This is a genomic window from Rhizobium skierniewicense Ch11 (assembly GCF_023757665.1).
GTDB classification, from domain to species: Bacteria; Pseudomonadota; Alphaproteobacteria; order Rhizobiales; family Rhizobiaceae; genus Agrobacterium; species Agrobacterium skierniewicense.
Genome location: NZ_RXPG01000005.1, coordinates 191822 through 248260 on the forward strand (window position 1 = coordinate 191822; position 56439 = coordinate 248260).

Annotated in this window: 57 protein-coding genes and 1 pseudogene (2 of these 58 only partly in view); 37 read left to right on the plus strand and 21 right to left on the minus strand. The window is 56.6% G+C overall.

Annotated elements, in window-relative coordinates; translation table 11 throughout:
- From EKM04_RS04325 to EKM04_RS04335, 3 genes are all read left to right on the plus strand, one after another.
- Positions 1-301: the 3' portion of a thermonuclease family protein gene (locus tag EKM04_RS04325; protein ID WP_183897429.1), read on the plus strand. Its footprint begins 278 nt before the window's first position; 301 of the gene's 579 nt are visible here — the last part of the coding sequence; the start codon falls outside the window, past its left edge; its stop codon occupies positions 299-301.
- Positions 302-310: 9 nt separating this feature from the next.
- Positions 311-955 carry a uracil-DNA glycosylase family protein gene (locus EKM04_RS04330; protein WP_183897428.1) on the plus strand — a complete coding sequence of 215 codons (645 nt, stop codon included), beginning with the start codon at positions 311-313 and terminating at the stop codon, positions 953-955.
- Between the two features lie 66 nt (positions 956-1021).
- Positions 1022-1510, plus strand: a complete 489-nt coding sequence (locus tag EKM04_RS04335; RefSeq protein ID WP_045230318.1) for an Lrp/AsnC family transcriptional regulator — start codon at positions 1022-1024, stop codon at positions 1508-1510.
- A 75-nt stretch (positions 1511-1585) separates the two neighbouring features.
- Here the strand turns inward: EKM04_RS04335 and EKM04_RS04340 are convergent, their stop codons facing one another.
- The 5 genes from EKM04_RS04340 to EKM04_RS04360 all read right to left on the minus strand — a co-directional run bounded on the left by EKM04_RS04340 (position 1586) and on the right by EKM04_RS04360 (position 5434).
- On the minus strand, positions 1586-2410 hold the full coding sequence (locus tag EKM04_RS04340) for a class I SAM-dependent methyltransferase (protein WP_183897427.1): 825 nt from the start codon (positions 2408-2410) through the stop codon (positions 1586-1588).
- 76 nt (positions 2411-2486) lie between these two features.
- A complete protein-coding gene (locus EKM04_RS04345) occupies positions 2487-2753 on the minus strand; it encodes an usg protein (protein WP_045230319.1) in 267 nt (88 codons plus the stop codon).
- A 161-nt stretch (positions 2754-2914) separates the two neighbouring features.
- Positions 2915-3745 (minus strand): ABC transporter permease, encoded by an 831-nt coding sequence (locus EKM04_RS04350; RefSeq protein WP_183897426.1) that lies wholly within the window; start codon positions 3743-3745, stop codon positions 2915-2917.
- Complete coding sequence (locus EKM04_RS04355) at positions 3742-4545, minus strand: ABC transporter permease (RefSeq protein WP_183897425.1); 804 nt, start codon at positions 4543-4545, stop codon at positions 3742-3744. The genes EKM04_RS04350 and EKM04_RS04355 overlap by 4 nt, the downstream gene beginning before the upstream one ends.
- A 115-nt stretch (positions 4546-4660) precedes the next feature.
- Positions 4661-5434, minus strand: a complete 774-nt coding sequence (locus tag EKM04_RS04360) for an ABC transporter substrate-binding protein (protein WP_174153092.1) — start codon at positions 5432-5434, stop codon at positions 4661-4663.
- 340 nt (positions 5435-5774) lie between these two features.
- Between EKM04_RS04360 and EKM04_RS04365 the strand changes: the two genes are divergently transcribed.
- Positions 5775-7949, plus strand: coding sequence for an OmpA family protein (locus EKM04_RS04365; protein WP_183897424.1), 2175 nt, complete (start codon positions 5775-5777; stop codon positions 7947-7949).
- A 72-nt stretch (positions 7950-8021) separates the two neighbouring features.
- Here the strand turns inward: EKM04_RS04365 and EKM04_RS04370 are convergent, their stop codons facing one another.
- Together EKM04_RS04370 and EKM04_RS04375 are read right to left on the minus strand one after the other, a co-directional pair.
- A complete protein-coding gene (locus EKM04_RS04370) occupies positions 8022-8945 on the minus strand; it encodes a pseudouridine-5'-phosphate glycosidase (RefSeq protein ID WP_183897423.1) in 924 nt (307 codons plus the stop codon).
- A 30-nt stretch (positions 8946-8975) separates the two neighbouring features.
- Positions 8976-9914, minus strand: a complete 939-nt coding sequence (locus EKM04_RS04375) for a carbohydrate kinase family protein (protein ID WP_183897422.1) — start codon at positions 9912-9914, stop codon at positions 8976-8978.
- A 244-nt stretch (positions 9915-10158) separates the two neighbouring features.
- Here EKM04_RS04375 and recA point away from each other — a divergent pair, with 244 nt between their 5' ends.
- Together recA and alaS are read left to right on the plus strand one after the other, a co-directional pair.
- Positions 10159-11247, plus strand: coding sequence for a recombinase RecA (recA, locus tag EKM04_RS04380; RefSeq protein WP_042619314.1), 1089 nt, complete (start codon positions 10159-10161; stop codon positions 11245-11247).
- A gap of 193 nt (positions 11248-11440) precedes the next feature.
- Positions 11441-14104, plus strand: coding sequence for an alanine--tRNA ligase (alaS, locus tag EKM04_RS04385; RefSeq protein WP_183897421.1), 2664 nt, complete (start codon positions 11441-11443; stop codon positions 14102-14104).
- A gap of 91 nt (positions 14105-14195) precedes the next feature.
- On the opposite strand, the gene EKM04_RS04390 is transcribed toward alaS, so the two are convergent.
- Positions 14196-14822, minus strand: a complete 627-nt coding sequence (locus EKM04_RS04390) for a glutathione S-transferase family protein (RefSeq protein ID WP_183897420.1) — start codon at positions 14820-14822, stop codon at positions 14196-14198.
- Positions 14823-14964: 142 nt separating this feature from the next.
- Positions 14965-16179 (minus strand): NADP-dependent isocitrate dehydrogenase, encoded by a 1215-nt coding sequence (locus EKM04_RS04395; protein WP_183897419.1) that lies wholly within the window; start codon positions 16177-16179, stop codon positions 14965-14967.
- A gap of 210 nt (positions 16180-16389) precedes the next feature.
- On the opposite strand from EKM04_RS04395, the gene EKM04_RS04400 reads away from it, so the two are divergent.
- The 8 genes and pseudogenes from EKM04_RS04400 (at position 16390) to EKM04_RS04435 (ending at position 23119) form a co-directional block, all read left to right on the plus strand.
- Positions 16390-16920 carry a hypothetical protein gene (locus EKM04_RS04400; protein ID WP_183897418.1) on the plus strand — a complete coding sequence of 177 codons (531 nt, stop codon included), beginning with the start codon at positions 16390-16392 and terminating at the stop codon, positions 16918-16920.
- A 77-nt stretch (positions 16921-16997) separates the two neighbouring features.
- The gene (locus tag EKM04_RS04405) at positions 16998-17828 is read left to right on the plus strand and encodes an RNA methyltransferase (protein ID WP_183897417.1); all 831 of its coding nucleotides are present in this window, start codon (positions 16998-17000) and stop codon (positions 17826-17828) included.
- Positions 17809-18636 carry a glutamate racemase gene (gene murI / locus EKM04_RS04410; protein ID WP_183897416.1) on the plus strand — a complete coding sequence of 276 codons (828 nt, stop codon included), beginning with the start codon at positions 17809-17811 and terminating at the stop codon, positions 18634-18636. The genes EKM04_RS04405 and murI overlap by 20 nt, the downstream gene beginning before the upstream one ends.
- 679 nt (positions 18637-19315) lie before the next feature.
- Positions 19316-19831, plus strand: coding sequence for a GNAT family N-acetyltransferase (locus EKM04_RS04415; RefSeq protein ID WP_183897415.1), 516 nt, complete (start codon positions 19316-19318; stop codon positions 19829-19831).
- A 99-nt stretch (positions 19832-19930) separates the two neighbouring features.
- Entirely contained in the window at positions 19931-20167 is a 237-nt protein-coding gene (locus tag EKM04_RS04420; protein WP_183897414.1) for a HigA family addiction module antitoxin, read from the plus strand.
- Positions 20168-20305: 138 nt separating this feature from the next.
- A pseudogene (locus tag EKM04_RS04425) lies at positions 20306-20548 on the plus strand (LysE family translocator); the annotation flags it as partial.
- A 42-nt stretch (positions 20549-20590) separates the two neighbouring features.
- Entirely contained in the window at positions 20591-21469 is an 879-nt protein-coding gene (locus tag EKM04_RS04430) for an EamA family transporter (protein WP_183897413.1), read from the plus strand.
- 129 nt (positions 21470-21598) lie between these two features.
- On the plus strand, positions 21599-23119 hold the full coding sequence (locus tag EKM04_RS04435; RefSeq protein WP_183897412.1) for a helicase HerA domain-containing protein: 1521 nt from the start codon (positions 21599-21601) through the stop codon (positions 23117-23119).
- Positions 23120-23156: 37 nt separating this feature from the next.
- Here the strand turns inward: EKM04_RS04435 and EKM04_RS04440 are convergent, their stop codons facing one another.
- Positions 23157-24140 (minus strand): TerC family protein, encoded by a 984-nt coding sequence (locus EKM04_RS04440; RefSeq protein WP_174153104.1) that lies wholly within the window; start codon positions 24138-24140, stop codon positions 23157-23159.
- Between the two features lie 442 nt (positions 24141-24582).
- Here EKM04_RS04440 and rpsD point away from each other — a divergent pair, with 442 nt between their 5' ends.
- Positions 24583-25200 carry a 30S ribosomal protein S4 gene (rpsD, locus tag EKM04_RS04445; protein WP_042619322.1) on the plus strand — a complete coding sequence of 206 codons (618 nt, stop codon included), beginning with the start codon at positions 24583-24585 and terminating at the stop codon, positions 25198-25200.
- 64 nt (positions 25201-25264) lie between these two features.
- On the opposite strand, the gene gph is transcribed toward rpsD, so the two are convergent.
- The gene (gene gph, locus EKM04_RS04450; protein ID WP_234911027.1) at positions 25265-25954 is read right to left on the minus strand and encodes a phosphoglycolate phosphatase; all 690 of its coding nucleotides are present in this window, start codon (positions 25952-25954) and stop codon (positions 25265-25267) included.
- Positions 25955-26163: 209 nt separating this feature from the next.
- On the opposite strand from gph, the gene rpiA reads away from it, so the two are divergent.
- The 4 genes from rpiA (at position 26164) to EKM04_RS04470 (ending at position 30596) form a co-directional block, all read left to right on the plus strand.
- On the plus strand, positions 26164-26862 hold the full coding sequence (rpiA, locus tag EKM04_RS04455; RefSeq protein WP_183897410.1) for a ribose-5-phosphate isomerase RpiA: 699 nt from the start codon (positions 26164-26166) through the stop codon (positions 26860-26862).
- Positions 26863-26879: 17 nt separating this feature from the next.
- Entirely contained in the window at positions 26880-27485 is a 606-nt protein-coding gene (locus EKM04_RS04460; RefSeq protein ID WP_174153107.1) for a DUF2059 domain-containing protein, read from the plus strand.
- Positions 27486-27614: 129 nt separating this feature from the next.
- On the plus strand, positions 27615-29003 hold the full coding sequence (gene gor, locus EKM04_RS04465) for a glutathione-disulfide reductase (protein ID WP_183897409.1): 1389 nt from the start codon (positions 27615-27617) through the stop codon (positions 29001-29003).
- 216 nt (positions 29004-29219) lie between these two features.
- The gene (locus EKM04_RS04470; protein WP_174153108.1) at positions 29220-30596 is read left to right on the plus strand and encodes a class II 3-deoxy-7-phosphoheptulonate synthase; all 1377 of its coding nucleotides are present in this window, start codon (positions 29220-29222) and stop codon (positions 30594-30596) included.
- A 66-nt stretch (positions 30597-30662) separates the two neighbouring features.
- Here EKM04_RS04470 and EKM04_RS04475 read toward each other — a convergent pair whose 3' ends face one another.
- The 6 genes from EKM04_RS04475 to EKM04_RS04500 all read right to left on the minus strand — a co-directional run bounded on the left by EKM04_RS04475 (position 30663) and on the right by EKM04_RS04500 (position 37316).
- Positions 30663-32393 carry a pilus assembly protein TadG-related protein gene (locus EKM04_RS04475; protein ID WP_183897408.1) on the minus strand — a complete coding sequence of 577 codons (1731 nt, stop codon included), beginning with the start codon at positions 32391-32393 and terminating at the stop codon, positions 30663-30665.
- Position 32394: 1 nt separating this feature from the next.
- On the minus strand, positions 32395-32817 hold the full coding sequence (locus EKM04_RS04480; protein WP_174153110.1) for a TadE/TadG family type IV pilus assembly protein: 423 nt from the start codon (positions 32815-32817) through the stop codon (positions 32395-32397).
- 160 nt (positions 32818-32977) lie between these two features.
- On the minus strand, positions 32978-33820 hold the full coding sequence (gene radC, locus EKM04_RS04485; RefSeq protein ID WP_183897407.1) for a RadC family protein: 843 nt from the start codon (positions 33818-33820) through the stop codon (positions 32978-32980).
- Between the two features lie 43 nt (positions 33821-33863).
- Positions 33864-34694: a type I methionyl aminopeptidase gene (gene map / locus EKM04_RS04490; RefSeq protein WP_183897406.1), complete on the minus strand. Its 831-nt coding sequence runs from the start codon at positions 34692-34694 to the stop codon at positions 33864-33866.
- Between the two features lie 31 nt (positions 34695-34725).
- Positions 34726-35445, minus strand: a complete 720-nt coding sequence (gene sfsA, locus EKM04_RS04495; protein ID WP_183897405.1) for a DNA/RNA nuclease SfsA — start codon at positions 35443-35445, stop codon at positions 34726-34728.
- A 26-nt stretch (positions 35446-35471) separates the two neighbouring features.
- Positions 35472-37316 carry a PHA/PHB synthase family protein gene (locus EKM04_RS04500; RefSeq protein WP_183897404.1) on the minus strand — a complete coding sequence of 615 codons (1845 nt, stop codon included), beginning with the start codon at positions 37314-37316 and terminating at the stop codon, positions 35472-35474.
- Positions 37317-37444: 128 nt separating this feature from the next.
- Between EKM04_RS04500 and EKM04_RS04505 the strand changes: the two genes are divergently transcribed.
- The 9 genes from EKM04_RS04505 to EKM04_RS04545 all read left to right on the plus strand — a co-directional run bounded on the left by EKM04_RS04505 (position 37445) and on the right by EKM04_RS04545 (position 46124).
- On the plus strand, positions 37445-37846 hold the full coding sequence (locus tag EKM04_RS04505; protein ID WP_234900289.1) for a hypothetical protein: 402 nt from the start codon (positions 37445-37447) through the stop codon (positions 37844-37846).
- 424 nt (positions 37847-38270) lie between these two features.
- Positions 38271-38555, plus strand: coding sequence for an acyl carrier protein (locus tag EKM04_RS04510; RefSeq protein WP_103088466.1), 285 nt, complete (start codon positions 38271-38273; stop codon positions 38553-38555).
- A 264-nt stretch (positions 38556-38819) separates the two neighbouring features.
- Positions 38820-39299 carry a 3-hydroxyacyl-ACP dehydratase FabZ family protein gene (locus tag EKM04_RS04515; RefSeq protein ID WP_183897403.1) on the plus strand — a complete coding sequence of 160 codons (480 nt, stop codon included), beginning with the start codon at positions 38820-38822 and terminating at the stop codon, positions 39297-39299.
- 172 nt (positions 39300-39471) lie between these two features.
- Positions 39472-40668, plus strand: a complete 1197-nt coding sequence (locus EKM04_RS04520; protein ID WP_183897402.1) for a beta-ketoacyl-ACP synthase — start codon at positions 39472-39474, stop codon at positions 40666-40668.
- Between the two features lie 12 nt (positions 40669-40680).
- A complete protein-coding gene (locus tag EKM04_RS04525; RefSeq protein ID WP_174153117.1) occupies positions 40681-41967 on the plus strand; it encodes a beta-ketoacyl-ACP synthase in 1287 nt (428 codons plus the stop codon).
- Between the two features lie 51 nt (positions 41968-42018).
- On the plus strand, positions 42019-43047 hold the full coding sequence (locus EKM04_RS04530) for a zinc-binding dehydrogenase (protein ID WP_183897401.1): 1029 nt from the start codon (positions 42019-42021) through the stop codon (positions 43045-43047).
- Between the two features lie 11 nt (positions 43048-43058).
- Entirely contained in the window at positions 43059-43988 is a 930-nt protein-coding gene (locus tag EKM04_RS04535; RefSeq protein ID WP_412762995.1) for a lipid A biosynthesis lauroyl acyltransferase, read from the plus strand.
- Between the two features lie 241 nt (positions 43989-44229).
- Positions 44230-44922: a hypothetical protein gene (locus EKM04_RS04540; RefSeq protein WP_174153120.1), complete on the plus strand. Its 693-nt coding sequence runs from the start codon at positions 44230-44232 to the stop codon at positions 44920-44922.
- A gap of 479 nt (positions 44923-45401) precedes the next feature.
- Positions 45402-46124, plus strand: a complete 723-nt coding sequence (locus EKM04_RS04545; protein ID WP_183897400.1) for a PAS domain-containing protein — start codon at positions 45402-45404, stop codon at positions 46122-46124.
- Positions 46125-46130: 6 nt separating this feature from the next.
- Here EKM04_RS04545 and EKM04_RS04550 read toward each other — a convergent pair whose 3' ends face one another.
- A complete protein-coding gene (locus tag EKM04_RS04550) occupies positions 46131-46934 on the minus strand; it encodes a TSUP family transporter (protein ID WP_183897399.1) in 804 nt (267 codons plus the stop codon).
- Between the two features lie 180 nt (positions 46935-47114).
- On the opposite strand from EKM04_RS04550, the gene EKM04_RS04555 reads away from it, so the two are divergent.
- The 4 genes from EKM04_RS04555 (at position 47115) to EKM04_RS04570 (ending at position 51528) form a co-directional block, all read left to right on the plus strand.
- Complete coding sequence (locus tag EKM04_RS04555) at positions 47115-48074, plus strand: nucleoside hydrolase (RefSeq protein WP_183897398.1); 960 nt, start codon at positions 47115-47117, stop codon at positions 48072-48074.
- 247 nt (positions 48075-48321) lie between these two features.
- Positions 48322-49542, plus strand: coding sequence for an LL-diaminopimelate aminotransferase (locus EKM04_RS04560; RefSeq protein WP_174153124.1), 1221 nt, complete (start codon positions 48322-48324; stop codon positions 49540-49542).
- A 63-nt stretch (positions 49543-49605) separates the two neighbouring features.
- Complete coding sequence (locus EKM04_RS04565; RefSeq protein WP_183897397.1) at positions 49606-50916, plus strand: homoserine dehydrogenase; 1311 nt, start codon at positions 49606-49608, stop codon at positions 50914-50916.
- 102 nt (positions 50917-51018) lie between these two features.
- Positions 51019-51528, plus strand: a complete 510-nt coding sequence (locus tag EKM04_RS04570) for a GNAT family N-acetyltransferase (protein WP_183897396.1) — start codon at positions 51019-51021, stop codon at positions 51526-51528.
- On the opposite strand, the gene EKM04_RS04575 is transcribed toward EKM04_RS04570, so the two are convergent.
- The gene (locus tag EKM04_RS04575; protein ID WP_412762994.1) at positions 51510-51830 is read right to left on the minus strand and encodes a DUF1294 domain-containing protein; all 321 of its coding nucleotides are present in this window, start codon (positions 51828-51830) and stop codon (positions 51510-51512) included. The two genes, EKM04_RS04570 and EKM04_RS04575, sit on opposite strands and share 19 nt — an antisense overlap.
- 152 nt (positions 51831-51982) lie before the next feature.
- On the opposite strand from EKM04_RS04575, the gene gatB reads away from it, so the two are divergent.
- The 5 genes from gatB (at position 51983) to EKM04_RS04600 (ending at position 55688) form a co-directional block, all read left to right on the plus strand.
- On the plus strand, positions 51983-53485 hold the full coding sequence (gene gatB, locus EKM04_RS04580; RefSeq protein WP_183897394.1) for an Asp-tRNA(Asn)/Glu-tRNA(Gln) amidotransferase subunit GatB: 1503 nt from the start codon (positions 51983-51985) through the stop codon (positions 53483-53485).
- 148 nt (positions 53486-53633) lie between these two features.
- Positions 53634-54131 (plus strand): GNAT family N-acetyltransferase, encoded by a 498-nt coding sequence (locus EKM04_RS04585; RefSeq protein WP_183897453.1) that lies wholly within the window; start codon positions 53634-53636, stop codon positions 54129-54131.
- Positions 54128-54601 carry a GNAT family N-acetyltransferase gene (locus EKM04_RS04590; protein WP_183897393.1) on the plus strand — a complete coding sequence of 158 codons (474 nt, stop codon included), beginning with the start codon at positions 54128-54130 and terminating at the stop codon, positions 54599-54601. The genes EKM04_RS04585 and EKM04_RS04590 overlap by 4 nt, the downstream gene beginning before the upstream one ends.
- A 110-nt stretch (positions 54602-54711) precedes the next feature.
- Positions 54712-55110: an NADH:ubiquinone oxidoreductase subunit NDUFA12 gene (locus EKM04_RS04595; RefSeq protein WP_183897392.1), complete on the plus strand. Its 399-nt coding sequence runs from the start codon at positions 54712-54714 to the stop codon at positions 55108-55110.
- A 140-nt stretch (positions 55111-55250) separates the two neighbouring features.
- A complete protein-coding gene (locus EKM04_RS04600) occupies positions 55251-55688 on the plus strand; it encodes a DUF2155 domain-containing protein (RefSeq protein ID WP_183897391.1) in 438 nt (145 codons plus the stop codon).
- A 10-nt stretch (positions 55689-55698) separates the two neighbouring features.
- Here EKM04_RS04600 and aat read toward each other — a convergent pair whose 3' ends face one another.
- Both aat and accC read right to left on the minus strand, forming a co-directional pair.
- Positions 55699-56310, minus strand: coding sequence for a leucyl/phenylalanyl-tRNA--protein transferase (gene aat, locus EKM04_RS04605; RefSeq protein WP_183897390.1), 612 nt, complete (start codon positions 56308-56310; stop codon positions 55699-55701).
- Positions 56311-56313: 3 nt separating this feature from the next.
- Positions 56314-56439: the 3' portion of an acetyl-CoA carboxylase biotin carboxylase subunit gene (gene accC, locus EKM04_RS04610; RefSeq protein ID WP_174153133.1), read on the minus strand. 1218 nt of this gene lie beyond the right edge of the window; the window shows 126 of its 1344 coding nt (coding positions 1219-1344); the start codon falls outside the window, past its right edge; it ends in the stop codon at positions 56314-56316.

Below are 56439 nucleotides of genomic sequence, written 5' to 3' on the forward strand. Positions count from 1 at the left end.
CATTCAGAGCGGAGACGTCGAGTGTGCGGGTAACGACCGTGACAAATACAAGCGTTTGCTGGTGCGCTGCACGGTGAATGATCAGGATGTGGCGGGGCAGGTGGTGGCGGCGGGTCTTGCCGTTACAACGGAATATTTCCTGTTCGGCGACGAACAGAGCCAGGCGCAGGCGCGGCGTGCAGGAATTTGGTCGGGAACCTTCGAGCAACCCAGAGACTGGCGGCGAGAGCACAAGGCTGCCGATATGGACCTGCCGCTTGCCGGGGTGCTGAGTGTGGTTCGTCACGTTTTGGGTTGGTAGGGTCAGGAAATGGTGGTGAGGGCAGAGCAGGAGCAGGCAATGGAAGCATTGCGGCGTGACATCGCGCGATGTCGGATCTGTCGCGACGCACCGCTGAAAGGAATGGATGACCGCTTGCCGCATGAGCCTCGGCCCGTCGCTGTCATTTCTTCTATGGCAAGAATTCTGATTGCGGGACAGGCGCCGGGTTTGCGTGTGCATGAAAGCGGGCTGCCATTCGATGATGCCTCGGGAAACCGTTTGCGCGACTGGCTGAATGTCAGCCGTGAGACCTTCTATGATCGGAATGTGTTTGCGATCGTACCGATGGGCTTCTGTTTTCCCGGCTATGACACCAAAGGCAGCGACTTGCCGCCCCGGCGTGAGTGCGCGCCGCAATGGCGAGAAACGGTTATGAGCGCGATGCCGCAGATCGAACTGATTCTTGCCATCGGCCAATATGCGCAGGCCTGGCATCTGGGTGCGCACCGGATGAAGACAATGACGCAGACAGTACAGAATTGGCGCAGCACGCTGTATTCCAATCATGGCCTACCCGTGCTGCCGCTACCGCATCCGAGCTGGCGCAATAGCGCATGGTTACGTCAGAATGTCTGGTTTGAGGACGAGTTGTTGCCCGTGCTGCGACAGAGTGTGGAAAGGCTTCGGATTTGAAACAAATTTCTTTTTTTCTCTTTTTTTTAGTGTAAACAGAGGAAAATAATTCTGGAGGAGAGTAGATTGGACCGTCTCGACCGAAAAATACTACGTATTCTGCAAGAAGACTCCACGCTGGCTGTCGCCGATCTGGCCAAGAAAGTGGGACTTTCCACGACGCCGTGCTGGCGTCGTATCCAGAAAATGGAAGAGGATGGTGTCATCCGCCGCCGCGTGGCCATTCTGGATGCCGCCAAGGTCAACACCAAAGTTACGGTTTTCGTATCGATCCGCACCGCATCCCATTCGATCGAATGGTTGAAGCGCTTTTCCGAGGTCGTTTCCGAGTTTCCTGAAGTCGTCGAGTTCTACCGCATGAGCGGTGACGTGGACTATCTGTTGCGCGTCGTCGTGCCTGACATTGCCGCCTATGACGCCTTCTACAAGCGCATGATCGCCAAGATCGAAATTCGTGACGTGTCGTCCGTCTTCGCTATGGAGCAGATCAAATATACGACCGAGCTGCCGCTGGATTACATGCTTCTGGACAACGCGAAGTCTGGCGAAGAGTGATCTGAACAGGCTCTGCCTCTCAAAGTGGTTTCCCGCACCAGATGCGGGAACCAGCGGTCAAGGCCTTGGGCCGCATCAGCCCTTGAGTTTTGCGATCACGAGATGGCCCGGTGTCGGATGGCCGTCCTGCATGCGAACGTTGATGTCAGTGACTTCGATGATGTCGAAGCCGGTCGCGGCGAGGCGTTCGCGGATATAGGTTTCCGAATGGGCGAAACGCTGGTGGGGGCCGACCATATAGGGGCGACCGGCAAGCGCGTCGTCGGGCAGTGTTTCCGACGAGAAGATGAACAGGCCCCCATCCTCCATATTTTCCGAGGCACCGAAGAAGAGCGGCTCGAGTGCGCCGAGATAGGGCAGGACGTCGGTTGCGGTGATCAGGTCGAAGGGCTCGTCATCGTTGTCTTCCAGGAAGTCTTCGACTTCCGCGACATAGAGCGTCTCGTAGAGGTCTTTCTCGTGGGCGATTTCGACCATGTTTTCCGAGAGGTCAATGCCGGTGATATCGTCGGCCATGTCGCGCAGGGCTTCTCCGGTCAGTCCGGTGCCGCAGCCGAGATCGAGGACGCGCTTGAACGGCCCGAGTTCGAGTGTTTGCAGGCGCTGGCGAACCACCATCGGCACTGCGTAGCCCAACTGTTCCACAAGGATGTCCTCGAAGGCTTCCGCCTGCTGGTCGAACAGGGTTTCGACATAGGCATCCGGTGCCTTGGGCGGCGTTTCACCGCGCCCCATGGAGGCGATGCGGACCGCGGCCCCGCCATGGTCTTCCGGGTCAATTGCCAAAACGTCTTCGTAGGCTTTCACCGCTGCGTCAATGTCACCCGACTTTTCCAGGGCAAGAGCGCGATTATAGGCTTCTGCAAGAGCGTCTTCATCGATCTTCTGGTTTTTGGTCATGGCAGGCATCCGGGTTTTGGCTGAAATCCGAAGCCTGCTTAGTCGCCAATGCCGTCAGGTGCAATCCTTGTTTTGATCAGTGAAGGATGAACTCACCCTTCAGCGACCGCCATTCCTGCGCCGAAATCAGCTGACGGTGAACGTAGCGAACCGAATGGAGAGGGCCGTCCAGCTTTTCCTTCCAGAACTTCAGAAAGCCTTGCATTTCAGGGAAATCTGGCGCGAGATCGTAGTTTTGCCAAAGGTAGGTCTGCAACAGGGTGGGATGATCCGGCATGCGGTAGAGAATTTCGGCTGTGGTCACGCCATAGCCCTTCAACATCATTTCCATGTCTTTGTTCATCGCATCTGCTCCCGTCGTTGGTGGTCGCCGATACCTGATGTGGTATCGACAACCATGGGAACATGACAGGGTTAACCGAACCTTGCCAAAATCGGCGATTGTCACAAAATTCTATTAATTTTCATGGTGTTAGCATCCATCTCTGGAGAGTGCTGCCAGCGCTATCGTATCAGGTGCCGCGTCAGGCGCGCTTCCAGCCATGCCCATGCGTGGCGCAAGATCTCGACCATTGAGAGGTAGAAGATCGCCGCCCAGAGATAGGTTTGGTAATCGAAGGTGCGGGAAAACGCATAGCGGGTCTGGCCCATCAGGTCATAGACGGTGACGATGGAAACGACAGCCGAGCCTTTGATCATCAGAATGATTTCATTGCCATAGGGGCGCAGTGCCACGATGAGGGCTTGCGGTAGTACGACTTTCCAGAACGTAACGCCCTTGGAAATACCAAGCGACGCTGCCCCTTCGAGCTGGCCTTTTGGAACGCTCTGGATCGCCCCGCGCAGGATTTCGGCCTGATAGGCGGCGGTGTTGAGCGTGAGCGACAGGAGACCGCAATACCATGCCTCGCGGAAAAACCACCAAAGGCCAACTGTTTCCATCTGCGGTCGGAAACTTCCCAGGCCGTAATAGATGAGAAAGAGTTGTGCCAGAAGCGGCGTGCTGCGGAAGACATAGACGTAGGTGTAGGCCAGCGTTCCGATAATGCGGTTTCTCGACATGCGCGCGAACGCCAACGGCAGCGATAGCAGCGCGCCCAGCATGATGGAGATGCCGACCAGCGTTATGGTCGTCAGAAGGCCGTCGAGATAGCGCGGGCCGTAGCGCGTGAATTTGTCCACATCCCAATCAGCGATCAGGCTGTAAACGAGACCCAGCGCCAGAAGCAACCACAGGCTCGAGAATCCTACGCCGACGATCTTTGAGAGCGACAGCGGCTTGGCGGCGGCGGGCGGGGCAGGGCGCGCCGCAATGAGGTGCTCGGCGTGGCTCATCGGCGCGCCTCCGAACGGCGCGACCACCGGTCGATGAAACCGAGGCCGAAGGATGAGATCAGGGCGAGCATGAGATAAAGCAGGCAGGCAATACCGTAGAAGAAGAAGGCTTCCTTGCTGACGCGGGCTGCGATGCCCGTTTGTCTCAGAATGTCAGAGAGACCGATGATCGAGACGTAGGACGTGTCCTTCAGCAGAATCATCCAAAGGTTCGTCATGCCGGGCAGGGCGATGCGGACCAGTTGCGGGATGATGATGAGGACCATGGTGCGGCTGCGCGGCAGCCCAAGCGCATCGCCTGCCTCATACTGCCCTTTGGGAATGGCGCGAAACGCAGACAGCAGGACTTCCGATGCGTAAGACGAAAAGACCACCGAAAGCGCAATCATGCCCGCAACGAAAGCGTTGATTTCGATGGGACCGGTGAAGCCGATATAGCCACCGATGGACTGCAACAGCATCTGGATGCCATAGTAGACGATGAACAGCGTCAGCAATTCGGGCAGGCCGCGAAAAATCGTGGTGTAAATGCCAGCAGCAAGCCTCAGCGACTTTTCGCTGGATTGGGCTGCAAGGGCAATGAGGAAGCCGAGAGTGAGGCCAACGGGCAGGGTTGCGAGTGCGACCGACATGGTGATCTTGACGCCGAAAGCGATTTCATCGCCCCAGCCCGCATCGCCACAGGCGACGAGCGTGCCGTTGCCAAAAAGGGAGAAGATGCCGACCGGCCCGCAAAAGGGATCGAAGAGATACGTCAGATAGGTCCAGAACGAACCTACGGCGGAAAATGCTCCGCTCATGCCAATTTCCCCTGCGGTCTTTGCCGCTTGCTTCGTATTGTTTTATGATTGTGTTTTCAAACAAAAATGGCGGAAGGGCAAGCCTTCCGCCACGATATTTCAACAGAACAACCGCTTACTTGCCGTAGGCGTCAAACTCAAAGTACTTGTCGTTGATCTTCTTATATTCGCCGTTGGCGCGAATGGCGGCAATTGCAGCCGTGAACTTGTCAGCCAGCGCGGTATCGCCCTTGCGAACAGCGATGCCTGCTCCCATGCCGTTGATGGCTTCATCAACCGGCATCGGCGTCAGGATTTTGCAGCAAGCGCCTGCATCGGATTTGACCCATTCGGTCAGAACGACGATATCGTCGATGACGCCATCGATACGGCCGTTAGTGATGTCGAGCTTGTATTCGTCAGCTGTCGGATAGAGCTTCAACTCGGAATCAGCCAGATGCTTTTCGGCATAGTTTGCGTGGGTTGTGGAGCCCTGCGCGCCGATCGTCTTGCCTTTGAGGTCCTCGACCGATTTGACTGTGCTGTCCTTCGGTACGGCGATGGCTGGTGGTGTGTTGTAATATTTCTTGGAGAAGTCGACCTTCTCAAGACGTTCCGGCGTGATCGACATGGACGCCACGATGGCGTCGAACTTCTTCGACTGAAGGGCGGGGATGATGCCGTCCCAATCATTGGTGACGAAGGTGCACTCGGTCTTCATTTCAACGCAAAGTGCCTTGGCGATGTCGATGTCGAAGCCGGTCAGCGTGCCGTCTGCTTCAAGAACGTTGAAGGGTGGGTAGGCGCCTTCCGTGCCGATGACCAGCTTGTCCTGCGCCATGGCGGCACCGGAGAACAGCGAGATAGCAGCAATGGATGCTGCTGCAAGCAGACGGGTGGAAATACGCATTGAGATCCTCTCTTTCGGCGTGTCTGCCGCACGGTTTGTTTGTTTTTTCCGTGCGGGAATGTGTCGCGAGACCACCTTGCCTCAAGTGCTGTTGGCCGCGCTTGGCGGATAGTCTTATCCTTGTCTAAGAAATGCAACCCTAATCGTTTCGCACTGCACAGAACGCCACAAACAGTTCACGAAAAGGCCTTTATCTGTTCATTTCCGGTACACAACAGCTCCTTCATCATCGGAACTTCACTGCCATCCGCGCGTTGTTCACCGCCCGTATGTGCAGAAACATTTTGTAAAAATGCCGTGGGACAAGCGGCACATGACTATTTTTAGGCGAGGAACTATGATGCTCAAGAAAAACAAGCTGCTGACCGGGGTGGTTTTCCCCCTTATGTCGTTTGCGATTGCGGCGGAACCCGCTCTCGCCGTGTCCGGTGGTGCAGCCCAATTCATGTCTCCCCCCGCCGTTGTCAGGGCGGATGGTGTACCCGTGCTTTTGGCCCAGGCGGAACCCTCTGCGGAAGAGCCTTTAAAGAAGCGTCAGGCGGAACAGCAACCCGAAGAGCCGAAAGCTGAAAAGCCGCGTGGCGAGGAACCAAAGGCTGAAAAGCCTGCGGAAGAAGCGCCGCGGCAAAGCAAAGAAGAGGCGCCGGCACCACGTCGTGAAGCAGCACCGGAAAGCGCAGGCGAACCTCAGAAAGAACCAGAGCGGCCCGCGCGCGGTGAGGCGAAGCCCGATGCTGCACCCGCAGAAGCCCAGCCTGAACAGCAGCGCCGGGCGCAGCAGCCAGCGACCGAAGGCGAGGCTCGCCCCGAGCGCCCGCGTCGCGATGCTCAGCCGGACGCCGCACCAGCGCAGGCTCAGCCCGAGCAGCAGCAGGAGCGTCCGCGTCGTCAGCAGGGTGAGCAGAAGCCAGCCGCAGAGGGTGAGCAGAAGCCGCGTCCAGACGGCGAGCGTCCGCGTGCGGCCCAGGAACCAGCGCCCGCTGCCGGAGAAGCAAATCCTGAGAAGCCAGCCGTTCCCGGCAAAAAGCCAGCAGCACCTGAACCCGATGCCAAGGCCGCTCCGGTTCCAACCGAGCCAACGACGCCCGGCCGTTCGCCAAAGCCTGCCGAACAGCCAAACCCTGCACCTGGCCAGCAGCCATCCGAGCAGCCCCGCCCGCCACGTGGCGCAGTGGGTGAACAGCCGCCATTGCCCGATGCCGCACCGAAACTCGAAAACGGCGCAGCCACAGGACAGGCGCCTGCAGGTGAACCTGTACCGCAGCAGATTGTGACCCCGCAGCAGGAGGCTCCCGCTTCCACGAAGCAGGAACTGGACAGGGCTCGCGCGGTTGCCAAGGACCCATCCCAGTCGGCCGACACGGTCATTCTGCCTGTCGACAAGGGTGCAGCTGTTCTCGATAGTGACAAGGAAGCCGAACGCTCTGGCAACCAGCAGTCACGCAACCAGCGCCGTCAGGAACGTGAAGCCGTTCAGGATTACAAGGTGCCAACATCGGACGCTGAAGCACAATCGGTCGCGCGTGGCAGCAACCCCGCGCCGCAAATCAACATTCAGGCAATTACCAACATTCAAGGTGAGCGGATCAACGAACGCCCTGACTATGATCGCCCTGAGGGTGTGCGTGAATGGCAGCCGCGTGACATGCCACGCGGTGGACCACGGGATCGCGACATGGGCGACCGCGTCTTCATGCAGTACGGTGACCGCGTCGTCGTTCGCGGCAATGATAACGACCGCTTCATTCGCGATGGTGCCAAGCCGTACTACGAACGACTGCCGGACGATCGTTACCGCGAAACGGTGGAACGTTCCGATGGCACGCAGGTCGTGACTGTGCGCAACCGCTATGGCGACGTCATCCAGCGTTCGCGCATCGACAGCCGTGGACGTGAATATGTGCTGTTCTATGCACCGGAACTTGTCGATCAGCCAGACCGCGAATATGTCTATCGCGACCCTGGCCTCGATCTGCCCCCGATGCGCCTGCGTATTCCGGTCGACGACTACATTATCGACACCTCCAGCGAACCGGACCGCGACTATTACCGCTTCCTCGAGCAGCCGCCAGTCGAACCCGTCGAGCGCGTCTACACGATGGATGAGGTACGCTACTCCGCTCGTATCCGTGACAAGGTTCGCCGTATCGACCTCGATACGATCACCTTTGCGACCGGCAGTGCGGAAATTCCGATGAGCCAGGCGCAGTCATTGCGGAAGGTAGCAGATGCGATCGGCAAGGTTCTGAAGAACAACCCTGCGGAAACCTTCCTGATCGAAGGTCATACGGATGCGGTCGGCAACGATGAAAGCAACCTCGTCCTCTCCGACGAGCGCGCTGCATCCGTCGCCAACGTCATGACGGATGTCTACGGCATTCCGCCGGAAAATCTGACGACGCAGGGTTACGGCGAGCGTTTCCTCAAGGTCCAGACGCTCGGCCCTTCGCAGGAAAATCGTCGTGTGACGATCCGCCGTATCACGTCGCTCGTGAAGCCTGTCGCTCAGAACTGACTGGCTCACGCCAATAAAAAGCCCGGAAACCGAGAGGTTTCCGGGCTTTGTTTTTTTTGAACGTGTGTAACCTCAAGCGAGGGCGACAGCGATCTCGGCTGCAAGGCGGGCGTTGTTGCGCACCAGGGCAATATTCGTTTCCAGGCTGCGGCCCTCGGTAATATCGAAGATTTTTGACAGGAGATAAGGCGTCACGGCCTTGCCGGCAATCTCGTCCTCCTCAGCGTGAGACAAAGCGCGGGTGATGTAGATTTCCATCTCTTCGCTGGAAATCTCGTCCTCTTCCGGAACGGGGTTGGCAATCAGCATGCCGCCATCGATGCCCAGCTGTTCACGCGTGGATTGGAAGTTGGCAATTGCAGCCGGGCTGTTAAGAGACAGCGGGCTCTTGAGGCCCGATGCGCGTGACCAGAATGCCGGAAACTCCGTCGATCCGAAGGTGACGACCGGGACGCCGTTTGTTTCCAGCACTTCGAGGGTCTTGGGCACATCGAGAATGGCTTTGGCGCCTGCGCAAACAACGATGACAGCGGTTCTGGCAAGTTCGGTGAGATCTGCGGAAATATCGAAGCTTGTCTCTGCGCCGCGATGGACGCCGCCGATGCCGCCGGTCGCAAAGACCTTGATACCCGCATGCTCTGCCGCGATCATCGTGGCGGCAACCGTCGTTGCACCCGTGCGGCGTTCTGCGATCGCGAAGGCGATATCGGCGCGCGACACTTTCATGGCATCGGTCGTTTGCGCCAGTGCCTCGAGTTCATGCTTTTCGAGGCCGATATGCAAGGTGCCGTGGATGACGGCGATGGTGGCAGGAACTGCACCTTGATCGCGGATGATCTGCTCGACGCTTTCCGCCATCTGGATATTGCCGGGGTAGGGCATGCCGTGGGTGATGATGGTGGATTCGAGCGCGACGATGGGCGCGCCGCGCTGCTTGGCGGCGGCGACTTCGGTCGAATAGGCGATGGGCAAAAGCTGGCTCGTGGATTTTGTCATTGGTTCTTCCGATCTATTTCAAAGGTCTCTTCACAACATTTCCGGTGCTGGCACAAGGTGCAGCATTGCGCGCAGACTTTGGTCGTTCAATTCTTCGGCTGTGGCGCTCACGGACTGGACGGTGATGGCTGCAGCGGCAGCGCCCCAGCGCAACGCTTGCGATGGAGGCTGGCCATGGGTGATCGCTGCCAGATAACCTGACGCCATGGCGTCGCCAGCACCCGTCACATCGCGTACGGCTTCGATCAGCGGCGGATGGAGGAGGGCGGTTTCCCGTTCGGAGAAAGCAACGACGCGGCGTGCACCGCTGGTAACGACGCCGCCCCGAAGGCCGATGTCTTTCAGGCGCTGCGGCCACTCCCGCACGTCTCTCACGCTCTGCCCGGTCAGCGCCTTTGCTTCAGCCTCGTTCATGAAGAGCATGTCGATATCCTGCAAGGCAGCTCTCAGTCTTGCGACCTTGGCAGGCGATATGGCGATGGCGGCCAAAGGCTTTTCACAGGCACGCGCGGCAATACCGATCGCCTGCAACGTATCTTGCGGAAGGTTGGCATCACACAGGATGACGTCTGTCGCCATGATCGCGTCTCGAACGGCGCGCACCCGCAGGCGACGCGGCGTAAAGAGTCTGTAGAGGTCCATATCCGCGATGGCGATCACAAGATTGCCGTCGCGCTCCAGGATGGCGGTGTAACTCGGCGTGCGGCGATCCAGAAATGTAAACGGCGTGTCTTCGACGCCCGCGTCGCGCGCCGCCGCCGATACGGTCTCGCCATTGGCATCGCCGCCGCGCGGCGCGATGATCCTGACGGTGAAACCGAGACGCGAGAGGTTGCGAGCCGCGTTGAACCCGCCGCCGCCCGCCTCTTCCATCCATGCGCCGGGATTGCTGGCACCGGCTATGGTCTCGGCTTCTATCATGCCTCGCCGGTCAATGTGGGCGCCGCCCAGAACGAGTATTTTCTTCACATCAACTTCCTCTGCGGATCGGTCACATGGCTTCCGATTCGTGCATTTTCACTGTTCAAAACACGGTCGTACCAGCCATTTTCTTCAACAGGCGAAAAGAAAAACAAAAGTAGAACAAAGGACTTATCCATATTTGTTTTCAATATGATGATGGCTCCTTGTGAAATGAGAACAAATAAAGTACAAAACGGCCATAGAGAGCTTCATTGCCTGTGCGGCTTCAATAACCTAAAGGTGGTTCCAGATGGCACAAAATTCTTTGCGTCTTGTAGAGGACAAAGCAGTGGATAAAAGCAAGGCACTGGAAGCGGCGCTTTCCCAGATCGAACGTTCGTTCGGCAAGGGATCGATCATGAAGCTCGGTTCCAATGAAAGTATCGTTGAGGTCGAGACCGTTTCTACAGGGTCGCTCAGCCTCGATGTCGCACTTGGCATTGGCGGTTTGCCCAAGGGCCGCATCATCGAAATTTATGGACCGGAAAGTTCCGGTAAGACAACGTTGGCGTTGCAGACGATTGCGGAAGCGCAGAAAAAGGGCGGCATTTGCGCCTTCGTGGATGCCGAGCATGCGCTCGATCCGGTCTATGCCCGCAAGCTGGGCGTTGACCTTCATAACCTGCTGATCTCGCAGCCTGATACGGGTGAACAGGCGCTCGAAATCACCGACACGCTGGTGCGTTCCGGTGCGGTCGATGTTCTTGTTATCGATTCTGTTGCGGCGTTGACGCCGCGTGCGGAAATTGAAGGCGAGATGGGCGATAGCCTTCCGGGCCTCCAGGCCCGGTTGATGAGCCAGGCGCTGCGCAAGCTGACGGCGTCCATTTCCAAATCGAAGACGATGGTCATCTTCATCAACCAGATCCGTATGAAGATCGGTATTTCCTACGGTTCGCCCGAAGTGACGACTGGCGGCAATGCACTGAAGTTCTACGCATCGGTTCGCCTTGATATTCGCCGCATCGGCGCGGTCAAGGACCGCGAAGAGGTTGTCGGCAACCAGACCCGCGTCAAGGTCGTCAAGAACAAGATGGCCCCTCCCTTCAAGCAGGTCGAGTTCGACATCATGTATGGCGAAGGCGTTTCGAAGACCGGCGAGTTGGTGGATCTGGGCGTGAAGGCTGGTCTCGTCGAAAAGGCGGGTGCTTGGTTCTCCTACAAGAGCCAACGTCTGGGGCAGGGCCGAGAGAACGCGAAAACGTTCCTCAAGGAAAATCCGGCCGTTGCTGAGGAAATCGAATTGGCATTGCGCCAGAATGCCGGTTTGATCGCTGAGAAGTTCCTCCAGAATGGTGGACCTGAAGCGGATGCCGATGGCGTCGATCCTGACGCTTGATCCGGCTTTGCCGAACCTTAGGTTGAGGCAGTATTTGAACGTTTGAACATCAAAGGCCGTGCGATTGTGTCGCGCGGCCTTTATTTGTGCCGTAACGCCGCCCTCTTTGGCTGGACAGGCAGGATGGTGAACGATAAAAGCCAGTGTTTTTTATGCTATGGCAGCGTGATCGCGTGGAAATGAAGGACTTCTTATGAGCGGTGTAAACGAGATCCGGTCGACCTTCCTCGACTACTTCAAGAAGAACGGCCACGAGATCGTGCCATCCAGCCCGCTCGTTCCGCGCAACGACCCGACGCTGATGTTTACCAATGCCGGCATGGTCCAGTTCAAGAACGTTTTTACAGGTCTTGAGAGCCGCCCGTACTCTACGGCTGCGTCGTCTCAGAAATGCGTGCGCGCCGGTGGCAAGCATAATGACCTCGACAATGTTGGCTATACCGCCCGTCACCACACCTTCTTTGAAATGCTCGGCAATTTCTCCTTTGGTGATTACTTCAAGGAAGAGGCGATTACCCACGCCTGGAACCTGATCACCGGTGAATTCGGCATCGATAAGAACCGCCTGCTGGTCACTGTTTATCACACAGACGACGAGGCCTTTAACCTGTGGAAGAAGATTGCCGGGTTCTCCGATGATCGCATCATTCGCATCCCAACCAGCGACAATTTCTGGGCGATGGGCGATACCGGCCCTTGTGGTCCCTGTTCGGAAATCTTTTACGACCATGGCGACCATATCTGGGGTGGACCTCCAGGCTCTGCCGATGAAGACGGCGACCGGTTCATCGAAATCTGGAACCTCGTCTTCATGCAGTATGAGCAGGTGACGAAGGACGAGCGCATCGACCTGCCGCGCCCATCCATCGATACCGGAATGGGCCTCGAGCGTATTTCCGCGCTGCTTCAGGGCAAGCACGACAATTACGATACGGACCTGTTCCGGGCACTGATTTCCGCTTCCGTGGAAGCGACCGGCGTTCCAGCCGAAGGTGAAAACCGTGCGAGCCATCGCATCATCGCCGATCATTTGCGCTCCACCGCGTTCCTGATTGCCGATGGCGTTCTGCCGTCGAACGAAGGTCGCGGCTACGTTCTGCGCCGCATCATGCGCCGTGCCATGCGTCACGCCGAATTGCTGGGTTCGCGCGAGCCGTTGATCTGGACGTTGCTACCAGCCCTTATCCAGCAGATGGGCCGCGCCTATCCCGAACTGGTACGCGCTGAAGCGCTGATTTCCGAGACGCTGAAGCTGGAAGAAACCCGTTTCCGCAAGACGCTCGCTCGTGGCCTGACGCTGTTGTCCGATGCAACATCTACCCTCCACAAGGGCGATATGCTGGATGGCGAAACTGCCTTCAAGCTTCACGACACCTATGGCTTTCCGCTTGATTTGACGCAGGACGCGCTTCGCGCCCGTGAAATCGGCGTCGACGTCTCAGGTTTTACCGAGGCTATGGAACGGCAGAAGGCTGAGGCTCGGTCGCACTGGACGGGTTCCGGCGACAGGGCCACAGAAACCGTGTGGTTCGAGCTTAAGGAGAAGCACGGCGCGACGGAGTTTCTCGGCTACGATACAGAGACCGCAGAGGGCGTCGTTTTGGCTATCGTCAAGGATGGCAAGGCGGTGGAAAGTGCGACCGAGGGCGAGACCGTTCAGATTGTTGTCAACCAGACGCCGTTCTATGGCGAGTCCGGTGGCCAGATGGGTGATACCGGCATTATCGCCTCCGACGAGGGCACCTTCACGGTGACCGATACGCACAAGAAGGGCGAAGGCCTGTTTTCGCATATCGGCACGATAGCAAAGGGTGGCCTGAAGGTCGGCGACGAGGTTGAGCTGACCGTCGATCACGACCGCCGGTCGCGCCTGCGTGCCAACCATTCCGCAACGCATCTGTTGCACGAAGCGCTCCGCGAAGTTCTTGGCACGCACGTCGCCCAGAAGGGGTCTCTGGTTGCACCGGAACGCCTGCGCTTCGACGTGTCTCACCCCAAGCCCATGTCATCAGAGGAGTTGAAGATCGTTGAGGATATGGCAAACGAGATCATCCTTCAGAACTCGCCCGTCGTGACCCGTCTGATGAGCGTCGACGATGCCATTGCCGAAGGCGCCATGGCTCTGTTTGGCGAGAAATATGGCGATGAAGTTCGTGTTGTATCCATGGGCACAGGCATTCATGGTGCCAAGGCAAACCGTCCTTACTCCGTCGAGCTTTGCGGTGGCACGCATGTTGCGGCGACCGGCCAGATCGGTCTCGTGCGCGTTCTGGGCGATAGCGCTGTGAGTGCCGGTGTACGCCGTATCGAAGCGGTGACTGGCGCCGGGGCTCTGGCCTATCTGGCCGAACAGGATGAACGTGTCAAAGCGCTGGCGTCATCGCTGAAGGTTCAACCTTCCGAGGTCCTGACCCGCGTCGAAAGCCTTGTTGATGAGCGCAAGAAACTGGAACGTGAGCTGACGGAAGCCCGCCGGAAGCTGGCCATGGGCGGCGGTTCGGCTGAGGGTTCTGCTGGCGATGTGAAAGACATCGGCGGCGTGAAGTTTCTTGCCAAGTCGTTGTCTGGCATCGATGCGAAGGACCTCAAAAGCTTGGCAGACGAAGCCAAGACCGGTTTGGGTTCCGGTGTCGTGTTGCTGATCGCCGTGTCTGACGATGGCAAGGCCAGCGCTGTGGCTGCCGTGACCGAGGACCTGACGTCGCGCTTCAGTGCGGTTGACCTCGTGCGAGCCGCGTCTGCCGCTTTGGGCGGTAAAGGCGGCGGTGGTCGGCCTGATATGGCGCAGGCCGGTGGTCCGGATGGCGCAAAGGCCAGCGAAGCAATCGAGGCTGTCGCTGCGGCGTTGGCGGGCTGATCCTGCGAATACGAAGTGGGCTTCTGCCCACTTAGCCCCGAGAGATAAGAGGGGCGTTGGTTCAGGCTGACCTCGTTAGATTATAGGTGCTCTACATGGCGGTACGATGGGCGTTTGCCGCGTCCGTGTCTATCTTCGTTGCACGCTGATAGGCAGGACGTTCGTGAAGATCTTTGAGATACTCCATAAAACGTCCGCGTCTCTCGAGGCTCCCGAACTGTATACCCCAGATGATCTGTGATCCGACGTAGACATCGGCAGCCGTAAACTGATCGCCCGCGATGAAGCGGTTCGCCTTCAGACCATGTTCGAGCGCATCCAGCACATCGCGATGGGCGCCGCAGCCAGCCATGCGCTCTTTATCGGGGGTGATGTCAAAGCCAAGGGCTCGAGTGGTCGAGCTCATTTCAAGCGGGCCGGCTGCAAAGAAAAACCAGCGATAATAGTTGCCACGGTCCGTGGTCGGTGGTGCAAGCCCCGCCTCGGGAAAGGCGTCAGCCAGGTAAGCACAGATTGCAGCCGATTCGGTGACCACCGTATCGCCATGCCTGATGGCGGGAACCTTGCCCATGGGATTGATACGCTTGTAGGCGTCGGACTTCATCGCACTACCATATCCCAGATATTCCGTTTTGTACGGTGCCCCGGTTTCTTCGAGCATCCAGCGGACGATACGACCACGTGACATGGGGTTGGTGTAGAATATCAGTTCACTCATAGTTTGCGTCTCCCTCGTTAGCGCCGTTTTCCTCAGGATGCGTTTTGCGCCCGTCGTGCGAGGCAATCAAGATATTGCCGGTGCGCAAAAGAAAACCCGGCGTGAGGGCCGGGTTTTCGTGTTCAAAGGTTAGGGCTGTCGATCAGGCAGCCATGGCTACTTTAAGGTTTTCGTCGATCTTGTCGAGGAAGGCAGTCGTGGACAGCCAGGGCTGGTCTGGGCCGATGAGCAGCGCCAGATCCTTGGTCATGTAACCGGCTTCGACGGTTTGGACGCAGACGGTTTCGAGCGTGGCTGCAAACTTCGCCAGTTCCGCGTTGTCATCCAGCTTGGCGCGGTGGGCAAGGCCACGGCTCCAGGCGAAGATCGACGCGATGGAGTTGGTCGAGGTTTCCTGGCCCTTCTGGTGCTGACGGTAGTGGCGCGTGACCGTGCCATGTGCGGCTTCTGCTTCAACCGTGCGACCATCTGGCGACAGGAGGACTGAGGTCATCAGGCCAAGCGAACCGAAGCCCTGCGCAACCGTATCGGACTGGACGTCGCCGTCGTAGTTCTTGCACGCCCAGACATAACCGCCGGACCACTTGAGCGCGGATGCGACCATGTCGTCGATGAGGCGGTGTTCATAGGTGATGCCGATTTCGTCGAACTTCGCCTTGAATTCCGTCTGGTAGATTTCTTCGAACAGATCCTTGAAACGGCCGTCATAGGCCTTGAGGATGGTGTTCTTCGTGGACAGGTAGACAGGCCACTTGCGCATCAGGCCGTAGTTCATGGATGCGCGGGCGAATTCGCGGATCGACTCATCCAAATTGTACATGGCCATGGCCACGCCAGCGCCGGGCGCGTCGAACACGTCCTTCTCGATGACTTCACCGTCTTCACCGACGAACTTGATGGTCAGCTTGCCCTTGCCGGGGAACTTGAAGTCCGTTGCCTTGTACTGGTCACCAAAAGCGTGGCGACCGACGACGATGGGCTTGGTCCAGCCTGGAACAAGGCGCGGAACGTTCTTGCAGATGATCGGCTCGCGGAAGATAACGCCGCCGAGAATGTTGCGGATCGTGCCGTTCGGGCTCTTCCACATCTGCTTGAGGTTGAATTCCTTGACGCGATCTTCGTCTGGCGTGATTGTCGCGCACTTGATGCCGACGCCGTGCTTTTTGATGGCGTGGGCCGCATCGACCGTTACCTGGTCGTTGGTAGCATCGCGGTTTTCAACGGAAAGATCGTAATATTCGATATCGAGATCGAGGTATGGCAGGATCAGCTTGTCCTTGATGAGCTGCCAGATGATACGGGTCATTTCGTCGCCGTCGAGATCGACGACCGGATTGGCTACCTTGATCTTTGTCATGAATTCCTCACCTTCGAGAACGATTGCGCCGGGAGGGCGCTATATGCAAAAAATATCCCGTGGGGCTATAGCATCGTGCGCGGCGAAGGCAAAGCCATGCACATGTTTTTTTGGTTCTAAAACAACCTGAAACGCGTTGCCAAAACCCATCGGCGAATTAAAGTCTGGCGAATCGCTTACGTCGTGTAAGCCTTATTCCAGGACATCATCATGCGGAAAATTCTGCTCGCCACTGCGGCTCTTCTCTTTGCGACCAACGCCTTTGCGGCAGACCCGACGGAGCCGGTCAAGAAGGTGATGGACATCACCGTCAAGAACTGGTCGGGCGAGGCGGATGACTGGAAGTATATCTTCGACGAGGATCTGCTGACCACGTTGTTCAGTAAGGCATTCGTCGCGCAATACCGCGAAGCGTCCAAGAAGCCAGCGTCGGAAGTCGAAAGCGGCGATAAGGGCGACCCCTTCGGCTACGACGTGGTGACCAATTCTCAGGATGGCTGCCCGCTGCAGGACGTGAACATCACACCGGCACCCGCAAAGGACGGCGTGACGGATGTCACCGTGACGTTCAAGCTTTGGGCTTGCATGGATGAAGCCGAGATGAAGTCGACCGTCGATCAGGTCAATTTCGACGTGATCGAAGAAGACGGTAGGCCTGTGATCAACGACATTCACCGGGTTGGCGACGAGGGCCGCGATTCCCTGCTTCAGGAGATGACGAACATCATCAAGGGCGAATAAGCGGCATTTGGCCGCCGCTGCCTTTGATTTGTCCGGAAAACTGTGCCAGTGAAACGCCGAAATATTGGAAGGCGACCATGGCAGGCACAAATAGCGAGCTGGAGCTTCTCGCAGAAGGTCCGGCGATCATTCTCGTTGAACCTCAGCTGGGTGAAAACATCGGCATGGTGGCGCGTGCCATGGCCAATTTCGGCTTGGCGGAATTGCGCCTCGTCAATCCGCGCGATGGCTGGCCGAGCGAGAAGGCCCGGGCGGCGGCGTCCAAGGCCGATCACGTGATCGATAGAACGCAGGTGTTCGCGACCATTGAGGAAGCGACGTCCGACCTGCAATTCACCTATGCGACGACTGCGCGCGAGCGCTACGGTTTCAAGCCGGTGCGCGCGCCCGTGGTTGCGGCCGAAACCTTGCGGACGAAATTCAGGTCTGGCGAGAAAACCGGCATTCTGTTTGGTCGTGAGCGCTGGGGACTTACCAATGAAGAGGTTGCGCTGGCCGATGAGATCGTGACCTTTCCGGTCAATCCGGCCTTCGCTTCGCTCAACATCGCGCAGGCCGTGTTGCTGATGTCCTATGAGTGGATGAAGTCCGGCATGGAGGATTTGAGCCAGACATTGTTCGAACCTTTGGAGCAGAGCCAAGCAACGAAAGAGCAGCTCTATGGCCTGTTCGACCAGATGGAAGAAGCGCTGGACGCGCGGGGTTACTTTCGCCCTGAAGGCAAGCGGCAACGGATGATCGAAAATCTGCGCGCCGTCATATCGCGCCGGGCGCTGACGTCCCAGGAAATCAACGTCTTGCGCGGTGTGTTCGGCACGTTCGACAAATATGGCCGCCAGACACCACGCGGCAGCAACGGTCCTTACGCTGAGGGGAGCAATGCAAGAGATGACGGCGATAACGCCTGATAGCGTGAAGACGGCGCTCAAGCCGGTGCTGGTTTTCGACAGCGGCATCGGTGGACTGACCGTTTTGCGCGAGGCACGGGTGCTGATGCCTGAGCGCAGCTTCGTCTATGTTGCTGACGACGCCGGTTTTCCCTATGGCGGATGGGAGGAAGATGCGCTGACCGAGCGGCTTCTTTCGTTGTTCGGGACCTTGATCGATACGCATCAACCGGAAATCTGCATTGTCGCCTGCAACACGGCGTTTACACTGGCGGGTGCGGCTTTGCGTGCGACGTTTCCAAAGATGACATTCGTCGGCACAGTGCCAGCCGTAAAGCCGGCGGCGGAGCGCACCCGCTCAGGGCTCGTGTCCGTGCTGGCCACGCCCGGTACCGTCAAGCGTGCCTATACGCGCGATCTCATTCAGTCTTTCGCGTCGCAGTGCCATGTGCGTCTGGTGGGGTCCGAAAATCTGGCGCGCATGGCCGAATTTTGGATCAGGGGAGAGCTGGTTCCGGACGAGGCCGTTCTGGCTGAAATTTCGCCTTGCTTCATCGAGGAAGAAGGCAGACGTACCGATATCGTTGTGCTGGCCTGTACGCATTACCCTTTCATGGCCAACGTCTTTCGTCGTCTTGCGCCTTGGCCGGTCGACTGGCTGGATCCGGCAGAGGCGATTGCCCGTCAAGCGCGACGTAAAGTCGAACTTGTGGAGGGTGCAGAGCATCCCGAAGGCTTCGACGCGGCGATTTTTACATCCGGCCAGCCCGACTTCACGACCCGACGCCTGCTGCAGGGGTTTGGATTGAAGGTTGGCGCTCGCACGTGACGATTGTTGCATTTTTGCATCTTCTTGTTTAATCGATTGCAATTCGCGATTGAACCTCTTGAATTGTCTAAAAAGCTGTGTCAAAAAAAACAGGCTCGCAACTCAAACAACAGGAGGCGTCTTATGAATACATTTATGCATCATCGCCTTTCTGGCGTAGCAGGTTCGATGGTACCGGTCCTCACCGGAATTATGACGCCATCTTACCGATAAGGTCCGTTTAACCGGCCCTTTCTCTGCCTCTAGGCATTTCTCAAACTAAACTCGTCGCAAAGCGATTGTGTCGTTGCATATCTGCACGTCCGTCGTTCTGCACGTCTTTTCTATCGCAAAAGGACCTGGTAGCTTCGTGGCGCCGGGATGGATTTCCTATGTCCGATGAACAATCTATACGTGTAAACGATGTTTCGAAAGCTGTCGACGATCTCTTCCTGCATTTTGGTGTCTGGACGACATTCAAAACCATGGTGGTCGTCGCCTGGCAGCATAGGCATGCCAGACAGCATGTTTCGCATCTGTCCGACCACCTGCGGCGTGACATTGGTCTGCCTGCCAGCAAATATCGGTCCGAAATACCATTGATACCCCCTTGGGCGTCACGCTTCTGAGGGGGGTGTCTCCCTGGCGTCATCTGGCCGGGGAGGCTTTCGAGTGATCAAGCTGGAATTGCGAATTTACCATGCAGACTTCCATACATAAACTTTTAGCCTCCGACGCTCAGGCCTATCGCGACCTTCGTCTTGAAGGCTTGGCTGCACAGCCGGAAGCGTTCGGTGCTTCGTTTGAAGACGAGGCCGTGTTGTCGATTGCCGACTTCGCTCGACGCCTCGAACAGGGAAACGTTTTTGGTGCTCGTCGCACAGATACGAATGAAATGGTTGGCGTCGTTGGCCTTCACATTTCGACGGGGCTGAAGATCATGCATAAAGGCGCGATTTGGGGCATGTATGTGCGACCAGAGATGCGCGGCTCGGGCGTCGGTGCTGCCCTCATCAAGTACGCATTGGACTATGCCAAGCCGCTCGTTGAAGAGGTCAAGATTAGTGTCGGTGCGTCCAACTTTGCTGCCCACAAACTGTATATCAAGATGGGGTTTGAGCAGTATGGGTTTGAACGGCGCGCATTGAAAATCGGGCGAACCTATTACGATGAAGTGCTGATGGCGATGGTTCTCAATCCGCCCACCGAACTGTGATGGCACGGGAGGCTGTTCATTTGGCAGGCGACGTTTCGGTTCATTGATCATGATGTCGATCAGGTCGATCGTCAGGATTACCGCTGAAGGAGCGATATGATGATGAAATTTCCGGCTCATCCCGGTGAACTCTTGCGGGAAGACGTCGTTGGCGCGCTTGAGCTTTCCGTGACCGAGGTAGCAGGCAGGCTTGGTATGTCGTCCCGCGTCTCCTTGTCCCGCGTTTTAAATAGCCGCGCACGTATCAGCCCTGATCTTGCGCTAGGCTTGGAGCGGGCCGGTGTCAGCACTGCCAAGGCGTGGATTGCCATGCAGGCCAATTATGATTTGGCATAGGCTATGGCGCGGCATCAGCCACACATTCGTCCTTTGACCGACAAAGCTGCTTAGTTCTCAATTACTGCTTGATCTCTTTTCGGCGTGATAGCTCGCCTCATGATTATCAATAGGGATGTCATCATGCCGATAGAAAACTGGCTGGCCTTCCTGCCGCAGTTTCTGACGCCATCACTGCCGTTCTGGCCTCAGGTGATGATCTTTGAAGTCACGTTCCTTGTGCTTGCTACCTTTAACGCGGCTCTTTATGGATTGCTGGCAAGTGCGGCCCGCAATTCCATTCGAAAGCCCAGAGTCCAGCGTATCGTCAACCGTACAGGCGGAAGCCTGCTGATCGGGGCTGGCCTGTTGACCATGGGTTGGAAGCGCGCCGCCGGTTAAGAACGCCGCAATCTCGTGCGGCACCCGATTGGATAAAACAAAATGGCCGTGCCGCACATCTTTCTCGCCCTGATCACCGTGTTTTTGTGGGGCTTCAACTTCGTTGTTATCAAGGTCGGCGTCATGGATATGCCGCCCTTGTTTTTGACGGCGTTGCGATACTTCTTCGCTGCCGTGCCGCTTGTATTCTTCATGTCGCGCCCGAAAGTTCCGTGGAAGCACATGATCGTCTACGGCATGGTGATGGGCTGCGCGCAGTTCGGGCTTCTCTACACGGCGATCAAATGGGGGCTTCCCGCAGGGTTGGCGTCACTGGTCATGCAGTCGCAAGCGTTCTTTACCATGGCGCTGGCTGTGACGTTGCTGGGTGAAATTCCCTTGAGATCGCACATTGCGGGCGCCGCCGTCGCGTTCAGCGGCTTGGCCGTAATTGGTCTCGAGCGTCTTGATATCGACGCCATGGTGCCGCTGCTGATGTGTGTTGGTGCTGCGTTTAGCTGGGCCATCGGTAATATCGTCAATCGCAAGGTTGGCAGTGTGAATGCCATCTCGTTTGTCGCCTGGACAAGCCTCGTGCCCGTTTTGCCGCTTGTCGCGCTATCGCTTGTACTGGAAGGTCCGCAGGCTATTTCGGCGGGCCTTGCGACTGCCGATATGATAACGGTTCTTGTCGTCGTCTACATGGCCTACGGAGCAACCATAGTCGGTGCTGGCATCTGGAGTTTTCTGCTTTTGCGATATCCCGCAGGCACTGTTGCGCCGTTTTCATTACTCGTTCCCATCGTTGGCTTCCTCGGTGCGTATTTCGCCTTTGCGGAAGAAATCACCGTGCTGGAGATCGTCGGCAGCTCACTTGTGGTCGTGGGGCTGGCGCTGAACGTGTTCGGTCGCCGCCTGTCGTTCAGGCGGGCTTCCGCCTGACCCCACAATATTCCCTGTGCATTGTCGTTGACGCCGCAGGGCATTTGCTGATTTTCTTGGTAAAGGAGATGCTCGGGGTCGTTTCGACGAATCGGCGTTCATCCAATCGCAGTGCAGGGAATTTTTAAATTGCAGGTCGGCATCGACATGGGAACCCTATCGGGCGGGCAGGCAGCCAAGCTCGATATCGAAGAATTGCTTGCGACACGTTTGCTGGTGCAGGGCAACTCCGGTTCCGGCAAATCGCATCTCCTACGCAGACTGCTGGAGCAATCCGCGCCTTGGGTACAGCAGGTCATTATCGATCCCGAGGGCGATTTCGTCACCTTGGCCGACAAGTTTGGCCATGTGGTGGTGGACGGCGAGCGCACCGAGGGTGAACTGTCCGGCATTGCCAACCGCATTCGTCAGCACCGGGTCTCGTGCGTTTTGACGCTGGAGGGTCTCGACGTCGAGCAGCAGATGCGTGCCGCAGCCGCTTTCCTCAACGGTCTGTTCGATGCTGACCGGGAGTTCTGGTATCCGGTTCTGGTGGTGGTGGACGAAGCGCAGATGTTTGCGCCCTCCGTTGCGGGCGAAGTGAGCGAAGACGCGCGCAAGATGTCGCTGGGCGCCATGACGAACCTGATGTGCCGTGGCCGAAAGCGCGGCCTGGCGGGCGTCATTGCCACGCAGCGTTTGGCCAAGCTTGCCAAGAACGTGGCGGCTGAGGCCTCCAACTTCCTGATGGGCCGCACCTTTCTCGATATCGACATGGCGCGAGCTGCCGATCTTCTCGGGATGGATCGTCGTCAGGCGGAGATGTTCCGCGATCTTCAGCGCGGCAATTTCGTGGCACTGGGACCGGCGCTGTCACGTCGTCCTCTGCCGATCATCATTGGCGCGGTCGAGACGTCAGCGCGGTCTTCCTCGCCCAAGCTCATGCCGCTGCCCGATTCGCCGCAGGATGTCGAAGACCTGATCTTCACGCCCGATCCCGAAGAATTTTCAAGGACACCGGTCAGGCGCACGCCTCCCGCGCCACGGCCAACCACGGATATTCTGGCGGAGCTTTCGCGCTCGACACCTGCGATTGGCGGGCCGGAGCCTCAGCAACCGGCCCAGCGCAGCACCCAGCCGGAGATGTCACCGGAAGAGCGGGGTGAAAAGATTTCCGCTGTTCTCTGCGAAATCATGGACGATCCGCAATCGGCCTATCGCACGGATGCCGTGCTCTATCAGGAGTTTCTGGTGCGCGCCCGTATGCGCCGCATTCCCGGCACACCCATGGCGCTTTCCGAATTCCGTCGGCAGGTTGCCATCACGCGCTCAGGTGTGGATTTGGAGATGGCAGCGACCGAGAACTGGGAGAAGGCGCTGGAGCTTTCGAAAAACGTCTCCGACGATTTGCAGGGCGTGTTCCTGCTTCTGGTCAAAGCGGCACTCAAGGAGGAGCCTTGCCCTTCCGACGCGCGGATCGCTCGCGCCTATGGCACGCATTCGGCACGGCGCGCCCGCATGTTGCTGGGTTATTTCGAGGAGAAGGAACTCGTCGTCGTGCATGCGGACTTTTCCGGCAAGCGCATCGTTGCGTTCCCCGATCTTGACGCAAAAACCGCGCCCGGAGATGCGGACGCGGCTGAGGAAATCGTCAAGTTTGCGGCTGAGTAATGCATGGAGGCAGCTTTCGCCGCCCCCACACCAGACCTTACTCGACGGTCTTCTTTTCGTTGCGTGTCGCAAACAGCGAGCCAACAACACCGGTCACGAGGATTGCGACGGTCACGCCCAACGAGACGGCAGGTGGAATTTTCGCAATGCCCAGCATGTCCGCCAGGAAGATCTTGGAGCCGACGAAGACCAGAACACCAGCCAGCGCATATTTCAGGTAAGCGAAGCGGTGGATGAGGGCTGCCAGCGCAAAGTAGAGTGCACGCAGGCCAAGGATCGCGAAGATGTTCGACGTGTAGACGATGTACGGATCGGTCGTGATCGCGAAAATCGCCGGGATCGAGTCGACCGCGAAGATGAGGTCCGCCAGTTCCACCATGATGAGGGCGAGAAACAGCGGCGTTACGAATGTCTTCAGCTTGCCCGTGCGCGGGTCCGTTTCCTTGACGAGAAACTTCTCGCCATGAAGCTTTTCAGACACAGGAAGGCGCTTGCGAAGGAAGTTGAGGATAGGGTTCTTGCCGATATCCTGTTCTTCGTGGTTTGCGGAAAACAGCATCTTGATGCCGGTGAACACAAGGAACGCAGCAAAGATGTAAAGAACCCAGTTGAAGTTCTCAACGATCGCAGCACCCGCAGCAATCATGATGCCACGTAGCACGATGACGCCCAGAATACCCCATAGCAGGACACGGTGCTGGTATTGGCGTGGAATGGCGAAGTAAGAGAAAATCATCGCGATGACAAAGATGTTGTCCATCGCGAGACTTTTTTCGATCACAAAACCCGTGAGATATTCGACGGCAAGCTGCTCGCCGGATTGATACCATATCCAGCCACCGAAGGCTAAACCGATACCAATGTAGAATGCCGACATCAGCATGCTTTCGCGAATGCCAATTTCTTTCGAGTTCTTATGCAGGACGCCAAGGTCCAGCGCGAGAAGACCGAGAACCAACGAAATAAAAACAGCCCACATCCATGCGGGCTTGCCGAGAAAATCAATAAGGAGGAATTCCATCAGTCAACCTTTGGCCGGACGAGGTTGGCTTTTCGGATGGGGAACGTGTGACAAACATAGACGCGGCCCCAACCTAAAGAGACTCGACATCGCGTATTGTCCGGTAATACGCCAGAGGGGCCCGAGTCCTGATCACGGACGGGAAATAATGTGGCAAAATCCTGTTTCAAGGGGATCGACGAATTTTTTTCTCGTTGACAATTTTATGAAGGCCACCTAGAAGCCGCTCAACACCGGGCAGCGATGCTCGGTGTATTCTGTTGATCGCCCTGCAGCTTACAAGTTGTCGTTCGGCGGTCAACATCACCGACATGTCCCGTGGCTTCTCCATTCGCAAATGTGAGAAACCTGTCAGAGGTCCTAAAACGGGACCTCAGAGGAGGGCGTGTTTCCTTGATCCGGTTTGGCAACAAACCGGTGTAACATTCTGAAAGGAAATACGATGAGCAAGCGCGAATCGTCTAAGTACAAAATTGACCGCCGTATGGGCGAAAATATCTGGGGTCGTCCTAAGTCCCCAGTAAACCGTCGCGAATACGGCCCAGGCCAGCACGGTCAGCGCCGCAAGGGCAAGATGAGCGACTTTGGTACGCAGCTGCGCGCCAAGCAGAAGCTCAAGGGCTACTATGGTGAAGTTCGTGAAAAGCAGTTCCGCGCAACCTACGACGAAGCCAACCGTCGCAAGGGTGACACATCCGAGAACCTGATCGGTCTGCTCGAGTCCCGTCTGGACGCGATCGTATACCGTGCAAAGTTCGTTCCGACCGTTTTTGCTGCTCGCCAGTTCGTCAACCATGGCCACGTCACGGTGAACGGCGTTCGCGTCAACATCGGTTCTTACCGTTGCAAGCCAGGCGACGTTATCGAAGTTCGTCAGAAGTCCAAGCAGCTGGTAACGGTTCTCGAAGCTGTTGCACTCGCAGAGCGTGACGTTCCTGACTACGTCGAAGTTGATCACAACAAGATGGTTGCGACATTCGTTCGCGTTCCTGCACTTGCCGACGTGCCATACGCTGTCGTCATGGAACCACACCTCGTGGTCGAATTCTACTCGCGTTAATCAAAGCATATCAGAGATCGAAAAAGCCGCCTTTCGGGGCGGCTTTTTTGTTTGTGCTGTTGCCTCAAGCGGCGGCAACCCGCTTTGAAATCAGTCGTTCGATCAGGGCAGCATCCAATTCATCGTAGCTATCGATCACCACGTCCGGCCCAAGCTCGGCCATGGGCACATCCGTGTAGCCAAAAGTGACGCCGACCGATGGTATATTGGCATTTTTGGCGGACGCGATGTCATTGAAACTGTCGCCAACCATCACGCTTTTAGCCGGGTCTCCGCCTGCTTTTTCAATGGTGCCGGTGATATGGCGCGCGTCGGGCTTGCGCCACTCGAACGTGTCGCCGCAGGTGACGACGGCAAAATGTTGGCTAATGCCCAGTTTTTCCAGAAGCGGAACCGCCAGAACGGTCGTCTTGTTTGTGCACACGGCCAGTGTGAAGCCGGAAGCCGTCAATCTGTCGAGAGTCGCTATGATGCCAGGGTATGGCTTACTGTTTCCGGGGATTTTTTCGAGATAGTGTGCGATGAAGCGCTCGTAGAGCGGTTCCAGATCGTCGTCGGACAGTTCTTTCTCGCGTAGGGAAAAGGCTCGCTTGATCATGACACGTGCGCCATGGCCGACGAGGTGTTTGAGGTCGCCGTAGGTCGTGGGTGCAAGACCAGCGGCCGATATGGCGTAGTTCAGGCTGTCGATAAGGTCGGGGGCTGTGTCAACCAGTGTACCGTCGAGATCGAATATGACGAGAGGAGAAGTCAAGGCATGCCTCATGGTGTGCTGTGTATTGTCCCGCCAAGGCTAAGCATTGCCATGGGCATTTGCAATGAAACCTTTGAATCGTCGCATCTAGCGCTTTCAAGGGGCTTTCGTTTGCTATTCGACCCGTGTAAACAGCACGCCAGCGTGAGGCTGCGCATCGCAGGACCCATACGTGGATCGATTGGTATAGACCCGGAGTTTGCAGCCGAATGGATGCCCGCCAAATGAAGATCAAGGCCGCAGAAGCGGCGTTGTCCCATGTCGAGGACGGAATGCGCCTTGGCATTGGTACCGGCTCAACGGCAGAGGAATTCGTCAGGCTTCTGGCTGAAAAAGTTTCTCACGGGCTGACCGTGCAGGGCGTTCCGACATCAGAGCGTACGGCGCGGCTGTGCGTCGAGCTTGGTGTTCCCCTAAAGTCTCTGGACGAACTGCCGGAACTTGATTTGACCATCGACGGTGCCGATGAGGTCGATCACGCCTTGCGCCTCGTCAAGGGCGGCGGCGGCGCGTTGCTGCGTGAGAAAATCGTCGCTGCTGCCTCGTCTCGCGTCATTGTGATTGCCGATCAGAGCAAGGTGGTGGAGACGCTTGGCGCGTTTCCGTTGCCCATCGAGATCAATATTTTCGGGCAGGTTGCAACCCGCATCGCTATCGAGACAGTGGCTTCGAAATTGGGCCTTACGGGCGATTTGAAGCTGCGGTCTCTGGAGGATGGTCCCTTCAAAACAGACGGTGGCCACCTCATTTTCGACGCATCTTTTGGCCGTATTCCTGATGCAGAAGCACTGGCACGCGAGCTGAACGCCATACCAGGTGTTGTCGAGCACGGACTTTTCATTAATCTGGCATCGCTTGCCATTATCGCCGGGCCGGATGGCGCCCGTGTTATGCAAGCGAAGATATAACAGGAGCGAGAGATTTCATGATCAAACTTGCGGGACTGGGCAAAGCTGCCGCTGCTTCGATCTTCATTTCCGGCATCGTGTTCGGCACCGCCGTTCGGTCACAGGAAATTTCCGAGGAGCACATCACCGCTGCAAAGCAGGCGATTGCATCACTCGGCGTCACTGACCGTTTCGACAACATTCTTCCAGGTCTTGCGGAGCGTTTGAAGACCGAACTCATTCAGGCTTCGCCGAACGTGCAGGACGCCATCAGCGAGACCGTCGATGCCAAGGCCCTAGAACTTGCACCGCGCCGTGCCGACCTGGAACGCGAAGCCGCGCTGACCTATGCGCGCGCTTTTTCGCTGGAGGAACTGAAGGCGATTGCTGCTTTCTACGGTAGCGAGACGGGTAAGAAATTGTTGAAGGATGGGCCGATTGCAACGCGTGAACTGATGAAGGCTGCCGACATCTGGGCTGCTGGTATCAACCGCGATCTCAACACGTCGAGCATGGCAGAGCTTCAGAAGGTTGCGGGTGCAGACCTTCAGCCACTTCCGGCCAACAATTCCAACACCGGTGGCGCTCCGGGCGCAACGGCTGCGCCTGCGACTGCGGCACCGGCGGCCAAGCCAAAGCCCTGAGTACTTCAGCAAGCTTTCAGAAATATTCAAAGCCCGGAGTTCACTCCGGGCTTTTCTTTTATGGGGCGCGCCACCTATATGGGTGCATCAGGGATGGTAGCGATCATCCTTCCCATCAGAGGCTTTCCCATGACATCTTTCGATTATGATCTCTTCGTTATCGGCGGCGGTTCCGGCGGCGTGCGTAGCGCCCGCGTTGCTGCGTCGCTGGGCAAGCGAGTTGGCATTGCCGAGGAGTATCGTTATGGCGGGACATGCGTTATCCGCGGCTGCGTACCGAAAAAGCTGTTTGTCTACGCATCGCAATATCGAGAGCATTTCGAAGATGCTGCAGGCTTCGGCTGGACGGTGGGTGAAAGCCGTTTCGACTGGAAAAAGCTGATTGCCGCAAAAGACAAGGAAATCGAGCGTCTGGAAGGTCTCTATCGGAAAGGTCTGGAGAACGCCAAGGCCGATATCTTCGATAGCCGCGCCGTGCTGGTCGATGCCCACACGGTCAAGCTGATGACAACCGGTCAGACAATGACCGCAGAGCGCATTGTGATCGCGGTGGGCGGCACACCCAATCCGCACGCGTCTTTGCCCGGTCATGAGCTGACCATTTCGTCCAATGAAGCTTTCCATCTGGAGGCTCTGCCCAAAGCCATTCTGATTGCGGGTGGCGGTTACATCGCCGTCGAGTTCGCCAATATCTTTCATGGACTGGGTGTTGAGACGACGCTGATCTATCGCGGCAAGGAAATCCTGTCGCGTTTCGACAATGACATGCGCGCCGGTCTGCATGCGGCCATGGTCGAGAAGGGGATCCGCATCATTCTGGAAGACGTGATCCAGGACGTTAGCAAGGACGGGGCAGGTGGTCTCGTTGCGCGCACCAAGCAGGGTCATTCGCTTGCCGTCGGAGAGGTGATGCTGGCGCTTGGGCGCGATCCGAACACGCAGGGCCTGGGTCTGGAAAACGCTGGTGTCGCGCTCAACGAGCGGGGTGCTATCATCGTTGATGAGTATTCGCGAACCAACGTACCGAGCATTTTCGCCTTGGGTGATGTCACCGACCGGGTACAGCTGACGCCCGTGGCGATCCATGAGGCCATGTGCTTCATTGAAACCGAGTTCAAGAACAATCCGACCAAGCCGGATCATCATCTGATCGCGACAGCGGTCTTTTCGCAGCCGGAAATCGGTACGGTTGGTCTATCCGAGGAGGAGGCCGCTCACAAATTCGACGAGATCGAGGTCTATCGCGCCCAGTTCCGCCCCATGAAGGCGACGCTTTCCGGCCGTTCCGAAAAGACGATCATGAAGCTGATTGTCAATGCGGCAGATCGCAAGGTGGTTGGCGCCCATATTCTGGGTCACGACGCGGGCGAGATGGCGCAGCTTCTGGGAATCACACTGAAGGCGGGATGCACGAAGGATGACTTCGATGCCACGATGGCTGTTCACCCCACGGCCTCTGAAGAGCTGGTGACGATGTACACGCCAAGCTACCGGGTCAAGAACGGAGAGCGAGTGTAAACCTCGTGAGACACAGACCAATGACCGAGACCTGATCACAGCCACAGAAATTAAATCGGTTGAAATCGGTTTTCTTTGCCATATTGGCCTAAAATCAGGATAAAGGCGGTGCCCCTGAAAGGATCAGCTTTGCAAAGACCATGCTTGAAGCTATAAGCCGCGCAACTTTCGAGATCGCTACGTCAGTTGATGTTGGCGCAACACCAGGTGAGTATCATGGCACAGAATTGGACACCCGGTAGCTGGAGACATAAGCCTATCCAGCAGGTTCCTGAATACCCGAACGCGGCTGCGGTTGCGGCAACGGAAGCGACGCTTGCAACCTATCCGCCTCTGGTGTTTGCCGGTGAAGCGCGCCGTTTGAAGAAGCAACTGGCAAGCGTTGCCGATGGCGAGGCATTTTTGCTTCAGGGTGGTGATTGCGCAGAGAGCTTTCTGGAACATGGCGCCGACAACATTCGCGACTTCTTCCGCGCATTCCTGCAAATGGCCGTCGTTCTCACCTATGGTGCGCAGCTTCCCGTCGTGAAAGTCGGTCGCATTGCCGGTCAGTTCGCCAAGCCGCGCTCGTCCAACATCGAGACGCAGAATGGCATCAACCTGCCATCCTACCGTGGTGATATCATCAACGGCATCGAGTTCAACGAAGCCTCGCGCGTGCCAAACCCCGAGCGTCAGCTGGATGCTTATCGCCAATCAGCCGCAACATTAAACCTGTTGCGCGCGTTCGCCATGGGCGGCTATGCCAACCTTGAGAACGTGCACCAGTGGATGCTCGGTTTCGTCAAGGACAGCCCGCAGGCTGACCGTTACCGCAAGCTGGCCAATCGCATTTCCGAAACCATGGACTTCATGAAGGCGATCGGCATCACGGCGGACAACCAGCCCAGCCTGCGCGAGACGGATTTCTTCACCAGCCATGAAGCCCTGCTTCTGGGCTATGAAGAAGCGCTGACCCGCATCGATTCGACGTCTGGCGATTGGTACGCCACATCTGGCCATATGCTGTGGATCGGTGACCGCACCCGCCAGCTGGACCACGCCCATGTGGAATATTTCCGCGGCATCAAAAATCCGATCGGCTTGAAGTGCGGCCCATCCTTGCAGCCCGACAATCTGATCGAGTTGATCGATGCGCTGAACCCGACCAACGAAGCCGGTCGCCTGACGCTGATATGCCGCTTTGGTCACGACAAGGTTGCCGACAGCCTGCCGAAGCTTATCCGCGCCGTGGAGAAGGAAGGCCGAAAGGTCGTGTGGTCTTGTGATCCGATGCATGGCAACACGATCACGCTCAACCACTACAAGACGCGTCCTTTCGAGCGCATTCTGTCGGAGGTCGAAAGCTTCTTCCAGATCCACCGTGCCGAAGGCACGCATCCGGGCGGCATTCATATCGAGATGACCGGCAAGGACGTAACGGAATGTACGGGTGGTGCGCGCACGGTCACGGCGGATTCGCTGTCTGACCGTTATCACACCCATTGCGACCCTCGGCTCAACGCCGATCAGGCGCTGGAACTGGCGTTCCTTTTGTCCGAGCGCATGAAAAGTGGCCGTGACGAGAAGCGCATGGCCGTCGTCAACGGCTGATATCTCACCTCAAACACAAAAACGCCGCCGGAGAGATCTGGCGGCGTTTTTGTTTTGATCCCTTGGTTATTGAACGAGCGCGGGGTGCGAACAGCGGGCATCGGTGACGCGCACGTCGGCTTCGCCGACTTTGACGCCGAGCAACATCAGGGTGTTGTAGAGAAGGCTATCGATGGGCGCGGTTGCCACGGACAACGTTTCAGCAAGGGCTGCCTGAATCACGGGCTGCGAGCCGATCGTGATGATCAGCAGGCTGATATCGACGTCGAGCTCCTTCAACAAAGATTTGACCAGCGATGTGGTTATATCCCTCGTGGAGACGTTTTTGATCGTGCCTTGTGCGATATCGGCTGGCTGAAATGTCAGCGTTGTGGGCCTGCCATTGGCACTATCGATATGGGCCATGGCATTGATCCTCAACAGCAGCGAATCCACGATGGCAGCCTTTGTGACGCGCGGATCACGGCCGAAATTGTTAAACCCGCTCATATCGACGTTACCGAGCGAAATCTCTGCTATGCCCGGAACGACTGCCACATCGACCGTGCCTGCGCCGCCTGTAGAGCATCTGATCTCCGACAGTTTGGCTTCTGCATTGGCAACTTCCACGTAGAGCGGCACACGCACGCTCAGGCCCAAAAGCGCCTTGAGGCCATCGATCTTGGTATCGATCATCAGGCGTGTTTGCGCGGTTCTCACCACTGTTCCGGGTGTGCCTATTGCAAGCGACGGAGTGCCGACCGGCGGTTCGCCAATGGCAATCGTAAGCCTCGTGGCTGCCAATCCCGGCACTGACAGACCTGCATCGACCGAGACCTGTTTTCCCGCATTGGCGATTGTGGCGGCTGCGTTGATGAGTTCGAAGACGCCAGCGTTCACGCTCAGGTTTTCAGCCGCGCCAATCTGTTTATCGAGGATAGGTCCGAGTGCGAGAATTTCCTCCAGCCGCAGTTTGATGGTTGTTTTGGCAGCTGCTTTTTCAAGTGTCTTAAGGGCTGTCGTCACCGTCGGTTTGGTGCCGGTCGCCTTGGTCAGCGCCGCCAGAAATTTCCCGTAGCTGATCTCCGTTTGAAGCACATCGCGGTAGGTGCCCGCCGTGAGACTGAGATCGGTGGCGAGCGAATCGATCAGTTTCAATGCATTGATATCGGTTGCGACCAGCGCCTGATAATCCGACACATTGAGCGCAACAGTGGTGCCCAACAGGCCGCCCAGCAAATTATTCAGCAGACCGCCATTGAGGCTGGCAAGGCGTGAACCGACTGAGAAGGCGGCAATCTTTTCTCCCGCCGCCGTTCCAACGGCGGAGATTTTGGGCGCGGTCGTGAACGTACCGGCAAAAAAGATGCGGCCCTGTTCCACGATGTTGACCTTCACCGCGTTGGTCGGCGTTGCGTTTTCAACGAAGCGATTGCCAATCGATACATTGGGATCGGCGATGTAGCGGCCTTTGATCACTTCCGCGTAGCCGTCACGGCCGCTAAAGGCTGTTTCGGGATCGAAGGGAATGGTGCCGGTTTCCGTCAAAATACCGGAAGCGGTTTTGACACCGAGGTTCTTGTTGTTGAGCTTGAAATACTGAAGGACTGCACGATCCACATCGGTCGCCGATGCTGCAGAGACCGCCGCAAGGTCCGCGGTTTGCTGCAACTGGCGCTTTTGTAGTGTCAGCGATCCGTAGTCCACACCCAGTGCCAGGACGCCCATCATCAGCGGTGCGGTAATGCCTGCCATGATGGCGACGTTGCCTGAACGGTTTTTGGTGAAGCGCTTGAGTGTTGAAGTGGTTTTGCACATATCAGATTCCTCCGATCCGGATCGTCGAAAATCGTCGAATGGTCTTGTCCGGAAGCGCGAATGTGTAGAGGTTCCAGATTGGTAGTTCGGTTGCGTCATATTCCACGGTGACCGTGAATTGGTTGACGTTTGCCGGATCGCTTCCGACGCTGACATTGACGCGGCTCTTATCCAGAAACGCGTAATTCAGTGCGCTTTGATCAACAAAATTTTTCGCCAGTGTTTCCCGCTCGATTTTGGTGATGCCCGCCACGGCGGTTCGCGCTGCATCTGCGGCAACCTGCTGCACCGCATAGGCTGCGCTGAGGTATATGCCGTAGGCGATCATGGTCAACAGGACGAGAATGAAGACAGGTGCGACAATCGCAAACTCGACCGCTGCCGAGCCGGAACGATTGCGGATTATTCTTGCCATAGAGGTCATGGCGCTCCCCGATCCGAAAATTCTTTATTTTCGGAAAAGCTAATTTAGATATCTTGATTTTGTATTAATCGGAAAATTTACGGTTGTGCCGTTTCTGGAAAACCGGAGTTTAACGCGCATTTTTCTTGAGAAATGTCAGCGTTTTTCTTCAGTGGCGGGTTTAGATCAACCTCAAGCCCTTGAAACTCACATGACCATCCTTGCCGATGATAATGTGGTCGTGGACGGCGATGCCAAGTGGTTTGGCGGTATCGATAATCGTTTTTGTCATATCGATATCGGCGCGGGATGGGGTCGGGTCTCCACTGGGGTGATTGTGGACGAGGATGATGGCGGTGGAAGAGAGTTCCAGTGCGCGTCGTACGATCTCGCGCGGATAAACAGGGGTGTGATCTACCGTGCCGTGACCTTGCACCTCGTCGGCGATCAGCACGTTGCGTTTGTCGAGAAAAAGAATGCGGAACTGCTCGCGCGACTCATGCGCCATGACAGCGTGGCAGTAGTCGATGACGGCAGACCATGACCCAAGAACTTGCTTGTTGCGGATTTCGCTTTTCAGCATGCGTTGGGACACCGAGGCGACGAGCTTGAGGTCAAGCGCCACCGTCTCGCCGACCCCCTTTACCTCCTGAAGCAGCGCGGATGGCGCACCGAGCACACCCGCAAGCGTTCCAAATCTGGCAATCAACGCCTTGGCGATGGGTTTGGTGTCCCTGCGCGGGATCAAACGAAACAGAAAAAGCTCCAGCAACTCATAGTCTGCCAAGGCCGAATCGCCATTCTCCCGATATTTGGCGCGCAGACGCTCCCGGTGACCGTGGTAATGGGCAGCGTCGCTTTCAGACGTCAATGACTGATGCGACCTGATCTCTTTACCCGTGCCCAATCTCGAATCGCTAAAAAATCCGCGCTCATCGCCTGAATCCGAAAAGCCGGTCAACGTGTCTTCAGTGCCGCGTTCCAGATTGGACGTTACGTCTTTGTTGGAAGGTCGTTTGGCCATCAGGCATGTCTTTCGGTTTCTGTTGGATGCTTTCAGTCAACCTTTACAGTGGTGGTAGGCCAGGACGGTGAAGCCCCGCTGGTGACAGGGTAAAGACTTCGCACCCTGTCGCCGTCACGCCCACCGCATGTTCATATTGTGCGGACAGCGAACGATCGCGGGTGACAGCCGTCCAGCCGTCGGACAGGACCTTCACATGCGGCTTGCCGAGATTGATCATCGGCTCGATGGTGAAAATCATGCCTTCGCGCATTTCCGGACCATCGGTTTCCTTGCCGTAATGGAGAATGTTCGGCGTGTCGTGAAAAAGGCGTCCCACGCCATGCCCACAGAAATCAGTGACCACGGAGCATCGCTCGGCTTCCGCATAGGCTTGAATGGCAGCCCCGATGGCGCCGGTGCGGGCGCCCGGTCTAACGGCAGCAATGCCGCGCATCAGGCATTCGTATGTCACTTCCAGGAGACGCTCAGAAGCACGCTTGATCTGGCCGACCGGATACATGCGGCTGGAATCGCCGTACCAGCCATCGAGGATATAGGTGACGTCGATGTTGACGATATCACCTTCGCGCAGCGGCTTGTCATCGGGAATACCATGGCAGACGACATGGTTGATGGAGGTGCAGACGGATTTGGTGTAACCGCGATAGTTCAGCGTAGCGGGCAGGGCGTTGTTGTCCATACCGAACTCGAACACGAAACGGTCGATTGCGCTGGTGGTCACGCCGGGCTTCACCATGCTCGCCAACTCATCGAGGCACCGCGCCGTCAACTGGCTTGCCTTGTGCATGCCCTTGAAGTCTTCAGCATTGTACAGCCGGATGACGCCCGTGTTCTTGGAGGGGGCCGCTGCCGCATCGATGTAAGTAACCATTGTCCTGCTTTCCGTCTTTTAATTCTTCATTTCATAAAGCAGTGGGGTGCCAGTCGTCTATTGCAACCATCTCGTTTGCAACGATTTCCCGTGATGAGACGCTACATTTTATGGCGTAGGCCTCTACGCCACGCTTCATGGCACGGTGGAAGGCGGCGAAATAGACCGGATCGAGATCACCACAGATGCGAAGCTGGTCGCAATCCTTGCGCTGGATAAGGTATAGCATCACCGCGCGATAGCCGTTTTGCGCCGCATCGCCCAGCTCTTCCAGATGTTTTGCGCCGCGCTTGGTGGGGCTATCGGGAAACTCTGCGAGGCCTTTCTGTCGCATGAAGTGCACGTTCTTCACCTCTACATAGGCGTCCGGTCGACCCGGTGCGGAGAGAAGAAAGTCGACACGTGAATTGATGCCGTACTTCTGCTCGCGCCTGGTTGTCGTGTATCCGGCCAATGATGGTATGCGATTGTTTCGAATCGCTTCTTCCGCAAGCCTGTTGGGCATCCCGGTGTTGATGCCGACGACGGTGTCATCGGCTTCCACCATTTCCAGCATGTGGCGATATTTGCGGGTAGGGCTGTCGTGCCCTGACAGCCAGATGCGCGAACCTGGCGTGGTCAGTCCGCGCATGGAACCAGTATTGGGACAGGAGCCGGTAATTTCGGTGCCATCTTCCAACACTGCGTCGAAGAGGAAACGCTTGTAACGGGAGATGAGCGTGGCGGGGATGAGCGGAGAATCAAAGATCATGGTGCATTGTCGTGCCGGCAACCCGCTTATTCAAGCACGTAGGTTCCGGGCGCATCGCAAAGCGGCTCCATAGCCTCGCCGGGAACGCGGGCTGCCACCTTTCTCTTATCCTGACCCTTGATCCATTTCTGCCAATGTGGCCACCACGACCCCTTTTGCTCAATGGCAGACTTTTGCCATTCCTCGAAGTCACCATCCGGTGATGCGCTTGTCCAATACTGATACTTGTCCATCTCAGGTGGATTGACGACACCTGCGATATGGCCGGAGGCGCTGAGCACGAATTCCACCGGGCCACCGAAACACGCCGCGCCCGTAAACACGGACTTGGCGGGCGCTATGTGGTCTTCACGGGTGGCCAGATCATAGACCGGGATTTCGATGTCCTTCAAATTGACCACCTTGCCAGCGACCTGCATACGACCTTCCGCCAGATTGTTTTCCAGATAACAGTTGCGGAGGTAAAAGGAGTGGTTCGCAGCCGCGACGCGGGTCGAATCAGAGTTCCAGTAAAGCAGATCGAAGGGTGGTGGCTGTGCGCCCCGCAGATAATTGTCCACCACGTAGGGCCAGATCAGATCGGATGCGCGCAGCATGTTGAAGACGCTCGCCATGATCGCGCCGTCCAGGTAACCGACCGCCTTCATATGGGCGTCGAGTGTTGCCAATTGCTGCTCGTCGATGAAGACCTTCAAATCGCCTGCATGGGTGAAATCCGTCTGTGCAGCCAGCAGCGTCGCCGAACGGATGCGTCTGTTTTTCGCCTGCGCATGCAGTGCCAGCGTGGAGGCCAGCAGTGTTCCACCGATGCAATAGCCGACAGCATTGATCTGTTTCTCACCCGTTGCCTGTTCAATGGCTTCAAGCGCGAAATCTATGCCTTCACGCGTGTAGTCGTCCCAGCCTTTGGTCGCATGGCGCGCATCGGGGTTGACCCAGGAGATCATGAATACGCTGTGGCCTTGATCGACGCACCATTTGACGAAGGACTTTCGGGCGTTCAGATCCAGGATGTAAAACTTGTTGATCCACGGCGGGATGATCAGCAGTGGCCGCTTCAGCACCTTTTCGGTGGATGGCGCATATTGAATGACTTCGCACAGCTCGCTGCGGGCGATGACCTTGCCGGGGGTAACGGCGATATTCTGGCCGATGACGAATTTGCTGTAATCGGTCTGCCGCAATTTGATGTTGCCGTTACCCGCCGCCATGTCTTCGGCGAGCTGGGCCATACCCTTCACCAGGTTGGCTCCGCTGGTTGCCACGGTTTCGCGAAAGACCTGCGGATTGGTGAAGGCGAAATTGGCCGGGGAAATCGCTTCCGTCACCTGCCTCATGTAAAACTGCGCTTTCTGGCGCGTTTTTTCATCCAGTCCTTCTGCTTCCGTCACCATGCGGTCTGCCCAACTGACGGTCACGAAGTAGACCTTCTGCAAAGCATCGAAAAACGGATTTGCCTGCCAGTCCTCGTCGGCGAAGCGCTTGTGTCTGCGCTTCTCGTCTGACTGTTCCCCGGCGTTTGTGGATTCACCGGAAAATTGCGAAACCGATTTCTTCCAGATGTCGAAGTAGCTGGAAATGAGATGCGTTTGCGCTTCCACCGAGCGCTCAGGCTCTGCCATCCAGTATTCGGCAACATCCGAGAGCGTCTGGACCAGATCGCTCATGGGGCTGGCGGTCGTTTGCGGAATGTCTCCGCGCTCCCGTGGCGCAAGCCATTCGGATGCTGCCTTGCCGAGATTTTCCAAAGCTTTCGCCACGTTCATGGCGAAGGCCTGCGGGTCGCGCACCATGTAAGCGTCTGCGGATTTGGGATCGAAGCTGCGTGGCTTTTCCTCCTCGTCGTTCACGCCGCCATCGGTGCCTGCCATACATTATTCTCCCGCGCATTTTTGTGTTTGCACATTCTGCATGAAAACGAATACAAGTTCCAGCGACAGAGGCGCTCAGCATACGGCGTTCAGAGATCGAGTAATACGGCTACAGGCGGGACATTGGAATGGGCAAACGTATGGAATGCGTGAGAGCGGCAACGATCCTGTCGGTTTGCGGCGTCCTTTTGCCGCTGCTTGGCGCCTGCAAACCACTGGCGCCGGTTCTTTCGCCAGCGAACATGCCGCACCCCCAACCGCAGGTGGTCGGCCCACAGACGGTGGATGCGTCTCCCATGGCGCAAAAGCGTGACACCGGCACCTATCCGACGTTTGCAAAGCCAATGACCGCCGCCCTGCCGCAGATGGAAAACACCGAAGCCGATTCCATGCAGGCATCCATGAGCAGACTGGGCGCCGCTCGCAGTCGGGGGCAGATTTCAGAGTCGGAATACAAGCGTAAGGTCGCGGAACTTCGTGCATTGCAGCAGCAGCAACAGCCAACGTCTACACCCGCTCCTTCGCAGTAATCTCCGGGTTAACGCATCGTCAACAGGCAGCCCGTCTTTTGACGGAGTGTCGAAACGATATGCTAACCGCGCTGCTTAAGCGTATGGAGGCAACTTCGCGCTATGATCCGGCTTAGGGACAACAACGTCCGTTAAGCGCCGGAGAGCGTGAGATGAAGTGCTTTTTTGTTTGTGTGATTTTTGCAGCGACGCTGTTCAACCCTGCTCAGGCAAAAGCCCCGACGGTACCGACAAGCCACACGGGACATGCCCGCTGATCACCGATATCAACCCGTGTGATCTAGCGTCTGAACGTCGTGTCAGCCATTCCGTTGCTGTTTCGGCAACACTTTGCTTTGAAAATTCAATGATCTTTCAGGAGGCCATTGGCTTTTTTGCCCAACTTGCCTATGTGGTGCGTCATACATAGGACACACGAAGGATTATGGGCGTGACAGCTACATTCGACAAGGTTGCAGACATTATCGCTGATACCAGCGAGATCGATCGCGAAACCATTACGCCGGAAAGCCACACGATCGACGATCTGGGCATCGACAGCCTCGACTTCCTCGATATCGTTTTTGCGATCGACAAGGAGTTCGGCATCAAGATTCCGCTTGAACAGTGGACGCAGGAAGTCAACGAAGGCAAGGTTTCGACCGAGGAATACTTCGTTCTGAAGAACCTCTGTGCGAAGATTGACGAGTTGAAAGCAGCCAAGGGCTGATTTGACAGGCTCGTTTACGTGCGCGCTTGACAGCCGATGAGGCGAACCAAACCCTCTGTGATGCTCGGGCTCGTCCCGAGCATCTGCACCGGATCGGTTGTTGCGGCGTGATTGAATCTTCGGGAAAAGCCCGAAGATGACAGAGAGGGCGGCACGGCGCTTTTTCCAATGCGTGCCCGCCGGTGAGGCGGGCTTCTGCTTTTTGGCTGTGCTGTAAAGCAATTCCAAACGCATCCGTATCCTCGAACTTCTTATGGGCAATACATGCTTCTCGAATATTTCCAGATGGTCGACCGCATCGAGTCCATCGACAGGTCCGCGCGGACGTTGAGGGCGCGTTCGGTCGTGCCTGACCAGAGCCCGGTGTTCGAGGGTCATTTTCCTGGTATGCCGCTCGTGCCCGGTGTTCTTCTCATCGAGACCATGGCACAAGCGTCGGGTATGCTCGTTCTGGCGATGACCGATTTTGCGGCCATGCCGTTCCTGATGACGGTCGATGGCGCGAAGATGCGCACCTTCGTGGAGCCGAATGCCGTCCTCGATATCGAGGCCTATCTGGAGCATGATGGTTCGGGCTTTGCCGTGACAAAGGCTAAAATCACCTCCGCTGGCAAAAAAGTCTGCGATGCGCAGTTGAAGCTGCGCACCATGCCGTTCAGCGACATTCCGCTGGGACCGATCGTCAAGAAGCGCGCTGAAGAGATTGGCCTGATGGCCGCCATTGCAGCCGATCGATCCGTTTGAGCTGCCTTTTCTGACATTTAAAAGATGAAAATCCATGCATTGCGTTGGCTCTTTGGGCCTTCGCCATTGCAAAGCCGCATCGTGAGCATTATTCCGCATGGCACGCGCGGTTTTAACCGCTTTGATAGCTGGCCTGTTTTGCTCTGCGACCAGCAGCGATGAAGGATGACAGATGATGAAGTCTGACAATGATGTGGTAATTACCGGTGTCGGTATCGTGACCTGTCATGGTGTCGGTATCGATGCCCATATTGCGCTGCTGTCCGCCAGCGCTGCGCCTGACGCGATTATCGAAACGGAAAAATTCGCGCCGTATCCTATCCATCCGCTCCCGGAGATCGACTGGTCGAGCCAGATCGGGCGTAAGGATCAGCGTCAGATGGAAAACTGGCAGCGACTCGGTGTCTTCGCTGCGGGTCTTGCTCTGGACGACGCAGGTCTGAAAGATGAGGCGGAAGCCTGTGGGACCATGGACATGATCGTGGCCGCTGGTGGCGGCGAGCGTGACATCAATGTCGATACGTTGATTGTGGACGAAGGTTTGAAGCGTAACGACCGCGAAGTCATGCTCAATGAAAAGCTGACGACCGAATTGCGACCGACGCTGTTTCTGGCGCAGCTGTCCAACCTGATGGCTGGCAACATTTCCATTGTCCACAAGGTGACGGGATCATCGCGAACCTTCATGGGTGAAGAGGCTGCAGGCATTTCTGCGGTGGAGACGGCGTTTCACCGCATTCGCTCCGGTGAATCGAGCCATGCGCTGGTCGGTGGTGCGTTTGCCGCGGAACGTCCCGATATGACGCTGCTGTTCGAGGCCATCGGTGCCCATGCGCAAGGTGAATGGCAGCCGCTATGGTCACGCGCTGACGGTGAGGGCGGTGGGATGATCACTGGCTCGGTCGGTGCGTTCCTCGTTCTCGAATCACGCAAGCACGCACAAGCGCGCGGCGCGAAGGTCTATGCGCGTATCGACGGCATCGAAGGTGATCGCGGTGCGCGTGAAGACGGCAAGTTCGAGCAGAGACTGGAGCGGCTTCTTGCGCCAGCGACCGACGCTGCTGACACCGTCGTCTTTTCCGGCGCAAGCGGTCACGACGCCATAACGGGTCGCGAAGCTGCCATTCTTCAAAAGGCCTTATCCAATGCCGCCGTTCGTGGTTTTGGTGGTGTCACTGGCCATGGACTTGAGGCGCAATTCCCGCTGGGGCTGGCGCTTGCTGCTCTTGCCCTCAAGGCTGATGCGAAAGTTCCGGCTTTTGATGGTTCCATTGAGAAGCCGATGACATCTGCCGCAGCGCAGGCTGTGGTGACGACCGTTGGCCATGTTCGCGGCGAAGGCGTTGCCGTGCTTTCCAAAGATATGTGAGGAGTAGACACCATGGCATCCAGCAGTTTCAGGGATCACCTCGGTCGTCCCATCGTTGCCGTTACAGGCATGGGCATTCTCACCTCGTTGGGCCAGGGGCTCGATGACAACTGGGCGGCGCTGACGTCCGGCAAGTCGGGCATTCACAAGATCACCCGTTTCCCCACCGACAATCTTTCCACCAGAATTTGCGGCACAGTCGATTTCATCGAGATACCCAAGCCCAATTCTGTCGAACGTTCCTTTGCCTTTGCTCGGGAAACGACCATCGAAGCTCTGGCGCAGGCTGGTCTGTCGGGGGATTTCAACGGCCCGCTGTTTTTGGCAGCACCGCCCATTGAACCGGAATGGAGCGCTCGTTTCGAACTCGGCGACCGGTCGCCGCCCGCTGCAAAGCCTGGCGATGCCTATGACCGCTTCATGGCAGCATTGCGTGAAAGGCCAGATCAAGCGTTTCAGGAAGCGGCCCTCTTCGGCGCGATCTCGGAGCGCCTCGCAGACCTTTTCGGGACACGCGGACTTCCTGTCACTCTGTCCACGGCGTGCGCGTCCGGTGCCACCGCCATTCAGCTTGGCGTCGAAGCCATCCGGCAGGGGCGTACGGACCGTGCGCTGACTGTTGCAACTGATGGTTCGGTCAGTGCCGAGGCCCTGATCCGCTTCTCGCTGCTATCAGCGCTTTCCACGCAGAACGACCCACCGGAAAAAGCATCCAAGCCGTTCAGCAAGGATCGCGATGGATTCGTGATTGCCGAAGGTGCAGCAACACTCGTGCTGGAATCACTTGAGACTGCTGTTGCTCGCGGCGCAAAAATCCTCGGCATCATCAAGGGTGCTGGCGAAAAGGCCGACAGCTTTCACCGGACACGCTCTTCGCCAGATGGCGGTCCTGCGATTGCGAGCATTCGTGCGGCGCTCGCGGATGCAGGCGTGGCCGAAGGTGACATCAACTACATCAATGCGCACGGCACATCGACGCCTGAGAACGACAAGATGGAATATGGTTCCATGCTCGCCGTGTTCGGCGAGGGGTTGAAGTCCATTCCTGTTTCCTCCAACAAGTCGATGATCGGTCACACATTGACAGCCGCCGGTGCCGTGGAAGCCGTGTTCTCGTTGCAAACCATGCTGACCGGTACCGTTCCACCGACCATCAACTACACAAACCCTGATCCGACGATTGCGCTGGACGTGGTGCCGAATGTCAAGCGCGATGCGGATGTCACCGCCGTGCTTTCCAATTCCTTCGGTTTCGGCGGCCAGAACGCAAGCCTTGTCATGACGCGGGAACCGGCTTAAGCGGTTTACCACATCAAAATCTATAGCGCCTTCGGGCGAAGGACTTTTACTATGCGCGCCTTGCAACTCGTTGATGATCGTAAGCTTGAGAGAGTGGAACTGCCAGAGCCTGAAGCACCAGCGCCCGGCGAAGTGACGCTCCGGGTCAAGGCTGTGGCGTTGAACCACATCGACGTCTGGGGCTGGCGCGGTATGGCGTTTGCCAAGCGCAAGATGCCTTTGACGATCGGCGCGGAAGCGTCTGGTATCGTTGAAGCCATCGGTCCCGGCGTCTCCAACGTCCTGCCGGGTCAACTTGTGTCCATCTATGGCGCGCGCACCTGCGGCCGGTGCCACCATTGCGTGGCTGGTCGCGACAATCTCTGCGAAAATGTGGGTGGTGTTCACGGCTTCCATCTGGATGGTTTCGCGCAGGAAAAAATCAATATTCCCGCTCGTCAACTCGTTCTCGCACCGCCCGGCATCGACGCGGTCGCGGCGGCTCTTGCGCCTGTGACCTTCGGCACCGTCGAGCATATGCTGTTCGACAATGCCAAGCTTCAGCCTGGCGAAACGATCCTCATTCATGCGGGTGGTTCGGGTATCGGCTCGGCCGCCATTCAGCTTGCCAAGAAAATGGGATGCATTGTCATCACCACGGTTGGTTCCGATGACAAGATCGAGCGCGCCAAGGCATTGGGTGCAGATCACGTCATCAACTACCGTGTCGACCGTTTCGAAGGCGTCGTTCGCAAGCTGACGAAGAAGAAGGGCGTCGATGTCGTTTTCGAGCATGTGGGAAAAGACACCTGGGCGGGTTCTATGTTCTGTCTGAAGCGCGGCGGGCGGCTTGTGACCTGCGGCTCCACATCGGGCGTTTCTGCGGAAATCAATCTGATGATGCTGTTCCAGCAGCAGCTGAAGCTGCTCGGTTCGTTCGGTTGCCGTATGGAAAACATGGCGAATGCCATGCAGAAAATGGCGAGGGGCCTTGTGCATCCTGTCATCGATACCGAAGTAACCTTCGATACTATCGAGATGGCGCTGGAGCGGATGGAAAGCCGTCAGGTCTTCGGCAAAATCGTCCTACGGATGGATTGATCCTTTTGAAAATGTTGATTACGCGCGTCGTGCTGGCGCTCGAAAACTTTCGCCAGTGGCTGAATGCGACAATTGCGTTCAGCGTTCTTAACCTTTTGAAGCTCTTGCCGGCCGATCCGGCCATCCGGTTTGCAGATAAGCTTGCCCGCAAGATCGGCCCGAAAACGCCTCGTCACAAGCTTATGCTCTACAATCTGGCACGTGCCTATCCAGAGAAGACCCAAGAGGAACATCTGGAAATCGCGCTGGATAGCTGGGGCAATATGGGCCGGCTGGCGGCTGAATACGTCTTTCTGGACAGGTTGTTCGATTTCGATCCGACGAAAAGTGAACCGGGTCGCGTCGAGGTTATCGGAACGGAGACGTTTCTGGAACTTCGCGACCACCCGCGACCGTTCATCGTGTTCACGGCGCATACCGGTAACTTCGAGCTTCTGCCCGTAGCGGGATCTGCTTACGGTCTGGATGTGACGGTGTTGTTTCGTCCGCCGAACAATCCTTACGTTGCCAAACGCATTTTCGATTTCCGCAAGGAGCGCATGGGCAATCTGGTGCCATCACACGCCGGATCCTCCTTCGCGCTTGCGCGTCAATTGGAGAAGGGCGGCGGTATCGGCGTTTTGGTGGATCAGAAATTCAAAAAAGGCCTGCCGACGCAATTCTTCGGTCATGACGTGCTGACCAACCCATTGCTGGCAAAGCTGGTACGCCAATTTGGTTGCGATGTATTTCCGGCCCGCTGCATCCGTTTGCCTGACAATCGATACCGTCTGGAAATCGAGCCCAAGGTCGACATTCCACACGACGAGAAGGGCAATGTCGATGTGCGTGCGACCGCCCAGCTGCTCAATGACAAGGTGGAGAGTTGGGTGCGAGAATACCCTGGTCAGTGGCTGTGGTATCATGATCGCTGGCACATCAAAGGCACTCTTAAAGAGTAAATCTCGGGTGTTCTTTGCATTCCCTGCGATTATCATCTCTTGATTGTGAATGTATTTTGTTCTTCACAATTTATGGGATTTGTTAAAGACCTTCCGCGTGTGTTATTTTGTCACCAGTTTGTATGGGTAGACAGTTCAAAGTCACGTCACTCCAGGATGACATCATGATGTGGACTACGTTGCTGGGACTGAGAGTATTTGAACGTGCGAGTGCCGAACAGTCATCCGGGAGGGATTTGGGTTGAAAGCGTTGATTGACTTGTTCTGGCAACGATACACGGAGCTTAAGGGCGCCATTGAGCGCAATGAAGCCCAAAAAGTGTCGTTCCTAGACCGCGAACTCGATTCGCTGTTGGAAAACATCACCAGTAAAAAGACGAAGAATTCTACCCAGGTTCTCGAACAGTTTCGCTTCGCGATCGACCTTTTGAACGCCGAGGCCGAGGACACGGGATGCGTCCAACGCAATTCTGAGCTCCTCCGTCGTCTGGTCGATCGGTACATCGGCGCTGGTTTGCCCTATGATGGTGTGACACCAGACGGCGAGTCGGCCAGCTGGAGTCCATATGTCATTTTGGACGAAGACCGGTTGGACGATCTCAATGAGCGGGTTTTCGTTGTATCTCCCGGTTACCGCATCAATTACACCAATGCCCTCAATGCGCTGTGCTACGATGTAAGAACCGATGACATGGTTGGCAAGCACATCGCGGAATTCATCGGCATTCGACACTTTCAGCAGGCTCTCCGCGAAAAGCTTGATGCCTGCTTTAAAGGCGAAGCTGCGAAATACACGTATGCAGAAGACATCGAAGGCTCCACGGTGGTGCGCTCTTACGAGATGTCTCCTTGCTATTCGCCATCCTACAAACTGGTTGGCGCAATTATTATCGTCAAGGAACTGGCTGACCGTCGGACCCGAGCGGTTGCATAATAAAATTCGCTATGTCTTTTGACATAGCGTCTTGGCGAAAAAATCCATTTCAATTTTCTTCTTTTTTCACGTTTCGACTTTTTTTGTTATTCGGCATAAATATTGTGATATATAAATTGAAAATAAATATTCTTTTTTTTGAGTATATTTTAAAATTCTTATCAGTATTTAAGCTGACGTCGTGAAAATTATTTCCGCAGATCGAGTGCAGCTTTTACCGAGATAGTCCTATAATAAATTTTAATCGACCTCATCCGATCGTAGGTGAAATCTAGTGTGTTGACCAACTGAGCGCCAATAGTGTTCATGTTATCCGGCATTGAGAATTTTAATTCGGTGCTTTGTTTTCTCTTGAGGATATATTGCCCTGCGTCTTCGAAAGGTCGGTGCTCTGATCATTTGTCAATGGCAATGATCTTTTGTTTCCGAGACGTTTTTGGCCAAAAGACGCTGCCAGGGTTAGAATTGGAGTGACGGAAATGGAGGCTCAACTGCAGGATTTTTTCGCTGCTTTTTCATTGAAATGCATGCAGTTGAAGCAGGCTGTCGCCAGCGGTTGTGACGATCTCGTGCGTGTGCTTGACAGGGAACTCGAGCCCCTCATTGCCAACATTCTCAATTTCCGCGCTGAAACGCGTGAAGATGCGCATATGCAATTGCAGTTCCTCAACGGCCTTATTCGTGAGGAAGCGGAGGATCGTTCGATGGTCACGCGTCGCAGTGCCTCGATGTCGATGCTGATCGATCGGTATTTTCAGCGCGGTTCTGTAGATAAAGACGGCTTTTCACAAACGGGATCGGGCAAAAAGTCGCTGGTCCTTAATGCGCCCGAGCAGCCGCTGTTCAATGAGACGATTCTCGATTGTCTGCCGGATCGGATTGGTGTCATTACGCGGGATTATCGTTATCTCTACGCCAACCAGGCGAATGCATCTTTTCTGAAGCGAACACCATTGTCACTGATTGGTTGCCACGTCTCCGAGTTGATCGGTGAAGACAGCTTCAACAACATGGCGAAAGCAGCGTTCGACCGATGCTTCGACGGCGCAACGGTTGACTACATCCACCATGGTCACCGCAGTTTCGACAATTTTTCGACACGCTGCCGCATGACGCCATTGCGAGGTACCAATAACGAGGTGTTTGGCGCTGTCGTTGTTCTTCAGGATATCAACGCCGACGCTCTGTTAGAGTACAACTGATATCCCTCAGCCTGCCGTCAAACCTGATAGCGCCGTGCGAACCCACGCGATTGCACCGGCATCCATCAACAGCTTCGCGGCCATGGCTATGCATGAAATCACCAGAAGGGGTCGGATAACCTTCGCTCCGTTGCTCATGGCCAGACGCGACCCAAGCTGGGCGCCAATGAACTGGCCGAAGCCCATCACGATGCCCAGTTTCCACATAATCGCGCCGTTGACCGTGAAGATCAGGAAACTGCCGAAGTTCGAGCCCAAGTTTAAAAGCTTGGTATGTGCCGTGGCCTTCAACATTCCAAAACCGGCCAGCCAGACAAAAGCCAGCATATAGAACGAGCCGGCGCCCGGCCCGAAAATTCCATCATAAAAGCCGACCAGCGGGACAGCGGTGAGCCCAAATAGAAGAGGCGTGATCCGGCGATGGCTATCGATGTCGCTGAGGTTGGGCTTGAATGCGAAATAGATCGCGATGGCGATGAGGAGAAACGGCATGATGGCGCGCAAGATATCCGGCGGCACGTAGGAGGCCGTCAGGGCACCGAGAATACCGCCGACAAACGCCATAGACGCCATCGGAAACTGTTTTTTGAGGTCCACATGGCCTTTCCGCGCATAGGCAATCGTTGCTGAGGCTGAGCCGAATTGGGCTTGTAGTTTGTTCGTTCCCAGCGCTTCAAGCGGTGGAATCCCCATAATCAGCATGGCGGGCAAAACGATCAACCCGCCACCGCCTGCGATGGAATCAACGAAACCTGCAAAAATGGCGACGAGAAACAGGATAAGAAAAAGCTGAAGGGCGATGTCGTGCAAGGGAGCATTCCACGAAGGGATGAATGGGATGACGGCTCTGTGTCACTGAATGGCAACCTTTGCAATGGTTTCCGTCGCAACTCGAGAGGCATTGCGTCCTTTGTGCGGGCGTTTATGGTGCGCGCGCTGCTTCGCCGTTGTTTGGGCGATTCCGCCTGCATTACAATTTGAGGACATGGCATGCACAAGGTAATTTTCGACACCGACCCCGGCATAGACGACGCGATGGCGCTCCTGTTTCTCCATCGTCATCCGGGTATCGATTTGATCGGCGTCACCACTGTGTTTGGCAACGCGCCGCTTGACATTACGACTCGAAATGCATTGTTCCTCAAGCAGCAATGGGGCATGGCGGCTCCTGTGGCCAAAGGCGCAGGCGTTACCTTCGACCCATCCCGTCCGGAAGGTCACTGGCCGACCTTCATTCATGGCGATGACGGGCTCGGCAATATCGGCGTTCCCGATAAAATCGATCTGCCGCTGGATCCACGTTCGGCCCATCACTTTATCATAGAGACCGTCAGGGCGAACCCGGGTGAGGTGACGCTGATTGCCGTTGGCCGCATGACCAACCTTGCGCTGGCGCTGCGCGAAGACCCTGAGATTGCCGCAATGGTCAAGAATGTGATCGTCATGGGCGGCGCATTCGATATCAACGGGAATGTCAGCCCCGCGGCCGAAGCCAACATCCATGGCGACCCTGAAGCGGCAGACGTTGTTTTTACCGCGCCTTGGCCGGTAATCATCGTTGGCCTCGATGTCACCACGCGGACCGTGATGACATCAAAATTCATGGATGAGATGGCAAAGGAAGGTGGCGCGCCCGTTCAGCTTCTGTCCGACCTGTCGCAGTTCTATATCGAATTCTACAATCAGCGCACTGGCGACGGCATGGTGGTGCATGACAGTTGCGCCTGTGTGTATCTGACGAACCCCGAGTTGTTTAAAACACGCAGCGGCGCAGTGCGTGTGGCGTGCGGGGGGATTGCCGATGGGCAAACGATCCAGAAGCCGGATGGCGTCGGTTTTCCACCCGGAGACTGGGACGGGCATCCGAGCCAACTCATCTGCACCGATATCGAGCCTGACCGGGTGCTTTCGGTCATCCGGTCTGCAATTGTGCAGGGCGAACGCGGCTGATTGGAAGGGCGCGCCGTCAAACGCATCAGCTTGCCTTGCATTTTAGAAAAAACTCGCGTTATGCAGGTTTTGCCGAGTTGGCACTGATTTTACTGCCTTTGGCCAGCCGAACAAAGCAATTCGTGTTTTGTGCGGCATGCGTTACAATAAACGGTGCGAGTCCGATGGGTTTATGCCGGTCGTATTTAAAACCAAACAACGAATGTTTTTATGAGCCGCTAGTACTGCTCATGTCCACGAGGAAGAGATGGAAGAGTTTCACAAGGTCAAGCGTTTGCCGCAATACGTGTTCGAACAGGTCAACCGTTTGAAAGCGAGCGCGCGAGCGGGCGGAGCCGATATCATCGACCTTGGCATGGGCAATCCCGACCTTCCAACGCCAAAGGCGATTGTCGATAAGCTCTGTGAGGTCGTTCAAGACCCACGCACGCACCGTTACTCGTCGTCCAAAGGCATTCCGGGCCTTCGCCGCGCGCAGGCAGGCTATTACGCCCGCCGCTTTGGCGTGAAGCTGAACCCGGACACGCAGGTCGTTGCCACGCTCGGTTCGAAGGAAGGCTTCGCCAACATGGCGCAGGCCATCACCGCACCCGGCGATGTCATTCTCTGCCCGAACCCGACCTATCCGATCCATGCTTTCGGCTTCCTGATGGCTGGCGGCGTTATCCGCTCGATGAATGTCGAGCCGGACGAAACCTTCTTCGGCCCGCTGGAGCGTGCCGTGCGCCACTCCATTCCAAAACCGCTGGCGCTGATCATCAATTATCCATCAAACCCGACGGCGCATGTCGCATCGCTGGATTTCTACAAGGACATCATCGCGTTCGCCAAGAAGCATGATCTGATCGTGTTGTCGGATTTGGCCTATTCCGAAATCTACTTTGACGACAAGAACCCGCCACCATCGGTGCTGGAAGTGCCGGGCGCGATGGATGTCGCTGTTGAGTTCACCTCCATGTCCAAGACGTTCTCCATGCCTGGCTGGCGGATGGGCTTTGCCGTGGGCAACGAACGTCTGATTTCGGCTTTGACGCGCGTCAAGTCTTACCTCGACTACGGCGCTTTCACGCCGATCCAAGTGGCGGCGACCCATGCGCTGAACGGGGATGGTTCCGACATCGCCGAAGTGCGCAGCGTCTATCGCCGTCGTCGTGATGTCATGGTCGATACGTTCGGAAAGGCCGGTTTCGAGGTCCCACCTCCAGCCGCGACCATGTTCGCATGGGCGAAAATTCCGGAAAAATTCCGTCACCTCGGCTCGCTGGAGTTTTCCAAGCTCCTGGTGGAGAAGGCCGATATCGCGGTTGCTCCCGGCGTCGGTTTTGGCGAGATGGGCGACGACTACGTTCGCCTCGCGCTAGTGGAAAACGAGCATCGAATTCGTCAGGCGGCGCGCAATTTGAAGCGCTTCCTGTCGAGCGCGGACGATACGTTGCACAACGTCGTTTCGCTCAACGCCCATCGTTAAGGGCACCCAACCGGGTGGCCTGTTCAGGCCACCTCTCCACGTCAGCAAATCAGGAACAGACCAATGGCAGATTCATTGAGAATCGGCATAGCGGGACTCGGCACCGTCGGCTCTTCGCTCGTGCGCATCCTCCAGCAGAGAAGCAAGGAACTTGCGATTACCTGTGGACGCGCAATCGAGATTATCGCCGTCAGCGCACGCGATCGTTCGCGTGATCGCGGTCTGGATCTCGCCGGTATCACCTGGTTTGATACGCCGGAAGACATGGCAAAAAAAGCCGAGATCGATGTTTTTGTCGAATTGGTCGGGGGCGCCTCGGGCGCTGCCGAGAAGGCCGTTCGGGCAGCCTTGGCGCGCGGCATCCATGTCGTGACGGCCAACAAGGCATTGCTGGCCAAACATGGTGTCGAGCTTGCCGTGATGGCAGAAGAGAAGGGCGCTTTGCTCAACTTTGAAGCCGCGGTGGCTGGCGGCATTCCCATCATCAAGGCCTTGCGCGAATCGCTCACCGGCAACCATGTGTCGCGCATTTACGGCATCATGAACGGCACCTGCAATTACATCCTGACCAAGATGGAGAAGGAAGGCCTGTCTTTCGAGGCCTGCCTGAAGGAAGCGCAGCGGCTGGGATATGCCGAGGCCGATCCTGCCTTTGACATTGAGGGCAACGATACCGCCCACAAGCTTGCGATCCTGACGACGCTGGCCTTCGGCTCCAAGATTTCGGCCGATGACATTTATCTCGAAGGTATATCCAACATCACCATCGAAGATATTCAGGCGGCGTCTGACCTGGGGTATCGCATCAAGCTTCTCGGTGTGGCGCATGTGACCGAATCCGGCATCGAGCAGCGCGTCCATCCCACCATGGTGCCGCTGGACTCCGTTATTGCGCAAGTCGATGGCGTCACAAATGCCGTGGCCGTCGAATCGGATATTCTGGGCGAGTTGCTGATGGTCGGTCCGGGGGCAGGCGGCAACGCCACGGCCTCTGCTGTCTTGGGTGACATCGCTGACATTGCCAAGAGCCGTCCGGGCGTTCAGCAGGTGCCGGTGCTCGGTCGTCCGGCGAAATCGCTGAGCGAATATCGGCGTGCCAAGATGAAGAGCCACGAGGGCGGTTATTTCATCCGCTTGACGGTGAAGGACAAGGCTGGCGTTTTCGCCAGCATCGCGACGCGGATGGCGGAAAACAATATCTCGCTGGAATCCATCGTCCAGCATTCGCGTGTTCACACCGAGGGCGGGCCACAGACCATTATTCTCGTCACGCATGCGACGATGGAAGATGCGATCCGCAAGGCGGTCAAAGCCATCAAGAGCGAAAAATATCTGGTCAACGAGCCGCAGGTCATCCGCATCGAACGGACCTGATCACTGCGATATCGTCTGGATTGAGAAGAGGCCATCGCCAAAAGGCGGTGGCTTTTTTCATGGGATCGCGTTTTATGGTCGGATCACACATGGAGACGCATTTTGCTCAGTATTCGCCCAGCGCGGGAGGGGGACGCGACCGTGCTTGCTGCCATTGGCCTGCGAGCGTGGGCGAACGCCGCATCGGCGATTGGCATAACGGACGTCCTGCGTGACAATGCGCGAGCGTCGTTCGAGAATTTCTCGCATTCGTCATGGCGTTGCATCACTTTGGCGCAGGCGGCCGATGTTGTGGTTGGCTGGGCCGCGCGCGAAAATTTTGACGAGACGATTACAGATTTCTGGGTCGATCCAGTCTACCAGCGGCAAGGCGTAGGCGCAGTTCTTTTGGACGAAGTCGAGCGACAAATCGTGGTTCGTGGCCTGCCCGTCGCGAAGCTGGAAAGTCATGCACAAAACGATCAGGCAGTTTCATTTTTTCGCAAACATGGGTACCGCGTCAGTTGGCTGTCAATGACCTATTCCACGAAGCTGGATCGCGAAGTCCAGTCTGTGGGCCTGCAAAAGCAACTTCTTGATACGGAAATCGACGGTTACGGCTTCGAATTTTGATTCACGGTGCTGAGTGCCGCTTCGAGCCAATGGGGCATTATGACAAGAGAGCCACACAGGACGACTTGCAGAACGATGATCGAGATCAAATAGGTTCGGAAGGGCTGTTTGCGGGTTTTATGACGCAGCAGCTGTTGCGCCAGAACCGCGCCCAGGCTACCGCCCAGAAATGCGAGCCACAACAACACGCTCTCACGCACGCGCCATTCAACGCGTCTGGCTGCTTTCTTGTCCCAGCCATAAATCAGAAAGACGATGATATTGAAGGCGAGATATGCCGCGAGGGCCGAGACGAGGATCATCATATCGTGAGTGAAGTTGAAAATTGTAAAAGTTCCGTATTCAACTCCAATCGATCCTGGCGCTCTCCGCCTTCAGTGCGACAAGCCTTGCGCCTCGGTGGCAATTGTTCTACCTCACCATAGACAGAAATTCCGTATCTTAAGAGCTTGATATGACCCTTGTAGACGTGCGCACACCAGACCCGAAACGCTTCATTCCCGGCGCGACCGGCGATTGGGAAATCGTCATCGGCATGGAGGTTCATGCGCAAGTCCTCTCCAATTCCAAGCTGTTTTCCGGTGCCTCCACAACCTTCGGCAATTCGCCGAACTCCAATGTTTCGCTCGTGGATGCAGCCATGCCAGGCATGTTGCCCGTGATCAACGAGGAATGCGTGGCGCAGGCCGTGCGCACGGGGCTTGGCCTGAAGGCGCAAATCAACAAGCGCTCGATCTTTGACCGTAAGAACTATTTCTACCCCGATCTACCGCAGGGTTACCAGATTTCCCAGTTCAAGGACCCTATTGTCGGCGAAGGCAAGATCATCATTTCGCTCGGGCCGGATCGTCAGGGCAACTTCGAAGACATCGAAATCGGCATCGAGCGCCTGCATCTGGAACAGGATGCGGGCAAGTCGATGCACGACCAGCATCCGACCATGTCCTACGTCGATTTGAACCGTTCGGGCGTGGCGTTGATGGAAATCGTTTCCAAGCCCGACATGCGCTCGTCTGACGAGGCGAAAGCCTACATGACGAAGCTTCGCTCCATCGTGCGCTACCTTGGTACCTGCGATGGAAACATGGACGAAGGCTCCATGCGCGCCGACGTGAACGTGTCCGTTCGCAGGCCGGGCGACGAGTTCGGCACACGCTGTGAGATCAAGAACGTCAACTCGATCCGCTTCATCGGTCAGGCCATCGAATATGAAGCCCGTCGCCAGATCGCCATTCTGGAAGATGGCGGCAGTATCGATCAGGAAACACGGCTGTTCGATCCCGGTAAGGGCGAGACGCGTTCCATGCGCTCCAAGGAGGACGCGCACGACTATCGCTACTTCCCGGACCCTGATCTGCTGCCATTGGAATTCGACGATGCCTTCATCGAGAAGATGAGCCGGGATCTGCCCGAATTGCCGGACGACAAGAAGGCGCGCTTCGTCAACGAGCTTGGCCTTTCCGTCTACGATGCGTCGATCCTCGTTTCGGAGAAGGCGATTGCTGACTATTACGAGCTGGTCGCTGAAGGCCGCGATGGCAAGATTGCTGCAAACTGGGTTATCAACGACCTGCTGGGTGCCTTGAACAAGTCCGGTAAGGGTATCGAAGAGACACCTGTGTCCGCCGATCAGCTCGGCGGCATCATTGATCTCATCAAGGCCAACACCATTTCCGGCAAGATCGCCAAAGACCTGTTCGAAATCGTCTGGAACGAGGGCGGCAACCCGGCGCAGATTGTCGATGCCAGGGGCATGAAGCAGGTCACGGACACAGGCGCCATTGAAAAGGCCGTCGACGAGATCATTGCTGCCAACCCGGATCAGGTTGAGAAGGTCAAGGCAAAGCCGACATTGGCTGGCTGGTTCGTCGGTCAGGTCATGAAGGCCACCGGCGGCAAGGCAAATCCACAGGCCGTGCAGGAACTCGTGAAAGCAAAGTTGGGTATCGAGGAATAGGGCTCGCCTGTTGGGCAATTTTATCGAGCAGACGAGAACGCCCCAAACCCTTTTGTCCGTCATCCCTGGGGTAAGTCGAGGATGACGTCGAGTATCGATAATGCCGGGGTTCCTCCCGGCTTTTTCATTCTGAGATGGAGTGAACATGGTGTTCTTCATTCGCACAGCCAGCGAACGCGATATCGAGCCGGTGAGGGCGCTTTTGGCCCGCACATGGCATGCCACCTTCGATGCGATCTATGGAGCGCCGCGGGTCAGTGAGTTGATTACCCAATGGCATTCTCCGGCAGCGATGAAAGAGCGTGTGCAGAAAAAGGGTGGTGAGTTTCTGGTGGCGGATGATGGAAAGCGGATTGGCGGCATGGGCTACGCTGCCATGTCGGCCAAGATGTCGAAAACGGCTTTGCTCCATCAGCTCTATGTCGATCCGCATTTTCAGCGGCAAGGCGTGGGGCGCGATATTTTCGCAGAGCTTGAGACGTGTTTTCCCGACGCGGAGATCATGCGTCTCGAGGTGGAGCCGAAAAACATCGCTGCCATTGCCTTTTATGAAGGGCTGGGTTTCGTCGAGGTTGATCGAGTGGAGCGCATGGCCGGGGTTGAGGGTCTGCCAGGGATCGCCATGGAAAAGACGCTGGCCCGATGACCGGAGCGCTGGACCATCTCATCATCCGTTTTGCGCGAGAAACGGATCTTCCTCATCTCGTCGCGATGTTTGCCGCTGATGATGTGGGCGGCCACGGTGACACGGTGGAAGAAGCTGCAACCCCGGATTATCTGGCGGCCTTTCACGCCATTGAGGTGTCTTCCAATGAGACGCTTTATGTGGCGGAACTGGATGGAGAGGTCGTCGGTACGTTTCAGACCGTGATATTGACCAAGCTCGTCGGTCGTGGTGCTGTGACGATGAAAATCGAAGCGGTTCAGACTCGGGCTGATATGCGCGGTCGCGGCATCGGTGCTATCATGATCCGTCATTGTATCGAGGATGCTGCGCAGCGCGGTGTGAAAACGATCGAGCTGGGATCGAACATGATGCGCCTCGATGCGCACCGCTTTTACGAGCGGCTAGGGTTCGATAAACGGCATTTCGGGTTCAGCATGAAACTGAAATAGCAGAGACCGAAACGGGAAATACTGGACAATCGACGCACGGGGCGGCATAAGCTTGTGCCGTGCTGCGCACATCAAATCGCTGCGGTGCACTCAAGCCCGAGGAACGGATAATGAAGACTCTCCTGACGCAAATCTTCACCTGGTGGAACGGCCAGACCATCGGAACGCGCTTTCACACATGGCGCTTCGGAAAGAAGGTTGGACAGGACGAGTTGGGCAACACCTATTACGAGGGCGGAACCACATCCTGGGGCATGCCACGGCGCTGGGTCATCTATAATGGTTACGCAGAGGCGTCTGCCATTCCTCCAGGCTGGCACGGCTGGATGCATTACCGAACCGATACGCCACCAAGCCAGGAAAGCTACACGGTCCGCGAATGGCAAAAGCCGCATCAGCCCAACCTGACCGGCACATCTCAGGCCTATCGCCCACAGGGTTCTCTGGCTGTCGCAGGCGAGCGTCCACGCGTAACGGGTGACTATGATGCCTGGACGCCCGGTAGCTGATAACGAGCTACGAGTGCCAGCTCTTTCATCGTAATCGGCCTTGCATGTTGAGTGGCAAGTCACCCGCTTTTGCCACATTCCGCCTTTAGGCGTTGAAGCCGCACTCGTGGTGCGGAAAATCTTTCTGGAGACGGTTCGACATGGGAAATTTCACGCGAAACACGTCTTTGCGTGCACTGGCTGTTTCGCTGCTTGCGCTGTTGCCGGTTGTTGCAAGCGTCTCTCCTGCATCCGCTGCCCGTATCGAAAACCGAGTCGCGGTGTTTTCCGGTATCGACAAGATCACCGGCCGCATCACTTCGTTCGACGTGTACCTGAACGAAACGGTGCAGTTCGGTGCGCTTCAGGTGACGCCGAAGGTCTGCTATTCCCGTGATGATACCGAAGCGCAGAATATCGATGCCTTCATCGAGGTCGATGAAATCACTTTGGACCGTAAGATCAAGCGCATCTTCACCGGCTGGATGTTTGCGGACAGCCCGGGTCTGAACGCTGTAGAACACCCGATCTATGACGTATGGCTGACCGGCTGCAAGCAGGAATCCGACGTTCCCGCGCCAGCATCGGCCAGCAAATAAATTCAACGAATCAGAATGAAACGCTTGGGCGATTGACCGCAGGCTCGAGCATCTTCGCATACTCCGCTTTTGGCACGTCAATCGCGCCAAAGGTCTTCAGGTGCTCGGTTGTGAACTGAGTATCAAGAAGAGTGAAGCCCTTTTCGCGCAAGTGCTCGACCAGAGTGACAAGGCAAATTTTGGAGGCATTGGTGCGTCTGGAAAACATGCTTTCGCCGAAGAAGGCTGAGCCCAGCGAAACACCGTAGAGACCGCCGACAAGCTCGTCACCGTCCCACGCTTCGACGCTGTGGGCGTGGCCGATCTCGTGGAGCTCAGTGTAAAGTTTGCGGATCGTCGCGTTGATCCAGGTGCTGGGCCGATCGTCGGCCTCCTCTGCACAGCCCGCAAGCACGCCTTCGAAATCGGTGTCGAAACGGATATCGAACGGACTTTTACGGATGGCTTTGGCCAGACTTTTCGAGATATGGAAGTCATCGAGCGGGATGATACCGCGCATTTCCGGCTCGACCCAGAACAGTTCCGGATCATCTGCCGAATCGGCCATGGGAAACAGGCCGATAGAATAGGCGCGCAGCAGAATGTCGACGTCAATATCGTTATTTCTGCCGCGCCGCCCCATGTCTTACTTCGCGTCGCCGGCCAGGTATTTTTCCAGCCAGTGAATGTCGTAGTCGCCCTTCAAGATGTCTTCGTTCTGAAGAAGGTCCTGAAACAGCGGAAGGGTTGTCTTGATACCGTCAACCACGAA

Bases quoted from the DNA above. Each gene is read 5' to 3' on its own strand.
- EKM04_RS04405 (WP_183897417.1), top strand. From the start codon at position 16,998: ATGGCAGGCACAAATAGCGAGCTGGAGCTTCTCGCAGAAGGTCCGGCG.
- EKM04_RS04440 (WP_174153104.1), bottom strand. From the start codon at position 24,140: ATGGAATTCCTCCTTATTGATTTTCTCGGCAAGCCCGCATGGATGTGG.
- EKM04_RS04340 (WP_183897427.1), bottom strand. From the start codon at position 2,410: ATGACCAAAAACCAGAAGATCGATGAAGACGCTCTTGCAGAAGCCTAT.
- EKM04_RS04430 (WP_183897413.1), top strand. From the start codon at position 20,591: ATGGCCGTGCCGCACATCTTTCTCGCCCTGATCACCGTGTTTTTGTGG.
- EKM04_RS04400 (WP_183897418.1), top strand. From the start codon at position 16,390: ATGCGGAAAATTCTGCTCGCCACTGCGGCTCTTCTCTTTGCGACCAAC.
- EKM04_RS04460 (WP_174153107.1), top strand. From the start codon at position 26,880: ATGATCAAACTTGCGGGACTGGGCAAAGCTGCCGCTGCTTCGATCTTC.
- EKM04_RS04420 (WP_183897414.1), top strand. From the start codon at position 19,931: ATGATGAAATTTCCGGCTCATCCCGGTGAACTCTTGCGGGAAGACGTC.
- EKM04_RS04545 (WP_183897400.1), top strand. From the start codon at position 45,402: ATGGAGGCTCAACTGCAGGATTTTTTCGCTGCTTTTTCATTGAAATGC.
- EKM04_RS04530 (WP_183897401.1), top strand. From the start codon at position 42,019: ATGCGCGCCTTGCAACTCGTTGATGATCGTAAGCTTGAGAGAGTGGAA.
- recA (WP_042619314.1), top strand. From the start codon at position 10,159: ATGGCACAAAATTCTTTGCGTCTTGTAGAGGACAAAGCAGTGGATAAA.
- EKM04_RS04350 (WP_183897426.1), bottom strand. From the start codon at position 3,745: ATGAGCCACGCCGAGCACCTCATTGCGGCGCGCCCTGCCCCGCCCGCC.
- EKM04_RS04355 (WP_183897425.1), bottom strand. From the start codon at position 4,545: ATGAGCGGAGCATTTTCCGCCGTAGGTTCGTTCTGGACCTATCTGACG.
- EKM04_RS04560 (WP_174153124.1), top strand. From the start codon at position 48,322: ATGGAAGAGTTTCACAAGGTCAAGCGTTTGCCGCAATACGTGTTCGAA.
- murI (WP_183897416.1), top strand. From the start codon at position 17,809: ATGACGGCGATAACGCCTGATAGCGTGAAGACGGCGCTCAAGCCGGTG.
- EKM04_RS04575 (WP_412762994.1), bottom strand. From the start codon at position 51,830: ATGATCCTCGTCTCGGCCCTCGCGGCATATCTCGCCTTCAATATCATC.
- EKM04_RS04565 (WP_183897397.1), top strand. From the start codon at position 49,606: ATGGCAGATTCATTGAGAATCGGCATAGCGGGACTCGGCACCGTCGGC.
- EKM04_RS04330 (WP_183897428.1), top strand. From the start codon at position 311: ATGGTGGTGAGGGCAGAGCAGGAGCAGGCAATGGAAGCATTGCGGCGT.
- sfsA (WP_183897405.1), bottom strand. From the start codon at position 35,445: ATGATCTTTGATTCTCCGCTCATCCCCGCCACGCTCATCTCCCGTTAC.
- rpsD (WP_042619322.1), top strand. From the start codon at position 24,583: ATGAGCAAGCGCGAATCGTCTAAGTACAAAATTGACCGCCGTATGGGC.
- EKM04_RS04475 (WP_183897408.1), bottom strand. From the start codon at position 32,393: ATGTGCAAAACCACTTCAACACTCAAGCGCTTCACCAAAAACCGTTCA.
- EKM04_RS04390 (WP_183897420.1), bottom strand. From the start codon at position 14,822: ATGAGTGAACTGATATTCTACACCAACCCCATGTCACGTGGTCGTATC.
- EKM04_RS04505 (WP_234900289.1), top strand. From the start codon at position 37,445: ATGGGCAAACGTATGGAATGCGTGAGAGCGGCAACGATCCTGTCGGTT.
- gatB (WP_183897394.1), top strand. From the start codon at position 51,983: ATGACCCTTGTAGACGTGCGCACACCAGACCCGAAACGCTTCATTCCC.
- EKM04_RS04590 (WP_183897393.1), top strand. From the start codon at position 54,128: ATGACCGGAGCGCTGGACCATCTCATCATCCGTTTTGCGCGAGAAACG.
- EKM04_RS04515 (WP_183897403.1), top strand. From the start codon at position 38,820: ATGCTTCTCGAATATTTCCAGATGGTCGACCGCATCGAGTCCATCGAC.
- EKM04_RS04520 (WP_183897402.1), top strand. From the start codon at position 39,472: ATGATGAAGTCTGACAATGATGTGGTAATTACCGGTGTCGGTATCGTG.
- EKM04_RS04470 (WP_174153108.1), top strand. From the start codon at position 29,220: ATGGCACAGAATTGGACACCCGGTAGCTGGAGACATAAGCCTATCCAG.
- gor (WP_183897409.1), top strand. From the start codon at position 27,615: ATGACATCTTTCGATTATGATCTCTTCGTTATCGGCGGCGGTTCCGGC.
- EKM04_RS04370 (WP_183897423.1), bottom strand. From the start codon at position 8,945: ATGACAAAATCCACGAGCCAGCTTTTGCCCATCGCCTATTCGACCGAA.
- EKM04_RS04525 (WP_174153117.1), top strand. From the start codon at position 40,681: ATGGCATCCAGCAGTTTCAGGGATCACCTCGGTCGTCCCATCGTTGCC.
- EKM04_RS04415 (WP_183897415.1), top strand. From the start codon at position 19,316: ATGCAGACTTCCATACATAAACTTTTAGCCTCCGACGCTCAGGCCTAT.
- EKM04_RS04595 (WP_183897392.1), top strand. From the start codon at position 54,712: ATGAAGACTCTCCTGACGCAAATCTTCACCTGGTGGAACGGCCAGACC.
- EKM04_RS04510 (WP_103088466.1), top strand. From the start codon at position 38,271: ATGGGCGTGACAGCTACATTCGACAAGGTTGCAGACATTATCGCTGAT.
- EKM04_RS04555 (WP_183897398.1), top strand. From the start codon at position 47,115: ATGCACAAGGTAATTTTCGACACCGACCCCGGCATAGACGACGCGATG.
- EKM04_RS04345 (WP_045230319.1), bottom strand. From the start codon at position 2,753: ATGAACAAAGACATGGAAATGATGTTGAAGGGCTATGGCGTGACCACA.
- EKM04_RS04395 (WP_183897419.1), bottom strand. From the start codon at position 16,179: ATGACAAAGATCAAGGTAGCCAATCCGGTCGTCGATCTCGACGGCGAC.
- rpiA (WP_183897410.1), top strand. From the start codon at position 26,164: ATGGATGCCCGCCAAATGAAGATCAAGGCCGCAGAAGCGGCGTTGTCC.
- EKM04_RS04480 (WP_174153110.1), bottom strand. From the start codon at position 32,817: ATGACCTCTATGGCAAGAATAATCCGCAATCGTTCCGGCTCGGCAGCG.
- map (WP_183897406.1), bottom strand. From the start codon at position 34,694: ATGGTTACTTACATCGATGCGGCAGCGGCCCCCTCCAAGAACACGGGC.
- EKM04_RS04500 (WP_183897404.1), bottom strand. From the start codon at position 37,316: ATGGCAGGCACCGATGGCGGCGTGAACGACGAGGAGGAAAAGCCACGC.
- alaS (WP_183897421.1), top strand. From the start codon at position 11,441: ATGAGCGGTGTAAACGAGATCCGGTCGACCTTCCTCGACTACTTCAAG.
- EKM04_RS04535 (WP_412762995.1), top strand. From the start codon at position 43,059: ATGTTGATTACGCGCGTCGTGCTGGCGCTCGAAAACTTTCGCCAGTGG.
- radC (WP_183897407.1), bottom strand. From the start codon at position 33,820: ATGGCCAAACGACCTTCCAACAAAGACGTAACGTCCAATCTGGAACGC.
- aat (WP_183897390.1), bottom strand. From the start codon at position 56,310: ATGGGGCGGCGCGGCAGAAATAACGATATTGACGTCGACATTCTGCTG.
- EKM04_RS04600 (WP_183897391.1), top strand. From the start codon at position 55,251: ATGGGAAATTTCACGCGAAACACGTCTTTGCGTGCACTGGCTGTTTCG.
- EKM04_RS04360 (WP_174153092.1), bottom strand. From the start codon at position 5,434: ATGCGTATTTCCACCCGTCTGCTTGCAGCAGCATCCATTGCTGCTATC.
- EKM04_RS04365 (WP_183897424.1), top strand. From the start codon at position 5,775: ATGCTCAAGAAAAACAAGCTGCTGACCGGGGTGGTTTTCCCCCTTATG.